Below are 54,465 nucleotides of genomic sequence, written 5' to 3'. Positions count from 1 at the left end.
ACTTGATCGGCACGGACGCGCTGGAGCGACCGGCGACGGCCAGCACCGTGCCGCCGCCGTCGATCTCGTCGTGCTGCCCCACCATGGCCAGCCACGGAGCCTGTTCGCCCATCATCTCCTCGCCGCCCCCGCCGCCGGCGGCGATGATCGTGCCCCCGGTCCAGGACCGGGGGCCGCGCCAGAAGAAGCCCGCGTACCCCGCCATCGGCCGGCCGTGGGTGGTGGGGCTGCCGAAGTCCAGGGTCGTGCCGCGGACGTTGCGCAGCGTCGTGCCGAAGTCCAGCGCCCACAGGCCGCGCTCGGCGTCCACGCCGTGGAAGACCTGGCGGCGGCGCTCGCTCACCCAGTGCTCGCCCTGCGCCGAGACCCAGTGCAGGTCCTCCTCGACCGTGACCCGGTCGCCGTCGGACGACAGGCCGGTGAAGCCGGTGTGGCGCATGTGGCCGAGATTGTCCTCCCAGTGGTAGTCCCGCTCCACCGAGAACGTCGGGCCGCCCCAGAAGTTCTGCCCGGAGACGTGGGCCCAGGTCATCTGCAGGCCCTTGTGCCAGCGGTGGTCCCACGGCCGGGACACCGACAGCGGCGCGCCCGACAGGCTGCGGATCGGGTGCAGGTAGGGCTTGGGCGCCTCGGCGTCGGGGGCGTCCGGGCGGTAGACGTACCGCGCGATCTCGACGTCCCCGGCGGTGACGGTCAGGGACGTGCCCTCGTCGCCGACGGCGAGCTTGGGCTCAGGCATGGTGGCTCTCCTTGCGCTGGAGGCGGTTGACGGCGCCGCGCGGGTCGCCGCCGTTGAGCGAGTGGTAGAAGGGGTCGTCCGCGGTCAACTCGGCCCGGGTGACGGGACGGCCGGTGATGGCCGACTGGTAGAGCGCGGTGATCAGCTCCATGACGCGCCGGCCGTCGGCGCCGCTCGCCGCAGGCCGCTCGCCCGACCTCATGGCCGCCAGCAGGGCGGCGAGCTGGGCCCGGTGCGAGCTGGGCGTGTTCTCGGCGGGCGGCCAGCCGGCGATCCGCTCGTCGTCGGTGACGTGCGGCGCGGGGGTCCAGCGCCAGTTCGCGTTGTCGTAGCCGTACAGGTGCTCGACCTCGACGGTGGCGTCGGTGAAGTCGAAGCGCAGGTAGCTGGTCTCGCGCGGCGACAACACGCTGTTCACCACCGAGGCGACCGCGCCCGAGTCGAACCTGACGATCGCGAACGACACGTCCTCGGTCTGCACCCGGCGGCCGAGGGTGGCCGCCACCGCGTGCACCTCGTTCCAGTCGCCGAGCAGGCTGAGCAGCAGGTCCATCTGGTGGATGCCGTGGCCCATGGTCGGGCCGCCGCCCTCGGTCTCCCACCTGCCGCGCCACGGCACCTCGAAGTAGTCGTGGCCGCGGTACCACAGCGTGTTGCACACGGCGACGAGCGGTGCGCCCAGCTCGCCGTCCGCGATGTGCCGCCGCAGCCGGCGCGCCGCGCTGCCGAAGCGGTGCTGGAAGACGTACGCGGCGTACGGGCCGCCGTCCTTCTCGTGGGCGGTGATCTCGTCGTACTCGGCCAGCGACAGCGTCGGCGGCTTCTCGCACCACACCCACGCGCCCGCGTCCAGGCCGGCGATCACCGCCTCGCGGTGCGCGACCGGCGGCGTGGCCACCACGACGAGATCGGGCCGCTCGGCCGCCAGCATCCCGGCGAGGTCGGTGTGCCGGCCGGGGACGTCGAAGGCGTCGGCCAGTTCATGAGCGCGGGCGGCGTCCACGTCGCACACGGCGACCACCCGTACCGCGTCGCCGGCGGCGGACAGGGCGGGCAGGTGGCAGCCTCGCGCGATGCCGCCCGCGCCGACGACGGCGACGCGGACCGGGGACGTTAAGTCAGGCATGCGTGACTCCCTCGGGAACCAATGGTGATCGATCACTTTTTGGCGTCCGCCAACTTAGTTTCGATCTCCGCCGAGGTCAACCCCGTCGAGCGTGCCGCGGGAGCGCGTCAGTCGCTTTCGAGGGCGATGACCTCTTCCAGGGCGCGGCGCAGCACGGCGACCTGGTCGCCGCCCAGATGCCGGGACCACCGCCGCTCGATGTCGGCGAGGATCCGGCCCGCCGCGACCTGAGCCTGCCAGCCCTGCTCGGTGAGCCGGATGATCTTCGCGCGGCGGTCGCCCGCGTCGGACACCCGCTCGACGTACCCGTGCTCCTCCAGGTCGCTGACCAGTTCCCCGATCGCCTGCTTGGTGAGCCCGGCGCGTTCGGCGAGCGTGGTCAGCCGGGAGCCCTCGGCGTCGATGAAGCGGAAGACGGAGCCGTGCACGTACCGGATGCCCTCGAAGCCCTCGTCGGCCAGCCGCTGGTGCAGTCGCGTGATCGCGATGTCCCTGGCCAGCGTGAGCAGGGTGGGGAGCGGCGCGCCGGGCCCGTCCTGCGGCGCGCGTGTCCCGGATCGCGTCGGCATCCCGTGTGCGTCCCTCTTCTCCGAGTTTTGTCAGGTGGCTTGACGATATCAGCAGCCATCGCGAGATCGCCTGTTCCTCGCCTTCCGTTGGACGTAATCCACGAGGGCGGCCCTGGCTAGCGGCGATGAGGTGACGGCCATGTCACGTTCCGTCACGTGACGCAGCCTTGACGCTACGGAGAGTGACACTGAAGGTGGGTGAGACAACCTCAGTGCCCTCGTGCGACACATCGTCCACGGCACTCCCGCTCACTCTCATGGAGGAAACCCGCATGTCCCACGCCCTGCGAACGCGCCTGGCCGCCGTCCTGGCGACCCTGGCCGCGGTCGGCCTCACCGTCGCCGCCCAGCCCGCCCACGCCGCCGGCACCGTCTCCTGCGACACCGCCGGCACCATGTACTTCCGGCCGGGCGTCCAGGTCATCCCCCTTCCGCAGGACATCGAGATCCGCGGCGCCAACGGCGCCTGCCGCGACTCCACCGGCCTGGGCATCCGCGAGGCCAAGCTCACCGCCAACTTCACCGGCGTCTGGCTGACCTGCGAACTCGGCGGCGGCGGCACCGGCCACGGCACCGGCACCGTCGAATGGATCCTGGCCAACGGGAACAGGGTCTCAAGCCAGCTCGACCTGAACTTCGAGAGCAACATCGCCAGCGAGGTGAGCCTCACCGGCCAGGTCGTCGGCGGCCCGCTCGACGGCGAGCGGTTCTCCTCCCACCTCAGCGCCGACCTGCTCAGGGGCAGCCTCAAGTGCACGGTCGGCGCGCCGTTCGGCGGTGCCAAGAGCGTCGGCTACACCGGCAGCTTCACCGTGGGCTGACCCGCACCGGCACGAACACGACGAACGCCGGACGGCATCGGGGACGCGTCCGGCGTTCGCCGCGTCCTCGCGGGACCGGGCGGCGATCCGGCCGCCACGCCGACGCGCCGATGATCCACGACCCTCGCCGGCCGAGGGACTACAGTCGTCCGCCATGGCCGAATCCTCCCCCTATCTGACTGCGACGGCGGACGCCTACGACGCGGTCGCGGACCTCTACACCGACCTCGTCCGGAACTCGCTCGACCGCCTGCCGCTGGATCGCGCGATCATCGCCGCGTTCGCCGAACTCGTACGGGCCGCCGGGCCCCGGCCCGTCGCCGACGCCGGCTGCGGCCCCGGGTACCTGACGGCACACCTGCGTGACCTCGGCCTGGACGTCTTCGGCGTCGATCTGACTCCCGCGTTCATCGACATCGCCCGCGAGGACCATCCCGACCTGCGTTTCGAGGTCGGTTCGATGGGGGCCATCGACGTGGCCGACGGGGAGCTGGGCGGGCTGATCTCCTGGTACTCCGCCATCCACATCCCGCCGCCGGAGCTGCCGCCGTACCTGGCCGAGTTCCGCCGGGTGCTGGCCCCGGGCGGTCATCTCCTGCTCGGCTTCTTCGAATCCGAGGGCGATCCGGTGCTGCCGTTCGACCACAAGGTCACGCCGGCCTACCGGTGGCCGATCGATGACCTGGCCGGCCTGGCGGGCAAGGAAGGGTTCGCCGAGGTGGCGCGGATGTCGCGCGAGCCGTTGACGGACGAACGATTCCGCCGCGGCCACCTGCTGATGCGCGCGCTCTAAGGGCTGTTTCGCGGATGAGGCCCGGGTCGCGGTCGCGCCTGTCAAGACGCGAAGAACATCACCAAAGCGCCCCTTTGTCGCCTCCTTGGGAGTTCTTGTCACGCTCCAACGCCGACGTTTGGATCAAGGGACACAAGGAGGTCATGCCCATGCCCGACGCCCCCCTGCTGCACTACAGCACCAGCACCGCCCCTCTCCAGGCGGGCACCCCCGACAAACCGGCCGCCAACACCATCGACATCACCGTCTCCAGCCCGGCCGGCCAGAATGTCTACTGCGACCAGCTCGACGTCGCCGTCCCGGTCAGCGCACCGGACGACGGCGGCGCGTACTTCACCGAGAACCCGCAGTCCTCGATCAGCGGCAAATGGGCCCCCACGTCCGCCCAGATGAAGACCGGCCGGGAACTCGGCCTCGACCCGGACACGAACTACTACCACGTCGTCTTCCAGGCTCCGCCGATACCAGGGTTCGACCTCGTCGACACCCCGCTGACGATCAGCATCACCGGCGGCGTCGCCGGCGCCCCCGGCAGCACGCTCACCTGCCCGACCACCGAGACCTCCGGCACGACCAGCGGCGTCCACACCCCCAAGACAGCCCAGGAGCTGACCTGGGACACCGCGGAACCGGCCTTCTACCTGCACAGCTTCCTGGCCTGCGCCCCCGGCAGGCCGACCGTCCCCAGGACGAAGTTCAACGCCGGCGACGCCTTCTCCCTCACCTGGGAGAGCAACGGCGACTTCTTCCACCTGTACGACGGCGACGGCACGGTCCTGCACGAGGGCGGCGAGACGTCCTGGACCGTTCCGGCGGGCACGATCGTCAACGACACCAGCTTCACCCTGAAGGCGGCCAAGCGGAACGCCACCGGTTTCGAGACGGCCGGCCAGTACGCCACCCTCACCATCACCATCGACAACCCGACCCTCGGCGCACTCACCGTCAAGGGGCCGCTCGGCGTCGACGGAAAGCTGACCGCGAACGACGGCCTCTCCGTCTCGAACAGCCTCACCGCCGACACGCTGGAGGCCGGCTCCGTGACGGTGACGCAGTACTGCCAGGTCAACGGCGACCTCACCGCCGAGGGTCTCGTCGCCAGGGGCGACACCCGGCTCGACGGAAGCCTCCAGGTGTACGAGGAAACCACCCTGGACGGCCCCCTCGCCGTCGGCGGCCGGCTCACGGTGAACGACGACTGCGACGTCAACGGAAAACTCTCCGCCAACTACGACTTCAGCGTCTCCTACGCGGGCACCGAGAAGATCACCACAGTCGGCAGGAGCGGCCTCGCCGTTGAGGGCGACTTCAGCGTCTCCGAAGGCGGCACCGAGAAGATCACCACGGTCGGCTACAACGGCCTGTGCGTCGACGGCGACCTCACCGTCAACGGCAGGATCCACGACTGACCGGACGTCCTCAGGGCCGGGTGTTCAGTGATCTTTCTACGGCGGCGTCCACCAGTTCGTGCATCTGCTGCTCGGTGAAGATGTCGGGCAGTGTCAGGCGTTCCATGATGAGCCAGTTCAGGGCGAGGTAGAGGAGCAGCACCGAGGTCGAGTCGCCGGGCAGGCCCGAGGCGGCGTGGTGGCCGATGTTGGCGTCGATGTCCTCGCGGATGCGCTCGGTGAGAACGGCGCGCAGCTCGGGACGCCGGGTGGACTCGAGCCGGAGTTCGAGCAGGGCCAGGTAGCCGGAGTTGAAGGCGGAGACCCGGCCCACCACTTCGTGCATGAGCTCGGCATAGCGGGTTTGGTCCGGCACGCCCTCCCGGCTGCGGGCGATCGTGGCGTCGTCGGGCAGCAGTCGCTCGTAGATGCGCCCGCCGACCTGGGTGAACAGGTCGTCGCGGTTGGCGAAGTAGTTGGACGCCGTGCCCGGGGGCACGGCCGCCTCCGCGTCGACGGCCCGGAAGGTCAGCCCGCGCGCTCCTTCCTTGGCCAGCACCTCGATGGCCGCGTCGATGAGCGCCTGCCGCCGCTCGGGATTTCTCCGCACTTGACACCACTCCGTCTGTAGTACTACGTTCAAACCACTTCAAACAGAGTACTACATGGAGAGTTGTTCTATATGCGAAAGCTTGTCTACTACATCGGCGTCTCCCTCGACGGCTACATCGCGGGTCCCGACGCCGAGGTCGACTTCTACCCCGTGTCGGACCAGATGGCCGGCTGGATCAACGAGCGTTACCCCGAGACCCTCCCCACCCACATCCGCAAGCTCGTCGGCCTCGACGGCGTGCCCAACAAGGTCTTCGACACGCTGGTGATGGGCCGCGGCACCTACGAGCCGGCCCTGGACGTGCCCACCACCAGCCCGTACTCCCACCTGCGCCAGTACGTCGTCACCAGCACGCTGACGATCGACGACCCCACGGTGCGGGTGGCGGCCGGCGACCCGATCGCGCTCGTCCGGCGGCTGAAGGCCGAGGACACCGGCATGGACATCTACCTCTGCGGCGGCGGTCGGCTCGCGGCCGCCCTGCTCCCGGAGATCGACGAGATCATCCTCAAGAGCTACCCCGTGGTGGCGGGCACGGGTATCCCCATGTTCTCCGGACAGTTCGACCCCACCCTGTTCACCCCCACCCGGCGCGAGTCCTTCGACAACGGCGCCCAGGTCACCTGGCTCACCAGGACATAGCACCGGGGCCGGACGCCGCGATCACGCGGGGGCGTCCCAGAGCAGGGTGTACCGCCAGAAGAGGCGGCGCCGGATCCGGGCGCCGGGCAGTTCCCGTGCGGCCGCGGCCCGGATCTCGGCAAGGGTCTCACGCGCGTCGGCGGTGGGCGCGCTCATGTGCGCGGGCGGCGCGTCGGCGCGGGCGGGGTGCCTGACCAGCCCCATGATCGGGTTGGCGAGCAGGGCCGCCAGGCTGACGAGCAGGTCGGCGCGGCCGGCCTCCCGGTAACAGCCGACGATCACCAGCCGTCCGCCCGGGGCCAGACAGTCGCGCAGTTCCCGCAGGGTGGGCACCAGCGGGAGGTGGTGCAGGACGGCGACCAGGCAGACGGCGTCCCAGCGTCGCCCCGGATCGCGCCCGGCGAAGCCGGTCCGGACGACGGTGACCACGGGATCGCCGGCGAAACGCGCCGCCGCCGCGCCGGCGGTCGCGGGGTCGGGCTCAAGCCCGGTGACGGTGGCCGCACGCCGGCCCAGCAGGGCGACGAGGTTCCCCGTGCCACACCCGACGTCGAGCACGTGCCGGGCCCCCGACGCGGCCACCCGGCCCGCGACCCACGGGCCGTAGTGATCGTTGTGGCTCCACGGGTGCCGTTGGTTGAAACGGGCGAGTCGAGACAGCAGCGACATGCCGATCATATTAAGAGCGGTCTCCCGATCATCATCGATGATCGTAGGGCCGCATCGTTCGCTCGATTCGGCGACAGCGTCTCGCGTCAGGTGCGGGAGCTGACACAGTCGGAGATGCGAGCCACGGCGGCGGCGACCCCGTCTTCGGTGCTGACGCGTCCGGCCAGCGCGCGGGCGGCCGGCGCGAGCTCTGCCGCGTTGTCGATGGCGGCGGCCAGCCGGGCGGCGGTGAGACGACCTCGCAGCGGGGCCGGGGCGACGCCGAGGTGGTGCAGGCGGGTGGCCCAGAACGGCTGATCGCCGACGAACGGGCGGACCACCTGGGGCACCCCGGCACGCAGGGCCGCCGCGACCGTGCCGACGCCGCCGTGATGGACGGCGACGGTGACGCGCGGCAGCAGCCACTCGTGCGGGGCCTCCTCGATCACCAGGACGTCGTCCGTGACCGCGCCCGGCCGTAGCGCTCCCCAGCCGGTGGCCAGCACGGCCCGCCGCCCGGCCAGACGGACGCCTTCCAGGACCGTGGCGGTCAGCGACTCGGGGTCGCCGGTGGTCGAGCTGCCGAAGCCCACGTAGACGGGCGGTTCGCCCCGGTCCAGGAAGCGGGCCAGTTGCTCGGGTGGGGTCCAGGTGTTGTCCGGGGGCATCGTCCAGAATCCGATGGGGTGGGCGGAGGCGGGCCAGTCGGTGGGCGCGGGCAGCAGATGGGGGCTCCAGGCGTGCAGCACGGTGCCCGTCTTGACCAGTTCGGCCATCGGTATGAAGCCGTCCCGCAGGTGCAGCGACTCGGCCCGCCATGTTCGGATCGTGCTCCGGTACGGGGCCTCGACCGCGGCGGCGACCCGCCAACTCGCCCGGTTGAGCGGGCCTGGCGGCCGTACCGGGAAGATGGGGGAGGGGAAGGCGGACGTCGGAACGTACAGCGGGATCAGCAGCCCGGCGACGGCCGGGACATCGAGCTTCTCGGCGATGTAGGGGCCGCCGAGGGACTTGGGGTGATACACGACGACGTCGGCCGATCGCGTCACGAGGGCCGCCTGGTCGTCCAGGAGGAGGCGCAGCATCGGCTTGACCGAACGCGCGGCGGTGATGGCCGCGCGCACGCCCTGCCCCTTGACGGAGTCCTGCAGCGCGAACATCTCATCGCTGAGCGGCGCGAACTCCACCCCGTGCCCGGCGGCGAGCGGCTGGAACCGGCGGGGTGCGGCCAGGACCGGCCGGTGCCCGGCGGCCAGCAGCCCGCGCGCCAGCGCCAGGAACTGCTGGACGTCTCCGCGGCTGCCCACGCTGATCAGCAACGGTCTCATCGCTTGTCCCGCATTTCGTCCCACTCGTCCAGCAGGATGGGGAAGCGGTCCATCATGAATGCGTACATGTCCCGCATCAGCTCCAGACGTCGCCGGCGCGCGGGGTCGTCGCCCACCGCCTGCAGCCCTTGCTCGGCCAGTGCCCGGAAGCTCTCGAACTCGGCCATTTTGGTGCGGAAGGCTCGTGCGAAGACGTCCTCGGCCAGCCGGTAGCGGTCCCGCCGCGCGCCCCGCACGCGAAACCGCTCGACCAGGCCCGCCTGCTCCAGTTGCCGCAGCGCGATACTCATGCTGCTCTTGGCCACGGCCAGCTCTTCGGCCAGTTCGGGCGCGTCAGCGCTGCCCGATTCGGCGGTCAGGAGCCAGCCCATCACCCGCCCGGCCGTCCGGCTCAGTCCCAGCCGCGCGTAGAAGAGCCCGGCGTCCTCCACGAACTGATCGACATCCATGGAAGCGAATCTATCGAATTGTTCGGATGTATGCGAACAGTCCGGCTAGATCCAGCGAAGGACTTCCCGTGCCGGGCCGAGAAGTCCAGTTCGATCGCCATCGCTGCGCCGAAGCGGCCCAGCCCGAGCGCCACGACGGATCGGATGCCCTGTCAGCCGATGATCACTCGTTCCTCGGGGAACTCGTAGCGGCGGGTGCGTTCCTTCAGGGCAAGCGCCGAGCCCAGCGTGAGCGGACCGATACGGCCGACGAACATCAGGAGGCTGAGCAGGACATGCCCGGCCAGCGGGGTGTCGGCGGTGATGCCGGTGGACAGGCCGTTGGTCGCGAACGCCGAGATCACCTCGAACAGCACCCGGTCCAGGGCATGCGGGGTGAGCAGGAGCATGAGCCAGGTCGAGACCATGACCAGGATGACACCGAGCAGGCTGATCGACAGCGCCTGCCGCTGGGTCGCGGAGGGCAGTCGCCGGTGACCGATGTTGACCTGGTGCTCTCCGCGCAGTTCCGACCACATGATGAACAGCAGGAATCCGAACGTGGTGACCTTGATGCCGCCCGCGGTGCCGGCGCTGCCCCCGCCGATGAACATCAGCACGTCGGTGACCAGCCACGACGAGGGAGCCATCTGGCCGATGTCGAGGGTGTTGAAGCCACCCGAGCGCGGCATGACGGCGGCGAAGAATGCCGCCAGCCACTTGCCCGGCTCGTCCAGCGGACCGAGCGTGGCCGGGTTGCGCCACTCGATCATGAGGAACGCCAGCGTGCCTGCGGCCAGGAGAAAGACGCTGAGGCCGACCGTGATTCTGGTCAGCACGGACCAGCGGCGCGGATGCCGCCAACTCCGCAGCAACTCGAACACCACAGGGTAACCGAGCCCGCCGACGATCACGGCCAGCGCGATCGTCAGGCAGATCCACGGGTCGGCGACGAAGCGGGACAGACTGTCGGGCCACAAGGCGAAGCCGGCGTTGTTGAACGCCGACACCGCGTGGAAGGCTCCGAGGTAGGCGGCCCGGCCGAGTGGCTCGCCGTACCCGGTGACGAAGCGGATGGTCAACACGATGGCCACCGCCGCCTCACACAGCAAGCTGAACATCACCACTTTGCGCAACACCTGGCGCAGATCGGCGGCCACGATCGATTTGCTCTCCAACTGTGCCGACAACCGGGTTCGCAGGCCGAGCCTGCCGGAGACGATGACCATGATCAGCGTGGCCAGCGTCATGATGCCCAGCCCGCCGACCTGGATCAGCAGCGCGATGACCACCTCGCCGAACACCGACCAGTGCGTCTCGGTGTCAACTACGACCAGACCGGTCACGCACACCGCGGAGGTGGCGGTGAACAGCGCGGTCAGCAAGTGCGAGGCGTCGCCCGCCGTGGTGGCCTGCGGGGTGGCGAGCAGTGCAGTCCCGAGCAGCACCGCGACACCGAAACCGGCCGCGATGACCACGGCCGGATGCCGGCCGCGCCCCGGCACAGCCGGCCGGTACCGCGTCATCCGGCCGACCCGGGCGTGCGACGGGCACCGGCCCACACGTCCGCCGCACGGCCGGACAGGGGCGCACCCCCGCTCACGATCCGTCCTTGGATCCGCCCCTGGATCCGCCCCTGGATCCGCGCAGCCGCCGGGCCGCACCGCCGTACCATGCCGGCACCTCTCGCTCGTCGTCGAACCAGCGGGCCACCACGATGTCGGTCGAGGAGTGCAGCAGGATCGAGACCACGATGGTCACCGCGACGAACTGGAAGACCTGCTCGGCGACCGCGATGCCGGAGCCGAGCACGAGCAGCCCGTACACGACGGAGGCGAAACCCTTGGGCCCGAACCAGGCCACGGCCGTCTGCTCGCGCACTGACAGTCCCGAGCGCAGGAACGACAGCCAGATCGCCGCCGGCCGTGCCAGCACCAGCGCGAAAACCGCGAACAGCCAGCCGCTCCAGCCGACCGCACCGAGCAGCGCCGGAGTGATCAGGGCCCCGAACACCAGCAGCGCGGCCAGCTTGAACACTTCGGCGATGAGCTCGCCGAAGTGCTCGAACGACTCCCGCTGCCGGGGCCCGAAGGTGGCCACGGTGATGCCGGCCGAGAACGCGGCCAGGAACAGGTTGCCGTGCGTGGCCTTGCCCACGGCGAGCACGAGCAGGCCGATGGCCAGGGCGTTGAGCGGCTCGTACTGCGTGGAGGCGGCGAACCAGCGGGTGCGCTCCAGCTTGATCGCCGCCCACGGGATCGCGACGCCGATGACGATGCCCAGTCCCAGCTCGAGACCCAGCTCGCCCAGATGCAGATCGTCCGAACCCGCCGCGACGGCCAGGAAGACGATCACGAAGGGCAGCGCCAGGCCGTCGTTGACGCCGGACTCGACGTTGAGTAGCTGCCGCAGCCGGGGTGGCACCTTGTCGTTGCCGACCAGGGCGGCGGCGAAGACCGGATCCGTGGGCGCGAGGATCGCGCCGATGAGCAGCGCCTCGGTCCAGCCGAGGCCGAGTAGGTAGTGGGCGCCGAGCGCGGTGATGGCCAGGGTGAGCGGCAGGCCCCAGCCGAGCGCCCGCCCGGGCAGCCGCCAGGCCCTGCGCAACTCGGTCCAGCCCACCCGCATGCCGTCGGTGAACAGGACGGTGAACAGCGCCAGCTCGGCGAGTGCGGCGACCAGGTCGTCACCAGGTCTCAGCGACACGACGCCGAGCACGCCGTCGCCCAGTACGAACCCGGCCACCAGGAAGAGCGCGGCGGTGGACAGGATGGTGCGGTGGGCCAGGCTGGACAGCAGCACGGCGAGCAGGAGCACGCAGGCGAAAGCCGTCAGCAGCGTGCCCATCAGGGGCACCGCGCGGGGAAGATCATGGAACGCCTCCGGTCGGGTCAGCGGACGATCTTGCCGACCAGACTTCCCGGCGCACCGGGATCACCATAACAGCGGCGGTGCCAAGGCGACAGACGCCTTCTTGACACCGCCGGGAGCGGGCCCGCGCCCACGGGGCCTGGGATGTCGCCCGCCATTCAGGGGCCACCGAGATGGGCTCGAAAGAGACCCGGGCGTACTGGCAGCGCCGAGCCCGCAGGGATAACCTGACGACAGGTGAGCCGGGAAGCCTGGTCGGCATGTCCAGTCCGCGTCGAGACGAGGATGTGCCCGTGCACCCCGAACCCCCGCTACCTGACGGCGCCTCGGCCGACCCTGCGGCCATGGCCGTGATCGCTCACCCGCGTCGCGGCGAGACGTCCCCGGCCATCGAGATCACCCGCCTGAGCAAGCGCTTCGGCGACGTTCGTGCGGTCGACGACGTCACCCTGCGGGTGCCGGCAGGGCAGATCTACGCACTGCTGGGCCTCAACGGCGCCGGCAAGACGACCCTGATCCGCATGCTGCTCGGCATGATCACCTCCACCGCCGGAACCGTGCGCGTCCTGGGCGCCGACGTCACCGGCGGTGACCGCTCCGCCTGGGCGAGGGTGGGCTACCTGGTGGAGACGGCCGCCGCCTACCCGGAACTCACCGTGCGGGAGAACCTGGAGGTGGTCCGGCGGCTGCGCCGCCTGCCCGGCGACGTCGGCGACATCATCGACCGCCTCGCGCTCGCCCCGTACGCCGAGCGCCGAGCCCGCACCCTGTCACTCGGCAACCTGCAACGCCTGGCCCTGGCCAGGGCTCTTCTCCACGCCCCCGACCTGCTCATCCTCGACGAACCCGTCAACGGCCTGGACCCAGCCGGAGTCGCCGAGATCCGAGCCCTGCTCGCCGGCCTGATCCACCGGCACGGCACCACCGTGCTGCTGTCCAGCCACCTGCTGGCCGAGGTCGACCGCCTGGCCACCCGCATCGGCATCCTGCACCACGGTCGCCTGGTCGGCGAGCACGACGCCGATCAGTTCGACCGGCACCGCCGCCGCCACCTGCGTCTGGCCACCCGCGACGACCACGCCGCCCGCACGGTGCTCATCGCCCATGGCTACCACCCCCAATCCGCCACACCGGCCGGACTGCTGCTCACCGACCCACGCGCCCTGGCCGCTCCCGAGCAGGTCGCGACCGTACTGGTGCACGGCGGAGTGCCGCCCACCGACCTCCACCTGCACGAGGAGGATCTCGAAGCGTTCTTCCTGCGCACGGTCGGACCGAGCGAGCAGGTCACACTCACTGCCGGCCCAGGAACGCAACCCGCGGAGGGGACCGGCGATGCGTGAAGCGCTCTGGGCGGAACTGCTCAAGGTACGGCGCAGCCGCCTGCCCTGGATCACCGCGCTGGCCTTCACCGTCGCCGCGCTGGTGTGCGGCATGTTCATGTTCATCCTCGCCGATCCCGCCCGTGCCCGGGCGCTGGGGCTGCTCGGCGGTAAGGCTCAGTTGTCGGGCGCGAGCGCCGACTGGCCCGGCTACCTCGCGCTGCTGGCCCAGGCCGTCGCGGTCGGCGGCCTCGGCGTCTACGGGCTCATCGCCATCTGGCTGTTCGGTCGCGAGTTCAGCGACCACACCGCCACGGACCTGCTCGCCCTGCCCACCTCCCGCACTGCCGTCGTGGCCGCCAAGTTCACCGTCGCCGCACTCTGGGCGTTGGCGCTGGCGGTCCTGCTGGCCGGGCTCGGCCTTCTCATCGGCGCCCTGCTCGGCCTGCCCGCCTGGTCGACACCGGCCGTGCTCAACGGGCTCGCGCGTATCCTGGGCGCGGCCGCGCTCGCGGCGCTGACCACCACACCGCTGGCCCTGGCCGCCAGCGCCGGCCGCGGCTACCTGGCTGCCGTCGGCGTCCTGTTCGGCGTCATCTTCGTCTCCCAGATCATCGCCGCACTCGGCTACGGCTCCGTCTTCCCCTGGTCGATACCCGGCCTGTACGCGGGCATCGCCGGAGCGGGCCAGGACCCGCCGGGCCCGCTCGGCCTGCTGCTGGTGGTCATCACCGGAGCAGCCGGCGCCGTCTCGACGGCCGTCTGGTGGAACCGGGCCGACCACACCCGTTAACCCGTCCCTCGGGCCCGTCGCCCGCGCGGCGGCCGGGCACGGCAACACGGCCCTGGCGACACAAAATCCGGCCGCCGGTGTCTCGGTCGGCTTGGTGCAGCACCACTTCGGCTCGAAGGAGGGCCTGCGGGAGGCGTGCGACGCGCATGTCCGTGCCGCGGTGCTGGGTGCTGCCGGGTCAGGTCCAGGATGGGGCCGAGGTCACTCCCGAGTTCATGCGAGCCATGTACGAGGCGAATGGGCTCAGCGTGCGCTACCTCGCGAGGGCGCTGGTGGAGGGCTCGCCCGTGGCGGCGGCGATGTTCGACGAAGGCGCCGAGGCCGCCGAGCGGTTCCTCACGGAGAACTGGCCGGATGAATAATCCCCGCGCGAGGTCCCGTCCGGGCGGCGCATCGGACGTGTCTCGCCCGGTCCCATGAGCGGCTCTACTGAAGCGCCTGCTCCAGTTGCGCCTTGTCCATTTCCGAGCGGCCCTTGATGTCGCGGCGCCTGGCCTCGGCGTACAACTGATCCCGCGTCCGGCCACCCGCGCCGGAGTGGGAGCGCAGCCCGCCGCGCCGGCTGGAGGAGATGCCCTCGACGGAGGTACGGCTCGCGGTCCGCGACTCGCCGGCCCTGGCGCGTTCCTTGCTCACCGTCCGGGCGGCGATCTTCACTTCTTGAAGGCGTCCTTCGCCTTCTCGAACGCCTGCTTGAGGTTCGCCTTGACGCGCGTCGCCCGGCCGCCGGCCTCACGAGACCTGTCGCCGGTGTCCGCGCCGAGCCGCTCTTTTATCATGCCTTTGATTTCCTGGGCCTTTGCTTTTACCTTTTCCTTCTTGCCCATGATCGATCCTCCTTGCGAGAGGTGCTGCCTCCAGTTTAAGGCCGATATCCGAGGGCGGAGCTTTCGCCATTCGCACGGGAACGACATGTCGTGCCCGAGCACACGTGCGAAGAAGTCGCGGACGGCGGCGGCGAAGCCGTTGGGGTCGTCGTCGTGGGCCCAGTGGCCGCAGCCGGGCAACTCCCGCAGCACGGTGCCCGGCCGTCGTCCGGCCATCTGCCTGGCCAGCGTGGTGGGCAGGATGAAGCTGTCGGCGCCGTGCACCAGCAGGGCGGGGCAGTGCGAGCCGAGCCAGTCGGCCCACCAGTCGCCGATCAGGGCCTGCTGCGAGGCCATCATGTCGGCGTGGTCGAAGAGGAAGCCCCAGCCGTCGTCGTGTTCGACGGCGCTTTCCATGAAGTAGCTCGCGTCGGGGATGCCGCGGGCCTCGACCTGCCGGCGCAGTTCGTGCAGGGTGGCGGCGCGGCGGGGCCAGCCGGTCACGTCCAGGACGGGGTGCGGGATCTGCGGCTGCCGGTTGTCGGCGCCGGCCTCCTCGATGACCAGGGCGCTGACCAGCTCGGGGTGCCGGGCGGCGAGTTGGAAGGCGGTGACCCCGCCCATGGAGTGGCCGAGCGTGATCATCGGGCCGAGGGCGAGGTGCCGGACGAACGCGGCGGCGTCGGCGACGTACGCCTCCCGGCTGAAGTCGCCGTCGGAGTCGCTGTGGCCGTGGCCGCGCTGTTCCAGCGAGATCACCCGGTAGGCGGGGGCGAGGGCGGCGGCCAGCGGGGCGAACATCCTGGCCCGGCCGAAGTGCCCGATCACGGCCAGGACCGGGACGCCGTCGCCGCCGAAGTCGACGTAGGCCAGTCGTCGGCCGTTGACCTGCGCGTGTCTCTCGGCGGGGCAGGTCGCGAGGGTGGTCATGGACGTTTCTCCTCAGAAGTGGTGGGGGAGGCGAGTTAGCGTAACAGTCGTTGCGCTAATATGCGGATGTGCCGGACGCACCCGCACCCCGGACGGAGACGCCATGGCCAGACCCCGTGATCCGCGCCGCCGCACCGAACTGCTCGACGCGATCATCGGTCACCTGACCGTCCACGGCGTCGCCGGGCTGTCCCTGCGTCCCCTGGCCCAGGCGCTCGGGCAGAGCACCTCGGTGCTCACCCACCACTTCGCCACCAAGGACGACCTCATCACCGCCGTCCTCACCCACCTTGACCAGCGGCAACGCGACCGGCTGCAGGCCCTGCCCGGCTGGGCGGAGGGGCGCAGCCTCGGCGCCGTCATCCGGGCGTCCTGGGACTGGCACCTGAGCGACGACCACCTGCCACTGATCCGCCTGCTGCACGAGATCGAGGGCCTGGCCGCGGCGGGCCGGCTCACCGGGCCGTACGTGCCCACGATGCTGGGCGACCGCGCCGAGTTCGTGGCCGACGCGCTCCGCGCCCACGGCGTCCCCGACGAGGCCGCCCGCGCCAACGCCACCCTGCTCAACGCCGCCTATGCCGGCCTGCAACTCGACTACCTGACCACCGGCGACAAGAAGCGCGTGGAGGCCGCCCTCGACCGGCTCGTCGAACTCGCCGACGCCTGGACCCGCCGGAGCTGAGACGCCTTCCGGCCGCCGTGGCGACCGTGGTGTGCCGATCGCGGGACCGCTTCCGGGACTCTGCCCGGCTGGGCCGATCCCTCCCAGACGGGAGGTGCCGTCCCGCCTCCCTCCCAGGAGTGAGGCGGGACCTCACTCGTCCCGGCGATGTCCGTACGCCCGCGGAAAACCAGGATGGAGGAGGTCATCGCAGCTAAGGAGTCAACGAGATGAACCCCCGCATCGCCTTCGTCGCCGCCCCTCTCCTCACCTTCACCTACGGCGTGATCCGCATCCTGGACGGCCTGGACGGCAGCCGCGGTCCCGGGCTCGCCTGGACGACCGGGCACCTGGCCTTCATCGGCGCCCTGGTGTTCTTCGCCATGACCTTTCACGAGATGCGACGGCTGGCCGGTCGCGGGCGCCTGGCGACCGGCCTGGCCTCCGCCGGCTATGTCGGCATCGCCACGCTGATCGCCCAGTTCGTCATCGACATCGTCGTGGGGTTCCGGTCAGCCGACCACGCCGCGATGAGCGTGCTGTTCGATCAGGTCCAGGCGGTTCCCGGGGTGCAGCAGGTGATCTACGACTTCGGGCCGCTGCTGTTCTTCGTCGCCCAGATCGGCCTGGTCCTCCTGCTTGCGGTCCAGCGCCGCGTCAAGGCGTGGACGCCCGTCCTGGTCATCGCCGACGTCCTGGTGCCGTTCGTGGAGAAGGACCTCATGCCGCTGGGAGCCGCGTTCCTGCTGATCTCCTTCCTGGCGCTGGCCCGGGTGTCCCGCGCGTCGCGCCTGGCCGACGGCCGGCACCGCGTGGTCGAGCCCGCGGTGCCGGCTGCGGTGTGATGAGTGGAGAATTCAGACTTGTGTCCATTTTTGAGCGGTTGCGTGCCATCCCGGCACGACGGCTGGACCTGGCTCTCACCGCGCTCGTCCTGACGGCCCAGCTCTGGCCGCTCCTGTCCAGCCCGGGACCGTGGAGCTGGTGGGGGTACGCCGTCGTGCTCGCGGCGGCCGTACCCCTGGTGTGGCGGCGGCGCGCGCCGGTGGTCGTGCTCATGGTCACCCTCGGCGTCGTCGCCCTCTACGACCTGTCCGACCGGGTCGCCGCACAGCCCATCTGGTACGGCGCGCTGGTGGCGATGTACTCGACCGCCGCCTACGCCTCCCGGTGGCCGCGCATCCTCGCCCTGCTCGTCGCCACCGCCGGGGGGCTCGCGTTCACCGGATCGTCCGACACGGCGGTGCGCGGCGTGGTGACGTTCGTCGCCGCCTACGCCGTCGGACGCGCCGCGGCCGTCTCCCGGAGCCACGCCGCCGCGCTGGAAGAGCGGGCCGTCCAGCTCGAACGCGAACGCCGGATCGAGGCCGAGCGGGCCGCGGAACGCGAGCGGGCGCGCATCGCCAGGGACATGCACGACATCCTCGCCCATGCGGTCAGCCTCATGGTCGTCCAGGCCGAGGCCGGGCCGGTCGTGGTACGCAGCGACCCCGACCGGGCCGAGGCCGCGTTCGACGCGATCGCCGCCTCGGGGCGCGACGCCATGGTGCAACTCCGCCGGCTGCTCGGCGTGCTCAAGGAAGGCGAGGGCCCGCGCGCGCCGCAGCCCACCCTCGCCGACCTGCCCGACCTGGCCGACCAGGTCGCGGGTCCCGGGCTGACCGTGAACCACACCGTCACCGGCACCCCCGTCCCGCTCCCCGGCGACGTCGACATCGCGGCCTACCGGGTGACCCAGGAGGCGCTCACCAACATCGTCAAGCACTCCGGTGCCACTCACGCCGACATCCGATTCGACTGGCAGGACGACGAACTCGTGATCCGCATCACCGACGACGGCAGGGGGAGCACGCATGCCCGTCCGCACGGCGGTAACGGCCTGATCGGCATCCGTGAGCGCGCTGCCGCCTGCCAGGGCAGCGCCGCCGCCGGACCGCGCTCCGACGGACCCGGCTTCGAGGTCGTCGTCCGGCTGCCCCTCGGGGTCACGGTATGAGGGGTCTGCGCGTCGTCATCGCCGACGACCAGGAACTCGTCCGGGCCGGGTTCGGCATGATCCTCGAAGCCCAGCCCGACATCGAGGTCGTCGCGGAGGCCGGGGACGGGATCGAGGCGGTCGAGGCGGCCCGCGCGCACCAGCCGGACGTGCTGCTGCTCGACATCCGGATGCCCAGGATGGACGGCATCGAGGCGGCCAGGATCGTCTCGGCCGACACGGCGTGCCGGGTGCTCATGCTGACCACGTTCGACCTCGACGACTACGTGTTCGAGGCGCTGCGGGCGGGCGCGAGCGGGTTCCTGCTCAAGGACGTACGGCGGGACGATCTCGTCCATGCCGTACGCGTGGTGGCGGCCGGCGAGTCGCTGCTGTCCCCCTCCGTCACCCGCAAGCTGATCGCCGAGTTCACCTCCCGGTCCCCGGCCGCGAAGCCGACGGCCAGAGAGCTCGACGTGCTGACCGCCCGGGAGCGCGAAACCCTGCGGATGATCGCCCTGGGGCAGTCGAACGCCGAGATCGCCGCCACGATGGTGCTCAGCGAGCACACCGTGAAGACCCACGTCAGCAACATCCTCACCAAGCTCGGCCTGCGGGATCGGGTACAGGCCGTGATCGCGGCCTACGAGGGCGGCCTGATCGTGCCGGGCCACGGTCATGCGTGAGCGACCGACCCAGATGACGTGCCTCTGCCGAGGCTCGTCCTCGTTCGGCTTGGAAGTGCGTCGGCCCTGCGGTCCTGGCTCGGCGTTCGATCTTGAGGGTGGGTGCGGGCCCTCACTACAGTGTCGACCGCCGGCGGCCGAATTCGGTCAAGCTGGCGGAAAGATTCAAGGAGATCAGGAATGCGAAGAACCTGGCCAGTGGCGTTGGCGGCTCTCGCCACGGTTGTCCTGGGCGGCGCGACGCCGGCGAGCGGCGACGCGGTCAAGCCGGCCACCGGAGCGACGAAGGCAACGGCAGCGGTCTGCGGTAGTTCGTCGCTGAACGGCCCCACCACACCGCCCGCCGGCGCGGTCGTGGTCCCCGCGGGCGACAACAGCGGCGTGGACTTACGCAAGGCGAACACCACGTACTACTTCGAGACCGGCACGCACACGCTGGAGGCCGCGACCTACGCCCAGATCTACCCCGGCGAAGGCGCGACGTTCATCGGGGCGCCCGGAGCGGTGCTGGACGGCAAGGGGGTGAACCGGTACGCCTTCACTCAGGGCGCGACCGGGGTCACGATCCAGTACCTGACCGTGACCGGGTTCGTCGCGCCGCGCGACGAGGGCGTGGTCAACCACGACTCCGCCGACAACTGGGTCGTGGAGCACAACACCTTCCGTAACAACTCCGGCGCGGCGCTGATGGCCGGGGCCGCGAACCAGATCCGGGGCAACTGCTTCAAGGACAACGGGCAGTACGGCCTGAACGCGTACAAGGCCGGCAACACCATCACCGACCTGGTGGTGGCGGACAACGAGTTCACCGGCAACAACACCGACGACTGGGAGCACCAGGAGCCCGGGTGCGGATGCACCGGTGGCATGAAGTTCTGGGCGGTGAACGGCGCCGACGTGACCGGCAACTGGGTCCACGGCAACCACGGGCCGGGCGTCTGGGCCGACACCAACAACAACGACTTCCTCATCGAGGACAACCTCATCGAGGACAACGAGTCGCTCGGGATCTTCTACGAGATCAGCTACAACGCCGTGATCCGGGACAACACCATTCGCGGCAACGCCTGGAAGTCCGGTGCCGAGCGGGCGGCGAAGGGCGACCCGTTCCCCGAAGCGGCGATCTACCTGTCCGAGGCGGACGGTGAGCCCCGCGTGGCAGCGCGGACCAGCAAGATCGAGATCACCGGCAACCTGTTCGAGAACAACTGGGGCGGGATCACCGGGTGGGCGAACGCCGACCGGTTCTGCAACAGCCCGGCCTCGACGACCGGCGACTGCACGCTGATCGTCGGGCCGACCAACCGCTCGACGTGCTCGGCCCCTGACATCAACGACAACCCGCTCTACACCGACTGCCGCTGGTGGACGAAGAACGTCGACGTCCACCACAACACGTTCACCTTCGACCCCAGTGCCATCGGCGGCGGCTGCGCCACGCAGTACTGCGGGCACATGGCCCTGCTGTCGAACTACGGCACCTACCCGGACTGGTCCCCGTACAAGGGTGACGTGATCCAGAAGGCGATCGTCCACGACTCGAACAACTCCTGGCACGACAACACCTACACGGGACCGTGGCAGTTCAGGGTCGGCGACATGGACACGCGCATCACGCCCGCACAGTGGGTCGGCCTCCAGTACGGCCAGGACGCCGGCAGCACGTTCGACGGCGGCACACCCAAGCCGCCCGCCATCGCCGAGCACGACTTCGAGTCCGACTCGACCTCGCCCTACACCCCGTGGTGGGGGTCCAGCGTGACGCGCCTGACCGGTGACGCGCACGGCGGCACGGGCTCGCTGCAGATGACCAGCACCGAGTCCAGCAGCGCGGTGGCGCTCGACAACTATCCCGGATACAGCGGTGTGATCGCCGGCACGAGCTACCACGTGTCGCTGTGGTACCGGCAGGCCGTGGCGACCATGCCTGCCGTCACGTGGAATGTGCGCTGGCGTGACGAGTCCGGCACGGTGCTGCGTACCGACGCCATCTCCCTGGACCCGAAGACCGCCTGGACCGAAGCGGCCGGCACGTTCACCGCACCCGCGGGAACGACCCGCGTCGACTGGACCTTCGTCTGGACCGCGAGCGGCGCCGGGCCCGCCTTCCAGATCGATGACGTGGCAGTACGCGCCTAGAAGCACCCTGAAGGCTGCGCGAAAGAACTGAGGGACATGTGCCGGGGTGACGGCGCTCCGCCCGCCACCCCGGCACGGTCTCCGCAGGTACTGGGCTCTTGAGGTCATAGGTGTGTACACCGGGGATCACTCCACGGCCCAAGGTCAGGTTCGTTCGGTGGTGGACAACGAGCCTGAGGGAATTGTCCAGAGCACTTCGAGCTGGACAAATGCGCCTCTATGAAGGTCTCGCAGGTCCTCCTCGAACGAAAGGGATCACCACGTGAAGAAGATCATCACGGCCCTGGCGTTGGCCGCCATGGCCGTGGCGACGACCACAACGCTCGCCCACCCCGCCCAAGCCGCGTCGTACACGTGCAGTTCGCACGGCATCAACGGGACGAACCAGGCGTGGGCCCGCTGCGACATCTACAGCGGCAAGGTGAGACTCGTCGCCGGGTGCGCGGTCGGCTGGGCGGAGTCGCCCTGGTTCGGGCGGCAGAACGGCGTGTACATGCTCACCAAGGGCTGCTGGGGCTGGGTCAACCAGTACTGGTGGGAGACCGACGGCTGACCCGATAGACAGGGCCCGATAGACAGGGCCCGATCGACAGGCCCCGACCGGTCGGCCGGGGCCTGTCACACGTCGTGCTCAGCCCGGTCTCGCTGAGCCCGGTCTCGTGCGCGGGCCAGCGCGGTCTCGCGCGCCAGCGCTTGCCTGGCCGCCGCGATCTGCTCCTCGGTCAGCTCGGCCGCCGTCTCGGGCTCGGTCGCCCAGCGAACCCGTTCCAGATCCCGCACCGCTTCCTGGTCGGCGCGTTTCCCCCGCCAGTTCGCGTCCGGTCGCCAATCACGGCGACGCCTGCCGGCCTCCTGCTCGCGCTCGGCCATGGCCCGGGCCGCCCGTGGCGACGACAGGGCCAGCCATTCACGGGCCAGCGCCGCCCACGCGTTCGTGTCCGTCACGACGCCCTCCCCTCTCGCGCGACCGTCATCATCATGTCCGCTGCCCCTTCTCGTCGTGACCATGCGCCGTCATACGGCCGGCTGGGCTGGAGGCGGGCCCGGCCGGGGCTCCCGAACATATCTGGCTGGAACGTTTCGCTGAGCAACGAAGCGCTGGTCGGCGACGGGCACGGGCCGTGCACCGCGTCACGGCCTCCTGCCCGGGGGGAACCCGGTCCAGCGCAGGTCGGCGGGCAGGTGGCTCATGTCGTTGAACATCACGAGCGTGGGCGGCAGGCCGGTTCGGTAGTGGATGACCGTCAGCGCGGCGTTGGCGCTGTTCAGGTCGAGCCACCGTGCCGGCGGCGCGTCCAGCGCATGCCGCACGAGCCACGCGATCGGGTACGCGTGCGTCACCAGGACCTCATGAGTGTCGCGCCGGCCCGGTCCGGGGGCTCTGGCGAACCGGGCGACCAGGGACTCGGCGAGCCGGTGCCCCGCGGCCGCCTCCGCCTCCTCGTAGCCGTCGAAGAAGCCGGCCCACGAGGAGGGCGTCTCCGCCGCGCGGGGCACGTACGGCACGTGATCGATGAGTTCGGGGACCTCGTCCACGAGCACCTGCGGGAGGTGCCGGGCGAGTTCGCGCGCGCTCGCCACGGCGCGGGGCAGCGGGGAGTGCCAGACGGCGTCGATCGGCATGCCGGCGAGGCGTTCGCCCAGCAGGTCCGCCTGCCGGTGACCGAGGCCGGTGAGATTTCCGAAGGCGTCGGCGGCGCCGTGGCGTGCCAGGTAGAGGTGTCGCGTGGTCATGGACGGCGCGGGCGGGGCGGCCGTGCGGCCCCGCCTCCCTCCTCCTCTCGAATGACGGTGATGGTGCCGGTGGTGCCGTCGAGGGTGACGGCGGCGCCGTCGTGGAGCCTGCTCGTGGCCTCCGCGACGCCCAGGACGGCGGGGATGCCGTGTTCGCGGGCGACGATCGCGGCGTGCGAGAGCACGCCGCCGACCTCGGTGACGACGCCGGCGGCGACGCGCAGCAGTGGTGTCCAGGCGGGGTCGGTGAAGGGGCAGACGAGAATGTCGCCGGGGCGCACGCGGGCGAAGTCGCCGGGGCCGCGGACGATCCTCGCGGTGCCGGTGACGGTTCCGCGGCTGCCCGGCGTCCCTGCCAGCGCGGACTGAACCTCGCCGGGCACGCGGGACGGGAGCACGGCGGTGATCGGCCGGGCCTGCAGGATCCAGACGCGCCCACCGGCGATCGCCCACTCGACGTCCTGCGGCCCGCCGCGTACCGCGGCGATCTCCCTGCCCAGTTCGGCGAGCCCTACGGCGGTCGCGGCGTCCAGCGTCGGCCGGTCCCGGTCGGGGACGGGCACGTCACGCACGACGAGCCGTCCGTCATGCCGGTCGAGCCGAGTGCGTTTGGGCGCGATCGTCTGCTCGACCGACCCGTCCGCGGCGACCCGGTAGGCGTCAGGGGTCACCGTGCCGCCGACGACGCTGGGGCCGAGACCCCAGGAGGACTCGATCCTGGTCCCGTCGTCCGGACCGGCGGGGGTGAACATGACGCCGGACACGTCGGCGTCCACCTGGCGCTGCACGATGACGGCCATCGCGAACTCGCCGGACGGCGGGCGGTGGCCGGTGGCGTCCCGGTAGGCGAGGGCGCGCGGCGTGAGCAGCGAGGCCCAGCAGGCGCGCACGGCGTCCGCGACGTCGGCGGCTCCGTGTACGGCGAGGAAGCTCTCGTGCTGGCCGGCCGCCGAGAGCTGTCCGGTGTCCTCGTCCGACGCGGACGACCTCACGGCGACGGGCGGATCGCCCAGGTCGTCCAGCGCCCGTGCCAGCTCCTTGAGCACGGCAGGGTCGAGGGGCCGGCTCTCGATGGCCCGACGCGCCGCGCCGGGATCCTTCAGCTCCCGTACGGCGGCCCGGTAGGCGGCGAACGGCACCACGAAGCCGTCGGGAACCGGCACCCCCGCCCGTAGCAACGCGCCGAGCGCGCCGGCCTTGCCCCCGCACTCCCCGGCGACGGCCGAGATCAGTGGTACGAACACCCCACTTCCCCCTTATCAACAAAAAATTGACAACGTTCTATTGATTCTGGATCATAAACGCATGTCGAGCGAACCGGACATCTCTCGCGCCGGGCACGCGGATCGCGCCCAGGCCGGCCGTGAGCACGATGCGAGCAAGCGGCTCCTGGCCCTGGGCGCGGACGAACTCAGCCCCCGCCCGTGGCGGCCCGCACCGGCCCCGCCTTCCGCGGTCGACCTCGTGCAGTTCGCCGTCTGGCGCAACGCCGAGCTGAGCCCCGAGGACGTCCTGACCGCACTCACCCTCGTGCCCGCCGCCCGCGCCGAGGTCGATGGACTCGAGTCCGCCCTGCTGTTCACGGCGCGCGGCGCGGGCCTGACCTGGGCGCAGATAGCGCAGGCGATGGGGTTCAACTCACCTCAGGCATGCCAGCAGCACTACAACCGGCTGACCGCACGGCAGGACGTCGCACCGTGACCCGGCGCTCGCAGCCCCTCCTGCTGGTCCTGCACGCGGTGCGCATCCTCGGGTTCGCGGAGGCACCGGCGGTCGCCGCCCGGTACGGGCTCGACCCGGCCGAGGCGGACGAACTGCTGCGTGACGCCGAGGCCCATGGCTGGGCCGCGTACTCCGCCTTCGCCGGCACGGGCGGCTGGTCGCTCACCGAACGGGGCCGCGCCGAGAACGAGCGCCTGCTCGCGGCCGAACTCGCCGGCACCGACGTCAACGGGCCGGGCACCGGCATCGATGGAGCCGCGGAGGTCCGCGATGTCTACCGGGAGTTCCTCCCGCTCAACGCCCGCCTCCTGCGGGCCTGCACCGACTGGCAGCTCCGGCCCACCGCCGGCGACCGGCTCGCCCCCAACGACCACTCCGACCCCGCCTGGGACGCCAAGGTCCTCGACGAGCTCACCGGCATCTCACTCGCCCTCACACCGTTGTCCGCCCGGCTCGGCGGCGTCCTGACCCGGCTGCGCGGTTACGACACCCGCTTCGCGACCGCCCTCGCACGCGCCCGAGCCGGCGAGGACGCCTGGGTCGACCGCACCGACGTCGACTCCTGCCACCGCGTCTGGTTCGAGCTCCACGAGGACCTCATCGCCACACTCGGCCTCGAACGGCACGCGCACCCCTGACCACCGGCAATTCGCGCTGTCCAGGCCCGCCGCTCGGGTCGGTGCCACCGGAGGAGAGGTAACTCTCCGTTCGGCCGGTCGTTGTGGACCAGGTACGGGGATTTTGAGACCACGAGCAGCCCATGGCAGGCTCATACCGCATGATTGATGAATTCGCGAAGGATCACCTGCACGGGAGACTGCGGCGGGACCGCGAGGCGCTGCTCTGGAAACTCGACGGTTTGTCCGAATACGACGCCCGCCGACCTTTGACAGCGACTGGCACCAACCTCCTCGGCCTGGTCAAACACGTGGCCACCGTCGAGGCCAGGTACTTCGGTGAGATCTTCGACCGCCCTTCCCCGGAACCGCTGCCCCGGTGGCAGGACTCCGACGGCAGCGATCTGTGGGCGGCCGAGGACGAGACCCGCGATCAGATCATCGGGTTCTACCGGCGCACGTGGGAGCACTCGGACGCGACGATCAACGAGCTTCCCCTCGACGCCCCCGGCCGCGTGCCGTGGTGGCCGGAGCCTCATGCCGACACGAACCTGTTCGCCGTCATGGTCCATGTCCTCGGCGAGTCCGTCCGGCATGCCGGGCACGCCGACATCCTGCGCGAGGGCCTCGACGGCCGGACCGGGTTGCGCGCCGAGTACGAGAGGCAGATCGACGAGGAAGCCCGTGCAGCCCACTACGCGAAGATCGAGCAGGCCGCCAGGACGGCCGCAGCCATCACGGCTTAGTCGGACATCACGGCGATGAGCGGATGGCCGACCTCGAAGCGGAGTGCGAGCGCCTCGTCGGTCGCGGCGCCACCCGCCTGCGCCGCGACGAGCCGGCGCGGGCTACCTCGTGATGGCTGATCCGGAGGGCTTGGACGGAACGACGGGGAACCTCACCCCGGTGAGGTCTTCGGAGACGGCCCACAGCCGCCGCTGGACGTCCATCTCGTACGACTCCGGGCTGGAGGTGACCAGCCGGGGGTGGCCCATGACCTCGTGGCGTCCGCCGGGACCGTAGTACTGGCCGCCGAGCGCGGCGGGGTCGGCGGCGGCGCGCAGTGTCGGCAGCGCGCCCATCGCGGGGGTCTGGGTGATCAGCGGCGCGAGCCAGGTGAGCGGCAGCCGGACGGCGGCGGGGGTGTTACGGGCGAGTTCGGTGCTGGACATGCCGGGGTGCGCGGCCACCGCGACGGTGGTGCCGTGCGTGGCGAGCCGGCGCTGCAGTTCGTACGTGAACATCAGGTTGGCCAGCTTGGACTGACCATAGGCGGCGGCCCGGCCGTACGAGCGCTCCCACTGCAGGTCGTCGAAGTGGATCGCGGCCCGGATGCGGTGGCCGGTGCTGCTGACCGTCACCACGCGCGAGCCGGGTACCGGCAGCATCAGGTCCAGCAGCAGCCCGGTGAGCGCGAAGTGGCCGAGGTGGTTGGTGCCGAACTGCATCTCGAAGCCGTCCCGGGTGGTCTGCTTCGGGGTGTACATCACGCCGGCGTTGTTGATCAGCAGGTCGATCCGGTCGAGCCGGGACCGCAGCGCCGCCGCTGCGGTCCGGACGGAGCCGAGCGAGGTCAGGTCCAGCGCCTGCACGGTCACGTCGCCGCTCATGCGGGCCGCGGCCCGCGCCCCCTTCTCGATGTCGCGCACGGCGAGCACCACGGACGCCCCGCGTTCGGCGAGCGCCTTGGCGGTCTCGTACCCCAGTCCGGTGTTGGCCCCGGTCACCACGGCCACCCGCCCGCGCTGGTCCGGAATGTTCGCCGTCGTCCACTTCTCGCTCATGTCAGGCTCCCAGTAACGTACCGAGGGTATCTTGTGCCGACGACGTTAAAGTACCTCCGGTATATTGTCAACGTACCGGAGGTACCTAAATTAGGCTGGCGATCGTGACTTTCCAGCGGGCGCGAACCGAAGAGCAGCGGGAGATCCGCCGCCGGGCGATCCTCGACATGGCGTCGGCGATGCTCGACGAGATGCCGGTGGCCGCGGTCACCCTGAACGAGCTCAGCCGCCGGGTGGGCCTGGCGAAGCCGAACGTGCTGCGCTACTTCGAGTCCCGCGAGGCGGTGCTGCTGGAACTGCTGGACCACTTCCTGCAGGAGTGGCTGACGGACCTGGCAGACGAACTGGCCGGCGTCGACGAAAACCTGCCCATGGCCGAGCGAGCGGCAGCGGTGGCCGAGATCCTCAGCCGGTCGCTCTCCGGCCGGGTGGTGCTGTGCGACCTCTTCGGCGCGCAGGGCGGCGTCCTGGAACACAACGTCTCCGTCGAGGTCGTGGCACGCTACAAGCGCGCCTCCCTGGACCGCCTGACAACCATGACCGCCCTGATCCAGGACGCCCTGCCGGAACTGGGCGAGAACGCGACACAGTTCAGCCTGCACACCATGGTCATGGCCGGCGCGTTGTCGGCGTACAGCACACCCCCGCCCAGCCTGCAGGCGGCCTACCAGGCCGAACCCGACCTGGCCCGCTTCCACCTGGAGCTGAAGGACTCCTTGAAGCTGGCCCTGACCGCAACCCTCCTGGGCGTACTACCCCGCCGCTGACCTGCGTCATTGAGGACGTACCGCGGATCCGGCCGGACGAACGGCCCGGTGTCAGTGGCCTCACCGCTCAGAAATCCTCCGCCACATCGTCAGTTCTGGTAGCCCCTCGCCACCCGCGAAAGGATTGACGACCATGACCGACGCCAGACTGCTGGGCGACGACGAGACCGCGTTCATCGCCGCGGCCCGCTCGAACGACGCGGCACAGTTCGCGCTCATCACGGAGCGCTACCGGCGGGAGCTGCAGGTGCACTGCTACCGGATGCTCGCGAACTACGAGGACGCCCAGGACCTGACGCAGGAGACGTTCCTGCGGGCGTGGAACAAACGGGAGTCGTTCAAGGGCCACGCCGCGCCGCGGACCTGGCTGTACCGGATCGCGACGAACGCCTGCCTCGACTTCCTGGAGAAGCGCAACGACCGCACACCCGTGCCTGCCGAGCTGCCGGGCGCGGACCCGGAACTGCGCCACCTGCAGCCCTACCCGGACCGGATGCTCCCGGAGGACCCGCAGGAATCGGTGGTGGCGCGGGAGACGATCGAGCTGGCGTTCATCGTCGCCGTCCAGCACCTGCCGCCGCGGCAGCGGGCGGTGTTCATCCTGCGCGACGTCCTCGGCTGGCCGGCGTCGAAGGCCGCCGACGCCCTCGAGCTGACCGTCGCATCGGTGACCAGCGCACTGCAGCGGGCGCGCGTGACGATGCGCGAGCAACTGCCCGACCGCCGCCTCGACTGGCGCAGCCCTGCCACCCACGAGCTGTCGGATGACGAGCGCGGCGTGGTGAAGTCGTACATGAACGCCCATGAGCGCAACGACCTCGACGGGCTGACGGCCCTGCTGCGCGACGACCTGCGCTTCGCGATGCTGCCCGAGCCGGGCACCTTGATCGTCACGGCCAAGGACGCGGTGGACGGCTGGGTCTCCGGTGGGCTCTTCCAGCGTGGCCGCGACGACTGGCGCTGCATCGCCACGACGGTCAACCGCATGCCTGCCGCCGTGCTGTACCTCCGCACCCCCGACGACCCGGACTACCGTCTGTTCACCATCGCGGTCCTGCACATCGTCGACGGGAAGATCGCCGAGCTCACCGGCTTCGACGCCACCGGCAAACCATGGCTGAACCTGCCCGCGACGCTGTGATCAGACAAGTCCGCATCTTCGGCGAGTCGGTCAACAACTCACTCGGAACGCAAGGAAGGGACGGGAAAAGCTTCCCTCATCGTCGAGGGTCATGATGAGCAGGCCAGGAAGGACTTCGACCTGGCCTTACGAGCCGAGCATGTGGCCCGTGCTCATCGCCTCGTCTCGTATCGGGTCAGCATCACGCCGCCGGGAAATGTCCGCGTCTCGACCAGCTTCAGGTTCACCCAGTTGTCCAGCGCGGTGAAGAACGGCGTGCCGCCGCCCACCAGGACCGGCGCGGTGACCAGCGCGTACTCGTCGATCAGCCCGGCCCGCATGGCCGCCCCGGCGAGCGTAGCGCCGCCGATGTCCATCGGACCGCCGTCCTCGGCCCTGAGCCGGGCGATCTCGGCGACCGGGCGACGGAGGCGGGCGATGGAGGCGGGCCCCGGTGCCGCCGTCAGCCGCTCGGCACGAACATGCGATCGACGAGCAGGTGCAGGTGCGTGCGGAACTGCCGGAGGGCTCCGGCGTTGCGCGGCCCCCTGATCTGGCCGTCCGGCGCGAGCACCCCGCCGACGACGAAGCCGCGAATGCACCAGATCAGGCTCCACAACGCCCCATCGAGGGCGACGTTGGGGGCGACGAGGTCCTGTAGCTCGTCGGTGACCCGGTCGAGCACGGGTTTGAGGAACCGTGCCTCCATCCCGGTGACATCGGCGGCAGCGGGGTCGCGTCGTAGCCGAGAGACGCGAACAGCCGAGTAGCTGTCTCGACGATGCGTTCTTGTTCCTGAGGCTGGGAGCCACCGGTGCGGCTGGATCCTGACATAGGGGACACGCTAGTCGCAATGAGCGAAAAGATCGTCACATAGCGTGAAAGGTTTCGGTTGCTGTGGCGATAGACACGTAGAACTGCTGAACCCCCAGAGTGGTGATGGTCGGGAGTTTGCGCGAATGAGGACATCGCCGACGCCGGCGTAGATGGGCGCCACACCCGGCAGGACCCCGCCGGGGTTGGCGGTGAGGTTGTGCATGGACGGTGAGCCGGAGCGTCAGGTCGGCGCTGTTGCCGGATGGTGAGGTCTGGTGGATCAGGGCACCGTTGGACAGGGTGGTGCGGTGGTGTTCGTCCGGGTCGGTGAGGTGCCAGTCGGTGGCGAAGTGCTCGTTCCAGGCGTTGGGGCCGTTGACGCGGATCACGAGCGAGTCGAAGAGCTGCCCCGCGGTGAGCGCCTTGAACACGTCAGGCGAAGCAGTGTCGGACTTCCCCGCCGACGGCCCGCCAGCTTCGCGATGAACCCGCGCTCGGCGTTGTCGAAGTCAGCCGTGTCGTGAAAGGGGAGATCAGCCATGGGACGGTCATGCCCGCCGCCACTTTCGATGAGGGCAACGAAAGCCTCAAAAGAGGGCACATGCCGGGCGAGTGGTTGTGACGGTTACGAGGAGCCCGATCGTGGCCGGGTCAGCAGGGTGCGCAGCCGGCCGAGGAGACCCCGGCGGTGCGGACGTGTCGGCCGTACCCGCGGCCGAAGGTCGGGGTGGTCGGCGCGGTAGGCGGCGACCGCGTCGGCCACCCGGTGGTAGAGCCGGACCCGCTGGTCCAGACCGGTGCCACGCAGGAGCGCCCGCACCGGAGTCCGGGTACGGGCCAGCGCCATGCCCACGCCGGCACGGTCGCAGTCGTCGACAACGCGGTGCAACACCTCGGCTCCGGTGGTGTCCATGTCGTAAACGGCTTCGGCGTCCAGGACGATCTGCCGCACGGGCGGCTCGGCGTCGGTGATCAAGCGGAGCAGTTCGGTGCGCAGCACGTCGGCGTTGGCGAAGTACAGCGGCGCGTCGAAGCGGTAGACGACCAGCCCGGGCAGGGTTTCGGCGTCGCGGTAGTTGACGACGTCGCGGTAGGCTTGCGCCTCGCCGGTGCGGCCGAGGACCGCGGTGTAGGGCAACACCGCCCGGCGCAGGACCTCCAGCAGGGAGACGGTCACGCCGACGACGATGCCTTCGAGCACGCCGAAGGTGAGCACACCGAGAGCGGTGACGGCGGCGAGCACGAAGTCGGTGCGGCGGATTCGCCAGAGCCTGCGGAAGGCCGGCAGGTCGATCAGCCGGGTGGCGGTGATGATGATGACCGCGCCGAGCGCGGCCTGGGGCAGGTCCCGGATCAGCGGCATCAGCACCAGCAGGGTGACCACCACGGCCGCCGCCGCGCCCAGCCCGGCCAGCCGGGTGCGTGCGCCCGATCCGGCCAGCAGGGCGCTGCGCGAGTCGCTGCCGTTGGCGGGGAAGCCGCCGAGCAGCGCCGATCCGGCGTTGGCGGCGGCCAGGCCGAGGAACTCCTGCTGTGGGTCGGTGTCCTTGCCTTCCTTGGCGGTCAGGGAACGGGCGGTGAGTACGCTGCCGGCGTATACCAGCAGGGCGATGCTCAACGCGGGGCCGATCAGGTGCATCGTGCTGGCCAGGGGGTCGGCGAGGCTGGTCCAGGGCAGTTTCGGCACGGGCAGCCCGCCTTCGGCGGGTCCGAGGACGTCGAGCCGGTCGGCGAGCCCGCCCAGCGCGACGACCGTGGTCGCCACGACCAGGGCGATGAGCGGACCGGGCAGGCGCTTGGCGTAGTGGCCGAGCAGCAGCACGGCCGCGGCGGTGAGGATCGCGCAGCCGAGCGCCCACAGATTCAGGTCCGCAAGGCCACGCAGTACGGCGAGGGCCTTGGCCAGGGGCGTGCCGCTCGTCTTGATGCCGGTCACCTTGCCCAACTGGCTGGCGATGATCACCACGCCGGAGCCCGCCAGGTAGCCGGTCAGGACGGGAGTGGACAGCAGACGCATCAGCACGCCGGCGTGGACCACGTACCCGATCATCAGGAAGACGGCGATCAGCAGGGCCAGTTGGGCTGCCACGACGGGGTGGTCCCGGCCGGGGACGGCGGCCAGGGCGCTGGCGACCACGATGGCGACCGACGATTCGGGGCCGACGTTCAGCCAGCGGGTCCCGCCGAAGAGCGCGTACCCGATGATGGCGCCGAGCGCCGTGTACAGACCGGTCGCCGCGGGCAGCCCGGCGAGCTGCGCGTAGGCGAACGCCTGCGGCACCAGCACCGCCCACAGGGACAGCGCCGCGAGCAGATCCGGGCGCAGCCAGGCGCGACGATATCCGTGCAGTTCCGTCCATCCGGGTACGGCGGACCAGTTCACCCGCGTGCTCCCCTCGGCGGACTCTCCTGGTTCGTAGCCAATGCTCGGGCAAGGGAAAGTCTGGGAGAGCATCATTCCTGCTCAAAGGGGGTAGGCCAGCCGCACTGGGGGAGGCGTATGGGTGCGGTGCTGGGGGAGTTGCTGCCGCTCGCCCTGGCTGTGTCGATCAGCCCGGTCCCGATCATGGCGGTGATCCTGATGCTGCTGGGGCCACGGGCGAGTGGCCTGAGCATGGGGTTCCTGGTCGGCTGGGTGGTCGGGATCGTGGGTGCGACCGCCGTCGTCGTCGTGCTGACCCGCACGATCGGGTTGTCGGCGAGTCCGGGGGAACCGTCGGCGGCGGTGTCGTGGGTCAAGCTGGTGCTCGGCCTGCTCATGCTGGGTTTGGCCGTCAAGCAGTGGAGGTCCCGCGAACAGCCCGGGTTGCCCGGCTGGATGAAGGCGATCGACAAGCTCACTCCGGTCAAGGCGGCCGGGCTCGGTATCGCCCTGTCGGGGGTCAACCCGAAGAACCTGATGATGTGCGCGGCGGCCGGTGTCACCATCGCTCAAGGAGCAGCCCACGAGATCCTGCTGCTCGTCGTTTTCACGGTGCTGGCGGCCTGCGGCATCGCCGTCCCGGTCATCGTCTACGCGGTCGCCGCCGACCGGATGCGGGCACCGCTGGATCGGCTCAGGAACTGGCTGGAGCGGAACAACGCGACAGTGATGTTCGTGCTGCTGCTGGTCATCGGCGTGGTGCTGAGCGGCAAGGGGTTGGGCGGGTTGCTGCCATGACGTGGTTCGCCGCGGGCATGCGGGGCCCGCTGCACTGGCCCCGGGAGATCACCGCCGGGGTCACGCTGGCCGCGCTGGCCGTCCCGCTCAACATCGGCTACGCGCAGATCGCCGGGCTGCCGCCGATCGTCGGCCTGTACACGGCGATCGTGCCGATGCTGGTGTTCGCCCTGACCTGCTCCTCCCGCCAGCTCGTCGCCAGCCCCGACGCACCCATCGCCGCGCTCATCGCCTCCCTGCTCATCGCGATCGTCGCCCGCCCCGGCAGCCCGCAGTACGTCGAACTGGCCTACGCCCAGGCGCTCGTCTGCGCGGTCGTGTTCCTGCTCTTCTATGCCTTCAAGCTGGGCTTCCTGGCGAACTTCCTGTCCGAGCCGGTCCTGGTCGGCTTCATCGCCGGACTGGCCGTCGAGATCCTCACCAGCCAGGTCGAGAAGATCCTCGGCATCCACACCACCGCCGAGCGGTTCTTCCCCGAACTGTGGGAGATCATCACCAGGCTCCCGCAGGCACACCCGTGGAGCATCGTCGTCGGCGTCGCGACCATGCTGGTGATCGTCGCATTGCGCAGGTTCGCCCCGGCGCTGCCGGGTCCGCTCATCGCGCTGGTCGCCGCCACCGCGGCAGTGGCCTGGGCCGGGCTCGACCGGCACGGCGTCTCGGTCCTCGGCCACGTCCCGTCAGGGCTGCCGATCCCGCACTGGCCGTCGATCACGCTCGGCCAGTGGGCCGCGCTCATCCCCGGCGCCATCGCCATCTGCGCGGTCACCCTGGCCGACGGCCTGCTCACCGCCCGCCGCTACGCCGAACAGCACAGCTACAGCCTGGACGCCAACCAGGAGCTGCGCGCCTTCGGCCTGGCCAACATCGCCGCCGGACTCACCCAGTCGATGACCATCGGCTCCAGCGCCTCGCGCACCGCCGCCATGGACGCCACCGGCTCCCGTTCCCAGATCCCCAGCGCCGTCTGCGCGATCGTGGTCGCCGTCCTGGTCGCCTTCTTCTCCGGCGTGCTCGCCTACCTGCCCAACGCCGCCCTGGCCGGCATCGTGGCCGTCGCCGTCGTCCGGCTCATCGACGTACGCAAGCTGGCCGAGCTGTGGCGGCTACGCCGCTCCGAGTTCGGGATCGCCGCGGTGTGCCTGCTCGGCGTCCCCGTGCTCGGCTCGCTCACCGCCGTCATCATCGCCTTCCTGCTGTCGGCCGTCGACGTCGTTCGGCGTGCCTCCCGTCCCAGCACCGCCACCCTGCGCCCCGGGGAGCACGGCCGCTACGTCCGGGGCGCCACCGAAGGCGCGCTCGCCGTCTACCGTTTCGAGAGCCAGCTCTTCTTCGCCAACGCCGACACCTTCAAATCCGAGATCACCCGCCTGGCCGACCGGGACGCCCGGTGGATCATCCTGGACGCCGAGGCCATCACCGACGTCGACACCACCGGCGCCCAGGCCCTCCACGAAACCGCCGACACGCTGCGCGAACGCGACATCACCTTCGCCGTCTCCCGCGCCACCACCGGCCTGCGCCACCTGCTGACCCACTACGGCCTGACCGAGCTCACCTACTACGACTCCAACGAGGCCGCAGCGGCCGCCTTCCGGGAGAGTGATCATGGGTAAGGCGTTCGCCGACATGTTGCCCTACACCCTCGGGCTGATCGTCTCGCCGTTCCCGGTGGTGGCCGTCATCGCCCTGCTGATCAGCGCGAACGGCCGTGCCAAGGCGCTGCTGTTCGAGGTCACCTGGCTGGTCATGAGCTGGGTGGTGCTGCTGGCCCTCATCGCGCTGCTGGGCGCCATCGGCCTCACCGGCCACGCCAGGTCCTCCTGGCTCGGCTGGACCAGCCTGGTCATCGGCATGCTCCTGCTTGTGATGGCCGTCGTCGGCACCAGCAGGGCCACTCGCCGCAGACGAGGCGAAGCGCCCCAGGTGCCCCGCTGGATCGCCGCCATGGACACCATGACCACACCCAAGATCATCGGCGTGGCCGCCCTGCTCATCGTGGCCAACCCGGTCAACCTCGCCTCCCTGGCCGGCGGCGCGCTCGCCGCCTCCCAGGAACCCCTGCCGTTCGGCCCGCAGCTCATCCTGGCGGCGCTGTTCGTCGTCATCGGCAGCATCGGCGTGCTCACCCCCTACGCCACCGCGCTCACCAGCGGCGGCGAGCAGCGACTCCAGCGGATGCGCGGCTGGCTGATCCGGCACAACGGCGCCCTCAGTCTGCTCCTGATCCTCGTCTTCGGCGTGCTGTTCCTCGCCAAGGGCCTCCGCATCCTGCTCGGCTGAGGCCGCACGCGTTCTCCACCCCCTACAGACCCGTCCCAGCCCCCGGCGACCAGCGAGGAACCGCCACCTTCCAGATCAGCGACCAGAGTCCCCGGCTTGGACATTCGTTGAGCAAACGCCGCGCTGCGCTCGAACGAGCCGCGGGCATGCGAGTGGTGAGGTGGCGGATACGGAGGAAAGCGTGAACCGGACATTCAACGGCGTGATCAATCTCGACGTCCGCGACTCCGTTCCGGACTGGGATCCCTTTCTGCCTCCGCGAGCGCGCGAAGGGTCGCCCAACGTGCTCTACATCGTCTGGGACGACACCGGCATCGCGACCTGGGACACTTTCGGCGGCCTGGTGAAGACGCCGAACATGACCCGGCTGGCGAATCTGGGACTGCGCTTCAATAACTGGCACACCACCGCGCTCTGCTCACCGACCCGTTCCAGCCTGCTGACCGGCCGTAACGCCCACAGCAACGGCATGGCCTGCATCGTGGAGGGCGCCAACGGCTTTCCCTGCCTCAGCGCGGTGATCCCACCGGAGAACGGCACCCTCGCCGAGATCCTGGTCGAGCACGGCTATTCCACTCTGTGCATCGGCAAATGGCACCTCACGCCGGAGACCGAGTCGAGCATGGCCGGTTCGCGCAGGACCTGGCCGACGAGCCGGGGCTTCGAGCGCTACTACGGCTTCCTGGGCGGCGAGACCAACCAGTGGTTCCCCGACCTGACGTATGACCAGCACTTCATCCAGCAGCCGTACACCCCGCAGGAGGGATACCACCTGTCCAGGGATCTGGCCGACCGCGCGATCGAGTTCATCCGCGACGTACGCCAGGTCGATCCGGACAAGCCGTGGTTCTGCTACTTCGCACCCGGCGCCACCCACGCTCCGCACCACGCGCCCAAGGAGTGGATCGAGCGGTACAAGGGCGTCTTCGACATGGGCTACGAGCGCTACCGCGAGATCGTCCTCGACCGGATGAAAGAGCACGGGCTCGTGCCCGCCGACACGCAGCTCTCGCCGATCAACCCGTGGCCCACGAACGACGTCATCCCTCCCGGCGACCACGTCAAGCCGTGGGACTCGCTCAGCGAGGACGAACGCCGCCTGTTCTGCAGGATGGCCGAAGTGTTCGCCGCCTTCTGCGCCTACACCGACCACCAGATCGGCAGGCTCCTGGACTACCTGGAGCAGTCCGGGCAACTGGACAACACCATCGTGGTCGTCGTCTCCGACAACGGCGCCAGCGGCGAAGGGTCGCCGGACGGTTCGGTCAACGAGAACAAGTTCTTCAACGGCTGGCCCGAGGATCCCGCGGAGAACATCACCAAGCTCGACAAGCTCGGCGGACCGGACACCTACAACCACTACCCGACGGGCTGGGCCTGGGCCTTCAACACGCCGTACAAGATGTTCAAGCGCTACACCCTCGAAGGCGGCATCGCCGACCCGCTGATCATTAGCTGGCCCGGCCGGATGAGAGACGTCGGCGGCCAGGTACGCGAGCAGTACCACCATGCGATCGACATCGTGCCCACCGTGCTCGAACTTGTGGGCATCGAGGCGCCCCGGCAGATCAAGGGGCACACCCAGTCGCCGATGCACGGCACGTCCATGGTCTACAGCTTCCGCGCGCCGCAGGACCCGAGCACCCGCACCACCCAGTATTACGCGATGCTCGGTACCCGGGCTCTCTACCACGACGGATGGAAAGTCGTGGCCCGCCACGGAGCACTCAGCGGCAGAGGTGACTTCGCGGCCGACGAATGGGAGCTCTACCACGTGGCCGAGGACCGAGCCGAGACCCGTGACCTCTCGGCCGAACACCCGGACAAGGTACGTCAACTGGTAGAGCTCTGGTTCGCCGAGGCCGGCGCCAACGGCGCCTTCCCGCTGGACGACAGAACGCCACGCGAACAACTCGCCCTGCAGCGCCCGCTCCCCGCCAAGCCGCGCGACACCTACGTCTACTACCCCGGCACCGCCGATGTGCCCGAGGGCGTAGCCGTCAACATTCGTAACCGTTCCTTCTTGATCAATGCCGAACTGGAGGTCGACTCGCCCGACGGCGTGATCTTCGCGCAGGGCTCCAGGTTCGGCGGGCACGCCCTGTTCATCAAGAACGGCGCACTCCACTACTGCTACAACTTTCTCGGCATCGACGAGCAGTCCTTCGTGTCCGACAGGCCACTCCCCACGGGCTCCCTGTCCGTCGGCGTGGAATTCACCAAGGAAGACGAAGAACCTGAAGGGGTGGCGCGCGGCAGGCTGCGCCTGTTCATCGGAGACCAGGCCGTCGCGGAAGGCACGATGCGCACCCAGCCCGGCAAGTTCGCCCTCGCGGGTGAGGGCTTGTGTGTGGGACGCGACTCCGCCGATCCGGTGAGCAGCGACTACATGGCGCCCTTCCCGTTCACAGGTGGCATGATCAAGAAGGTGACCGTCAACGTCAGCGGTGCGCACTATGTCGACCACGACCTCGAAGGCATGGCCATGCTCGCCCGCGACTAGAAGCAGCACCGTGACGTTGTTGGCGATCTTCTCGGTGGGTGGCCCGCCGACCACCTGTGGCCGGCAGCGCTTTCACACGTTGTACCGCGCCCTCAATGAGCGAAGATCGTCGCGATGGCACCAGCCACGTTGCCGTCCGATTCCGCCCACTGCTCAAGCTGCTGGCCGAGACGTTCGACCAGTGCGGTGCGGCGCGAATCGGCCCGGCGGCCGTGTCCCGGCCACGGCGGCGTGGAAGACGGCAGGGCGGCGCAGCACCGCCGCCGCGGCCAGGAACCCGCCCAACGACCAGCCGTGGAATGCAACCCTGGTCAAGCCGAGCACGGGAACAGACACGCAGACCGCCCCCGGCCTCGTACGCTCACCAAGAAACCGGAACCCCGCCAGCCTCCCCCCAGTTCGATCATCAGATTCTTGACCTGCTGCGCAAACACCGCCGAGTCAGATGCTCGGTCACGCCGAGGACGTGCACCCGACGAGTGCTGATCTCTATGACAACCAGGCAATACAGGCACTTGAATGATCCGGGTGTCTCGCGCTCCAGCGTCAGTGCGGACTTCTGTCGGCGGAATTCGCCGCGCGCTGGGTCGGCGGTCGGACGTCCGGCCCTGCCGGAAGGGTGAGTCGCGGTGTGGTTCACAGGTGAGACTGGATGAACTCCGCGATCTGGGCCTTGCTCCACGGGCCGATCCTGCGGTCGACGACGGTGCCGTTCTTGAACAGCAGGAGGGGTGGGGATGGCGTTGATCCCGTAGTCGCGTGGGGTGTTCGGGTTGCGGTCGATGTTGAGTTCCCCGATGACGAGCCTGCCGCTGTATTCCGGGACGAGTTGTTCGAGATCGGACTTCATCATGAGGCACGGTCCGCTCCACTGGGCCCAGAAGAACGTTCCGGGCGTCGGGTGCGAGCTGGGTCTGTGCGATCGGCGGGCGGGCCTGGGCCGGTGCGGCCGCACGAGACAGCCCGAACTCGTGGTCCCGCTTCGGGCCGAGCGCTTGGTCGGTGGAGCCAGGTACCAGATGTTCAAGCGGATGCAGCGGTGACTGATTTCTAGGGCTGCCTGAGGTCGCCAACGGCCGCATGATCGGGTTCAAACCACTAACGACACGCTAACAAACGATCGAGGGCCTGATCGCTGTTCCCAGCGATCAGGCCCTCGACCTGCGGTAACACTGTCGGGGTGGCGGGATTTGAACCCACGACCTCTTCGTCCCGAACGAAGCGCGCTGCCAAGCTGCGCTACACCCCGGTGCACGCCGTCGTGCGCGTGCTGGAAAAAGTCTAGCGGACTTCCAAGGTGTTTGTGACCGCCTTTATCTCCGGGGTACCAGGGTGAGGAGCGTCGCCTCCGGGAAGCAGGCGAAGCGGGCCGGGGCGTACGGGGAGGTGCCGAGGCCGGCGGAGACGTGCAGCCAGGCCGCGTCGTGGCGGCTGAGCCCCTTGACCCGGGCGCGGTCGATGCCGCAGTTCGTCACCAGGGCGCCGTAGAACGGGATGCAGAGCTGGCCCCCGTGCGTGTGGCCGGCCAGCAGGAGCTGGTAGCCGTCGGTGGCGAAGCGGGTCATGTTGCGGGGCTCCGGCGAGTGCATGACGCCCAGGCGGAGGTCGGCGTCCGACGGGGCGGGGCCGGCGACCAGGTCGTAGCGGTCGCGGGAGATGTGGGAGTCGTGGATGCCGGCCACCGCCACGTCGAGGTCGCCGACCTTCACGCGGGCCGTGGTGTTGTTCATGTCGAGCCAGCCCTCGGCCGCCATGCCCGCCCCCAGCTCCTCCCAGGGCAGCGTGGGCACGTGCTGGCGGCGCTCGTTCTTGGACGTACGCCACAGGTAGCGGGCCGGGTTCTTCGGCTTCGGGGCGTAGAGGTCGTTGGAGCCGTAGACGAACAGGCCCGGCCGGGACAGCAGGGGCTCCAGGGCGTGCAGGAGCGAGGGGACGGCGTCCGGATGGGCGATGGAGTCGCCGGTGTTGACGACGAGGTCGGGCTCCAGCGCGCCGAGCGAGCGAACCCAGTTGATCAGCATCGTCCGGCGCGGCGTCAGGTGCAGGTCCGACAGGTGGAGGACGCGCACGGGACGCTGGCCGCGCTCCAGCACGGGCACGTCGAAGCGGCGCAGCCGGAACCAGTTCCGCTCCACCACGGAGGCGTAACCCAGCCCGGCCAGGCCGAGACCGAGCATGGACAGGGGTACTGCGACGGCTTTCCTCACGTACTCATGATGCCCGAGATCCGGCGTCAGGCGACCCCCGGTGACGCCGTGGTGCGACCCGGGGGTCCGCGCAGACGGCAAGATGGAGCGCATGAGCGCATTGAAGGACAAGCTGAAGGCCGACTTGACGGCCTCGCTGAAGAACAAGGACGAGGTCCGCCTCCGCACGGTCCGCATGGCCCTGGCCGCGATCAACGTCGAGGAGGTCGCGGGCAAGACGGCGAGGCAGCTCTCGGACGACGAGGTCGTCAAGGTCCTGACGAAGGAGGCCAAGAAGCGGCGCGAGGCGGCCGAGGCGTTCGGCAACGCGGGGCGCAAGGAGCAGGCCGAGGCCGAGCTGGCCGAGCAGGCGGTGCTGGAGGAGTACCTGCCCGCGCAGCTCTCCGACGAGGAGCTGAAGACGCTGGTGGAGGCCGCCGTAGCCGAGACCGGCGCCGCGGGGCCGCAGGCGATGGGGCAGGTCATGAAGGCGGTCAACCCGAAGGTGGCCGGGCGCGCCGAGGGCGGTCGGGTGGCTGCCGCGGTCAAGGCCCGGCTGGCCGCGGGCTAGCCTCACCACCCCGGCAGCCGCCGAGCCCGGTTCTCGGCCGCGGCTCAAGCCGTCCGGTAAAGCTCGAAGCTGTCCGGTAGGGGCCGGGCGCTCAGGCGCCCGCCGGCCGCCCTCTCCACACCGCCCGAAGGGCCGCAGAGCGCCCAGAGAGCCCGGGAGGGCCCAAGGGGCGCCCAGAACCGCTCTGGGGGCGCCCTCAGAGCCTCTGAGGCCCCGCCGAGACGGGGCCCACCCCACCGATCTCGCCAACCCCCCGGGGGGCGCCTCTCAGCGGCCCGGGGTGATCGGCCCGGCGTCGCCACCGCGCCCGCGCCCGTCGCCCCGGCCGTCACCACGTCCGTCGCCGCGTCCGTCCGGCGGGCCGTCGCCGTTGCCCGGGTTGAAGATGTCGAACGGGTCGCGCGGCCCTTCGTCGTCCTTCTTCTCCTTCTTCGGCTTGGGCGCGCAGTTGTCGCCGCAACCGCCGAAGCGTGACCTGTCGACCGCCGTGAAGTCGGTCGCCGCGACCCCCTTGAGCGCCTGGAGCATCGAGTCCTTCCAGATCCGCCCGGAGATCGACGCGCCGTAGACGTAGGGGTAGTACCGCCCGCCGATCGTGATCCCGATCAGCTTGTGCGCCGAGGTGCCGCGCGGGTCGCCGAGGCTGACGGCGGAGGCCAGGTTGGGCGTGTAACCGGCGAACCAGGCCGACATGTAGTTGTCGGTCGTGCCCGTCTTGCCGGCCGCGTCGCGGCCGATGCCGCCGACCTCCGTCATCGTGCCCTTGGTGAACACCCCGGACAGGATGCCGTTGACCGCGTCGGCGACCTCCTCCTCCAGCACCTGCGAGCACTTCGGCTTGTACTGGGTGGCCTTGCCGTAGCGGTCCTTGATCTCGGTGATGGCCAGCGGCCGGCAGTACTGGCCGCGCGAGGCGAAGACGGCGTACGAGCTGGCGATCGTGACGGGGTCGACCTCGTTGACCCCGAGCGTGAACGTCTCGACCTCCGACAGCTTCTGCCCGTCGGCCCGCTTGACGCCGAGCTTCTTGGCCATCTTGACCACGTCGCAGAGCCCGACTTCCTCCTGCAGCTTGACGAAGAACGTGTTCACCGAGCCCCAGGTGCCGGATTGCAGCGTCTTGAAGCCGCCGCCGCCCTCGCTGGAGTTGCGCACGGTGTGGGACGGGTCGCCGACGTTCTGGTTCTTGCAGTTCTTGAACGAGTTGTAGCCACTGGCGGTGTAGCCGGCGGGGGAGGGGAAGCCGTCGTCGTACTTCATGCCCGCCTCCAGGGCGGCGGCCAGGGTGTAGACCTTGGCCGTCGAGCCCTGCTGGAACCCGCGCCCGCCGCCGTGCGCGGCATCGGCCACGATGTTGTAGCTCATCTCGTTCTGCTTCTTGTCGCCGCCGAACTTCCGCGAGGCGGCCATCGCCTTGATCTCGCCGGTGCCGGGGACGACCATGGCCTGCGAGGCGACGGGCTTGTCCTTGGTGCTGACGTACTTCTTGATCGCCTTCTCGGCGGCGCTCTGCATCTTCGCGTCGAGCGTGGTCCTGATCTTCAGGCCGCCGCGCTGGAGCAGCTTCCTGCGCTCGTCCTGGTTCTTGCCGAAGTCCTCGTTGTTGAGGATCTCGTACTGGACGTAGAGGCAGAAGTACGGATACTTGCTGGCCTCGCACCCGCCGGGCACCTTGACGTCCTTGAAGCCCAGCTTCTTCTTCTTGGCCTCGGCGGCCTCCGCCGGCGTGATCTTGCCGAGCTCGGCCATCCGGTCGAGGACGATGTTGCGCCGGTCCTGCAGCAGCTTGCGGGACTCGGCGCCGATGTTGGGGTCGGTGCGCGCGGGGTTCTGCACCGCGCCGGCGAGCGTGGCGGCCTCGACGAGGTTGAGCTCGGAGGCCGGCTTGTCGAAGAAGCGCTTGGCCGCGGCCTGGACGCCGTGGGCGCCCGCGCCGAAGTAGGCGATGTTGAGGTACTTCTCAAGAATCTGGTTCTTGCTGTACTTCTTCTCGATCGCCATGGCGTTCCGCAACTCGGACAACTTGCGCGAGACGGTCGGCGCGATGGCAGCCGCCTGCTCCTCGGGCGTCTCGGCCTTGTTGACCAGAACCTGCTTGACGTACTGCTGGGTGATCGACGAGCCGCCCTGCGTGACGCCACCGCTGGTCACATTCTTGAGAAGCGCTCTTACCGTTCCCTCCACATCGATCGGCCCGTGCTGGTAGAAACGGAAGTCCTCGATCGCGATCAGCGCCGTCTGCATGATCGGGGCAACCTTGTCGAGGGTCACGGACTGCCGGTTCTCGAAGTAGAACTGGGCGATCTTCTTGCCGTCGGCGTCAAAGATCTCGGTGCGTTCGGACAGAGGAGGTTCGTCGAGCTCTTCGGGCTTGAGGTCGAGTGCCTCGACGGCGCCCCTGGTGGACATGCCCGCACCGCCTACCGCCGGCAGCGCCACGGCAGCGGCGAGCACACCCGCCGCCCCGCCTGCGATCAGGAGTCGCAGGACGTTCAGTACGGGGTTGGAGCGATCTTTGCGCTGCGCTTGCACGGTACCAAGAGTACGCGGAAAGACTGACCGAATCGGTAGCACGACACCATTTCGCCTTGACTGACGGGGGTGACTAGTCATTCCCGGTCAAGACCGCGGCGAGAAATTGGTCCTCTGGGGTCTGTCGGCCCGAACGTCTAGTTGCGTACGTTCTCCTCTGCGGCAACTGAATACGGAGGCTCGGCGCCCGCGCCCGTCGGCCCCAAATGACGACTGACCACCTAAGGGGAGTGGGGTCGAAAAATGTGGATCACGGATTGGACCTCCCGTGCCGCCTGTAAGGGTGCGGATCCGGATGCCCTGTTCGTGCAGGGCGCCGCGCAGAACAGAGCGAAGCTCATCTGCCGTGGCTGCCCGGTCCGTACTGAGTGCCTCGCCGATGCGCTGGACAACCGCATCGAGTTCGGGGTCTGGGGCGGTATGACCGAACGGGAACGACGTGCGCTGCTTCGACGGCGGCCCGACGTGGACTCGTGGCGCGAACTGCTCGAGTCCGCCAAGGAAGAGTACGAACGAACCAACGAGCTGATCGCGGGCTGATCCAGCCCGGCGACCGCGTACGGCCGGCGCCGCCGCCGGCCGTACCTCTATGCGGTGGCCAGCAGATCTCCGATCTGCCGCAGACCGGTGAGATCGTGTACGTCCTCGGACATGGCGCGTACCCGCACCACGGGCACCGTGGGGTGGGCCGAGATGAAATGCTCCTGCTCGCGGTGTTCGCGGGCGGAGAGTTGCATCCGCCCGGCGTGCAGCCGCAGCACGGCGGCGGTGAGCTCGTGCTCGCCCCTCGACTCCAAGTCCTCCGCGGCGGCGGCGCTGCGGGCGGCGGAGAGTCCGGAGGCGGGCGATGTGTGCACACGGTTGACGACGAGGCCAGCCAGGGGCATGCGCTCCTCGGCCAGGCGTTCGACGAAGTAGGACGCCTCGCGCATCGCGTCGCGCTCGGGCGCGGCCACCACCAGGAAGGCCGTGCCGGGCGCCTGAAGCAGTTGGTACGTCATCTCGGCCCGCTGCCTGAACCCGCCGAACACCGCGTCGAGCGCTGACACGAACGTCTGGAGATCCTTGATCACCTGGGCGCCGAGCAGCTTCGTCATCGCTCCGGCCATCAACCCGAACCCGGCGTTGAGCAGCCGGAACGCGCTGCGCCCGCCTGCCTTGGCGGGCGCGGTCAGCAGCTTGATGAACCGGCCGTCGAGGAAGCGCCCGAGCCGCTCGGGGGCGTCGAGGAAGTCGAGCGCCGAGCGTGAGGGCGGCGTGTCCACGATGATCAGGTCCCACTCGTCGGAGCGGCGGAGCTGACCCAGCTTCTCCATCGCCATGTACTCCTGCGTGCCCGAGAAGCTGGACGACAGGGACTGGTAGAAGGGGTTCGACAGGATCTGGCGGGCGCGGGCGGGATCGGCGTGCGCCTCGATGATCTCGTCGAACGTGCGCTTCATGTCCAGCATCATCGCGTAGAGCCGGCCCCCGCCCTCGGGCGAGCTGACCAGGCGCGGGGTGTTGTCCAGCTCGGTCAGCCCCATCGACTGGGCCAGGCGTCTGGCGGGGTCGACGGTCAGCACGACCGCGCACCTGCCGCGTTCGGCGGCGCGCAGGCCGAGGGCCGCCGCGGTCGTGGTCTTGCCCACGCCGCCGGCGCCGCAGCAGACGATGATCCTGGTGCCCTCGTCGTCGAGGATGGCGTCGATGTCGAGCCTGGCGGGTGTCTTCACGCTGCTCCCTGGGTGCGCATGGTCTCTGCCAGCTCGTACAGGCCGGCCAGGTCCACGCCGTCGGCCAGCAGCGGCAGCTCGTAGCTCGTCACTCCGGCTCCGGCGAGGGTCTCGCGCTCGGCCCGTTCCAGCTCGGTGCGGTGGGCGTGCTCGACAACCTCGCCGGCGAGCGCCGCGGCCAGCTCGGTGGCCTGCGCGCCGTCGGCCACGCCGGCCGCCTTGAGGCCCAGGACGATCTCGTCGGGGTCGAGGCGGCCCTTGACAGCGGAGTCAAGAGCTGCCTGTGGCAGCAGGGACTGACGCACCATGTTGATGAAAATCCCCCCGGCGGGGAGCCCGGCCGAACGCAATTCGGCGATGCCGTCGAGCGTCTCCTGCACCGGCATCTCCTCCAGCAACGTGACGAAATGCACAGCCGTCTCGGGGGACTTCACGACGCCGCTGACGAGATCCGAGTGGTTCTTGATGGGGCCGACCCTGGCCAGGCCGGCCACCTCCTTGGTGACGTTGAGGAAGCGGGTGATGCGGCCCGTGGGGGGCGCGTCGAGCACGACGGCGTCGTAGACGCGGCGGCCGTTCCTGCCGCGCCTGCGTACGGCCTCGGTGGTCTTGCCCGTGACGAGCACGTCGCGGAAGCCGGGGGCCACGGTGGTGGCGAAGTCGACGATGCCCATCTTGGTCAGCGCCCGGCCGGCCCTGCGCATCCCGTAGAACATCTCCATGTACTCGAGCATGGCCTCTTCGGGGTCGATGGCCAGCGCGTAGACGTCGCCGCCGGACGGCGCCACGGCGATCCGGCGCTCCTCGTACGGCAGCGGGGGCAGGTCGAAGATCTGCGCGATGCCCTGCCTGCCCTCCACCTCCACGAGCAGCACCTTGCGACCGCCCGAGGCGAGGGCGAGAGCGAGAGCGGCGGCGACGGTCGTCTTGCCGGTGCCGCCCTTGCCGGTGACGACGTGCAGTCTTACGTCGGCCCAATCCGGGTCGGGAGAATCCACGAATCCACGCTACCGAACGGTCACTTGTCGTCAGTCTGCGGCCGAGCTTTGAGATTGCTCACACTAATCTGATCCCCATGAAGAAATGGGAGTACCTCACGGCCCCCGTGTTGATCCACAACACGAAGATGATCCTCGACAACTTCGGCGCCGACGGCTGGGAGCTGGTCCAGATCGTCCAGGGCGCCACGCCCGAGCAGCTCGTCGCCTACTTCAAGAGGGAGAAGCAGTGACGTCGCCCGAGCAGCGGATCGAGGAGCTGGGCTTCACCCTGCCCGCGCCGGTCACGCCGGTGGGCTCCTACGTGCCCGCCGTCCGCACCGGTGATCTGGTCTACACCTCGGGTCAGGTGCCGATGATCGACGGCAAGCTGCACCAGACCGGCAAGCTCGGCGTCGACCTGGGCGTCGACGAGGGCAAGGGGCAGGCCCGCATCTGCGTGCTCAACGCGCTGGCGGCGCTGAAGGCCGAGCTGGGCGAGCTGTCCAGGGTGCGGCGGATCGTCAAGGTCGTGGTCTTCGTCGCGAGTGCTCCCGGTTTCACCGAGCAGCCGCAGGTGGCCAACGGCGCCAGCGACCTGCTCGCCGAGGTGTTCGGCGACGCGGGCAGGCACGCGCGCAGCGCGGTGGGCGTGGCCGCCCTGCCGCTCGACGTGCCCGTCGAGGTGGAGCTGATCGCCGAAGTCGGCTGAGTGGGCATATGTCACCATGACCGAGTGATGTTCTAGGAATGTAATGTTCCAGAAGGAGGTCAGGTGACCGGATTGCCGCTTCCAGCCGAACTCGCCGCCCGGGCACGAGACGTCCTGGCCGGGCGGATCGTGCCGGTGCTGGCGCGGGACGCCGCCACCGTGGTGCTCCTGCGCCCGGGGCCGGAGGTCTACCTGCTGCGGCGCAAGGCGACGATGGCCTTCGCCGCAGGCGCGTACGTCTTCCCCGGCGGGTCCGTGGACGCGCGTGACACCGACCAGGCGGTGGCCTGGGCCGGGCCGTCCCCGGCGGAGTGGGGCGAGGTGCTCAACGCCGGCGAGCGGCTGGCGCGGGGGCTGGTGTGCGCGGCCGTGCGCGAGACGTTCGAGGAGTCCGGTGTGCTGCTGGCGGGCCCGGGGCCGGACTCCGTGGTGGCCGACACGACCGGCGACGACTGGGAGGCCGACCGGCTGGCGCTGATCGACCACAGCCTCGGCTTCGCCGACTTCCTCGCCCGGCGCGGCCTGGTGCTGCGCTCCGACCTGCTCAAGGCGTGGGCCCACTGGATCACGCCGGAGATCGAGCAGCGGCGCTTCGACACCCGCTTCTTCGTCGCCGTGCTGCCCGAGGGGCAGCGCACGCGTGACGTGGGCGGCGAGGCCGACCGGGTGGTGTGGCAGCGGCCGGGCCGGGCGCTGGAGCTGGCGGGCGGGGGCGAGATCTTCCTGATGCCGCCCACCCACCACACTCTGACCGAGCTGGCCGCGTACGACGGCCTGGCCGGGGTGCTGGCCGCGCCGCGACAGATCGTGACCATCCTGCCCAGAGCGGTGGAGATCGAGGGCGAGATGCGGCTGGTGACGATGTGAGCGGCCTGCACATCCCCATCGGGACGCCCGACGGCTCCCGTACGGAACACGCCGAGAACCTGCTCGCCCCCAACCCGTCGGCGATGACCCTCGACGGCACCAACACGTGGGTGGTCGGGGCCGGCGAGGACGTGGTCGTCGTCGATCCGGGCCCGGACGACAAGGCGCACCTGACCCACGTCCGCGACCACCTCGCGGGGCGCCGCGTCACCGGGATCCTGCTCAGCCACGGCCACTTCGACCACAGCGGCGGCGCGCGCACCTTCGCCGGCATGGTGGACGCGCCCGTGCGCGCCCTGGACCCGCGTCACCGCCTCGGGGACGAGGGCCTCGGCGACGGCGACGTGGTGACCGTGGGCGGCCTGGAGATCCACGTGTTCGGCACGCCGGGCCACTCGTTCGACTCGCTGTGCTTCTGGCTGCCCGCCGACAGGGCGATGCTGACCGGCGACACCGTGCTCGGCAGGGGCACCACGATCATCGCCCGCGACGGCGGCCTGGCCGAGTACCTGCGCAGCCTCGACCGGCTCAGGGCGGCGGCGGAGAGCCTGGAGGCGCAGGCGCTGCTGCCGGGCCACGGCCCCGTGCTGGCCGACCCGATCGGGGCGCTCGACGGCTACATCGCGCACCGGCGCGAGCGGCTCGACCAGATCAGGGCGGCACGCGCGCAAGGCGCCAGGACGCCGCGCCAGATCGTCAAGATCGTGTACGCCGACGTCGACCGTTCACTGTGGCCGGCCGCCGAGATGTCGGTGCTGGCCCAGCTCGACTACCTCGACCGGTTGTAGAGCCGGTCCATGTCGAGGATGACCACGGCCTTGGCCTCGATCCGCAGCCAGCCCCGCTGCGCGAAGTCGGCCAGCGCCTTGTTGACGGTCTCGCGCGAGGCGCCCACGAGCTGCGCGAGCTCCTCCTGGGTCAGGTCGTGGTGCACCCGCAGGCCGTCGTCGGTCTTGGCGCCGAAGCGCTCGGCCAGGTCGAGCAACTGCTTGGCCACCCGGCCGGGCACGTCGGTGAAGACCAGGTCGGCCAGTACGTCGTTGGTGCGGCGCAGTCGCTGCGCCAACGCGCGCAGCAGGTGGAGCGCCACCTCGGGCCGGCCGGTCAGCCAGGGCCGCAGGTCGTCGTGGCCGAGCCCGGCCAGGCGCACCTCGGTGAGCGCCGTCGCCGTGGCCGTGCGCGGGCGCGGGTCGAACAGCGACAACTCGCCGAACATCTCACTCGGCCCCAGCACGCTCAGCAGGTTCTCCCGCCCGTCGGGGGAGGTGCGGGAAAGCTTGATCTTGCCTTCCAGGACGACGTAGAGGCGGTCGCCCGTCTCGTTCTCGTGGAAGAGCGTCTGCCCCTTGGAAAGCTGGACCTCGGTGATGCTCGTCCGTAGCGCCGCGGCGCTCTCGCGATCCAGCGCGGCGAACAGGGGGGCCTTGCCCAGCACATCTTCGGTGTTCACTCTGCCTCCTCTGCTGCCATTGTGACTCACCCCACTTCGGGCGGCACACACAGGTTATGGGAATGCTGGAGTGGTCTGGGCTTGCCCGAATATGTGAAGTCCAGGGGGAAAGTTACCGGACGGCCGTTTCCGATCCGTGACCGGCACCGCCCCAAGCTCAGCCCGCCTTGGCCAGCAGGTCGTCCACCGACGCCACGGCCGCCGAGACGGACCGGCTCAGCAGCACCCGCAGCACCTCCACGGACCTCGGGCGCGCCGCGGGGTCCGGCAGGCGGCACTGCTGGATCGCGATGCGCAGCGCGGGCGGCAGCGCGCGCAGGTCGCCCTCCCGCGCGCCGGTGGCCGCGAACACCACCAGGTCCGCCCAGGCCCGGACGTCCTCCGCCTCCGGCAGGTCGCCGGCGGCCGGCGCGATCTGCCAGCCGATGAGCACCTGCCCGTGCGCGCCGAGCGCCACGTTCTCGTTGCCGAGGCGTACCCCGGCGGTGCCGCGCGCGTGCAGCTTGGCCAGCGCCGCCACGCACGTCACGGCCAGCCGGTGCAGCGCCTGCCCGCGCAGCGGCCCCGCCTGACCGACGAACTCCGCCAGCGTCGTTCCCTGATCGCCCATTGCCCGGCCCCTTTCCGAACCGCCAGGTTGTACGCGGGCGGAGCCGTCTTGGGTTCAACCGTTCCCGGGAGCTTCTACTCTTGCGGCATGGCGACGAACGCGGCGGCGCGCAAGCCGGAGACCCAGCTCGCACTGGTCCGGCGGGCGCGCAGGATGAACCGCATCCTCGCGGAGACCTACCCCGACGCCCACTGCGAGCTTGATTTCGGCAACCCCCTGGAGCTGCTGGTCGCGACCATCCTGTCGGCCCAGTGCACGGACAAACGGGTCAACATGGTGACCCCCGTGCTCTTCGCGAAATACCCGGCGGTGGAGGACTACGCCGCCGCGGACCGGTCGGAGATGGAGGAGATCATCCGCTCGACCGGCTTCTTCCGCGCGAAGACCAACAGCATCATCGGCATGGCCCAGGCGATCTGCGAGCGTTACCGCGGCGAGGTGCCGGGCAGGCTGAAAGACCTGGTCACGCTGCCCGGAGTGGGCCGCAAGACGGCCAACGTGGTGCTCGGCAACGCCTTCGGCGTGCCCGGCCTGACCGTCGACACCCACTTCCAGCGCCTCGTACGCCGCTTCGGCTGGACCGAGGAGACCGACCCCGTCAAGATCGAGCACGTCGTGGGCGACCTGCTGCCCAAGCGCGAGTGGACGATCTTCTCCCACCGGGTGATCTGGCACGGCCGCCGCATCTGCCACGCCCGCCGGCCCGCGTGCGGCGTGTGCCCGCTGGCCGCGCTCTGCCCCTCGTACGGCACCGGCCCCACCGGCGCGGCGGAGGCCGCGAAGCTCGTCCGATCCGGCCCCTTCTCCTGACGGTGGAGCTCGGGGGAAGTCATTCACGTCACGGCGTGTTGGAGGTTGCGTGACCCAAGTGCCCGGCTGGCTGGAGACATTGGCGGCGCAAGCGCAGCGGATCCGAGTTCCCGTACCACTCCGGCCACCCGCGGGGCGCGGGCGCGAGGCGGCGGTGCTGATGTTGTTCGGCGACGGCCCGAACGGCCCTGACGTGCTGCTCATCCAGCGCAGCACGCGCGGGCGCCGGCATCCGGGCCAGCCGGCCTTCCCCGGCGGCGGCGTGGACCCCGGCGACGGCGGGCCGGTCGGGGCCGCGTTGCGCGAGGCCGAGGAGGAGACCGGGGCAGACCCGAGCGGGGTGCACGTGCTGTGCACGATGCCCGAGCTCTACCTGACCTTCAGCGACAACCGGGTCACGCCGGTCATCGCCTGGTGGCGCGAGCCGTCCGCGGTGCACGCGGCCTCGCCCGACGAGGTCGACTCGGTCGAGCGGGTGCCGATCGCCGAACTGGTCGATCCGGCGAACCGGGTCATGCTGCGCCATCCGCGCGGCACGGCGGGGCCGGCGTTCCGGGTGCGCGGGATGCTGGTGTGGGGGTTCACCGCGATGATCCTCGACACCGTGCTGCGCGAGGCCGGGCTGGAGCGGCCATGGGACCTGGGCCGGACGGAGGACCTGCCGCCCGACGTGGTCAACCTCGCCTCCAGGGGCTAGCCGGGCGACCTCAGCGCGACGCCGAGCGAGGCCCATCCGGCCACGTCGGCGTCGCTGTCGCGGGCCAGCGCGCGCAGGGTGTCCAGGCCGGCCCGGTCGGGCGGCTCGCCGAGGACGTGCTGCAGCGCGTACGCGGCCCCGTACCTGACCCGCGGGTCGCCGTGGGCGGCCAGGTCGATCACGGACGGCAGCGACCGCGGGTCGGCCAGATGGCCGAAGGCGATCAGCACCGAGTACAGCACCATGGCGTCGTCCTCGCTGGCGGCCAGGTAGCGCAGCACCGGCAGCGTGCGGTCCACGAACGGCCGCAACATGCCCATGATGTCCACGCCGAGCAGCCGTTCGGCGACGGTGTCGGCCGCGCACAGCCGTCTCGCCTCGATGAACGACTCCAGGTCGGCCCGCTGGCGCAGCATCGAGATCACGTGCCAGCGCAAGGGGCCGTCAGGATCGGTGTCGCGCAGAGCAGCCTGGATGAGATCGCGCACTGTTCCCTCGTCCGGCGGCATACGCTCAAGATAGCCAGGTGGGTGACGCCGTCCTGATCGAAGACGTGCACACTTGACCGTATCGCTGGTTACCTTTGAGACGTGCGCGGTGATCTGCTTGACCTCATCTTGATCGGCCTCGTGATCGCCTTCGGCGTCTCGGGTTACCGGCAGGGCTTCATCATCGGGGCGATGAGCTTCGTGGGGTTCGTGGGCGGGGCCGTGCTGGGAGTTTTCATCGCGCCGCCGATCTCCAAGGCGGTCGTCGAGGGTGACACGCCGCAGGCGCTGCTCGCGATCGTCATCGTGTTCCTGTCGGCGACGATCGGGCAGTTCGCCTCCTCCACGCTCGGGGCCGTCGTCCGCAGTCACGTCACGTGGGAGCCGGCCAAGATGGCCGACGCGATCGGCGGCACGTTCGCCAGCGCGCTGTCGGTGCTGGTCATCGCGTGGCTGATCGGCTCGCTGATCGTCTCCACCGCGTTCACCCCGCTCGTCGACCAGGTGAAGAACTCCGCGCTGCTCACCACGGTCGACGACGCCATCCCGCAGTCCGCGCGCAACTGGCAGCAGCCGTTCAAGAAGTTCATCGACCGTTCGGAGTTCCCGCCCGTCTTCGACGCGATCGGGGCGGGCACGCTCATCGACGTGCAGCCGCCCGACCAGAGCGTGTTGCAGGGCGCCAAGCTGAGCCGGTCCCGCCGCGCGATCGTGAAGGTCCAGGGCAACGCCGAGAGCTGTAACAAGCACATCGAGGGCACCGGCTTCGTCTACGCGGCCGGCCGGATCATGACCAACGCGCACGTGGTCGCGGGCGTCACCCGCGACCTTCAGGTGATCGACTACAACAACGTGCGCCACACGGCCACGGTCGTGCGCTACAACCCGCGCCGCGACATCGCCGTCCTCTACGTGCCGGGGCTCGACCTGCCGCAACTCTCCTTCGACGGCGACGGCGGGCGCGGCGACAACGCGATCATCGCCGGCTTCCCGAAGGGCAAGGGGTTCACCGCCGAGCCGGCCAGGATCGGCGGCCGGATCGAGGCCGAGGGCCCCGACATCTACCGCGAGAACACGGTCAGGCGCAAGGTGTACGCGATCCGCGGCCAGGTGCTGCCGGGCAACTCGGGCGGGCCGCTGCTGACGGTGAGCGGCCAGGTCTACGGCGTGATCTTCGCCGCGGCGATCAACGAGGAGCAGACCGGTTACGTGCTGACGGCCGAGGAGGTCGCCCCCGACGCCGCGGCGGGCCGCAACGACACCACGCAGGCCAGCACGCAGGAGTGCGACTGATCCCCTGAACGGCCCGCAAGGGGCGGCTTCTGCCGCACGTGTCGATGTGATAGCTTCTCACAATGTGAAAGGAAATCACATGGTGAAGATGCGACGCCTCGGAAAGACCGACATCGAGCTCACTCCCATCGGGCTGGGCTGCATGCAGTTCGCCGGCACCGCCAACATCACCCGCCTGATCATCAGGCCCATCGACCAGGAGCCCGCCACCGCGGTCGTACGGGCGGCGCTCGACGGCGGCGTCAACTGGTTCGACACCGCCGAGATGTACGGCGGCGGCCGGTCGGAGGAAGTCCTGGCCACCGCGCTGAAAGCGTGCGGCGTCAGGCCCGGCCAGGTCTCCGTGGCCACCAAATGGACCCCGACGGGGCGCACAGCCGCCAGCATCACCCGCACGATCGGCGACCGCCTGCGCCACCTCGGCGGGTTCCCCGTGGACCTGCACCAGATCCACATGCCGACCGGCTCGCTGTCGAGCATCCCGGCCCAGCTCAAGGCCATGGCAGGGCTGCTGAAAGCCGGCCGGATCCGCTCGGTGGGGGTGAGCAACTTCGCCGCCCGCCAGCTCGAACTCGCCCACCGGGTACTCGCCTCCGAAGGCGTCACCCTGGCCGCCAACCAGGTGCACATCAGCCTGCTGCACCGCAACGTCGAGCGCGACGGCGTCCTGGAGACCGCCCGCCGGCTCGGCGTCACGCTCATCGCCTACTCGCCGCTGGAGGGCGGGCTGCTCACCGGACGCTTCCACGACGACCCCGCGCTGGCCAGGACCGCTCCGGTGATGCGCAGGTTCTTCGGCCGCAAAGAGCTGAGCGCGGCCGGGCTCGCCCGCACCAGGCCGCTGATCGACGAGCTGCGCGCGATCGGCCAGGCGTACGGCGTGTCGGTCTCGCAGGTCGCCCTCAACTGGCTCATCACCCGCTACGGCGACACCGTCGTGGCCATCCCCGGCGCGTCCAAGCCGGGCCAGGCCGCCGCGGCGGCGGGCGCGATGGGCTTGCGGCTCACGGACGCCGAGGTCGGCAAGCTGGACGCGCTCTCGCTACGCTGAGGCGATGTCCCCGACGCCCCGACCCACCAAGCGCGACCGCTACCACCACGGAGACCTGCGGGCCGCGCTCATCGACACCGCGATGGAGCTGATCGCGGAGCAGGGCGTCCAGGGGTTCTCGCTGGCGGAGGCGAGCCGGCGGCTCGGCGTCGCGGTCAGCGCCCCCTACCGGCACTTCGCCGACCGCGACGAACTGCTGGTCGCGGTGAAGGCCCGCGCGGGCGAACTGCTCGTCGCCGCCGTGACGGCCGAGCGCGCCGGCGACTCGCCCGAGGACCGGCTCACGGCCGTGGCCAGGGGGTACGTACGATTCGCCGCCCAGCACCGAGCCCTGTTCGACGTACTGTTCGGCAGCATGCCCCCCACAGGCGAACCGGAGATCGAACAAGCCACCAAGCCCGTAAAAGACGTCTTCGGCTCGGCCGCGATGGCGTTGTCGGGCGGCGACCGGGAGGCCGCCGAGCGGCTGGGGCTGGCCGTGGCCGCCACCGCCCACGGGCACGCCTGGCTGCTGCACACGGGGATGTTTGGCACGGGGGAGGAGTCGGTGGACACGGCGGTGCGGCGCGCCGCCGCCGCCACGCTCGCCGTGGTCTCGGGCCGGGCCGCGCTCTCCCTCTAGTACTACAGCCTGATTTCGTGATGCTTGAGCCAGCGTTTCCAGTAGTGGCTACTGCGGGCGCGGGTCTGGTGTTGTCGGCGGCGGTGCGACCAGGCGA

At 70.1% G+C, this 54,465-nt stretch carries 59 protein-coding genes, 1 tRNA gene and 2 pseudogenes (1 of these 62 only partly in view); 33 read left to right on the top strand and 29 right to left on the bottom strand.

Annotation, left to right across the window (positions count from 1 at the left end; genetic code table 11):
• The 3 genes from FAF44_RS00315 to FAF44_RS00305 all read right to left on the bottom strand — a co-directional run.
• Nucleotides 1-739, bottom strand: partial view of a PmoA family protein gene (locus FAF44_RS00315; protein ID WP_237100897.1) — the 5' portion only. It extends 170 nt beyond the left edge of the window; only the first 739 of its 909 coding nucleotides appear in the window; it begins with the start codon at nt 737-739; its stop codon lies off the left edge, out of view.
• Nucleotides 732-1,865: a Gfo/Idh/MocA family protein gene (locus FAF44_RS00310; protein ID WP_237100896.1), complete on the bottom strand. Its 1,134-nt coding sequence runs from the start codon at nt 1,863-1,865 to the stop codon at nt 732-734. Before FAF44_RS00310 ends, FAF44_RS00315 begins: the two co-directional genes overlap by 8 nt.
• A gap of 107 nt (nt 1,866-1,972) precedes the next feature.
• Complete coding sequence (locus tag FAF44_RS00305; protein WP_237100895.1) at nt 1,973-2,434, bottom strand: MarR family winged helix-turn-helix transcriptional regulator; 462 nt, start codon at nt 2,432-2,434, stop codon at nt 1,973-1,975.
• Nucleotides 2,435-2,706: 272 nt separating this feature from the next.
• On the opposite strand from FAF44_RS00305, the gene FAF44_RS00300 reads away from it, so the two are divergent.
• The 3 genes from FAF44_RS00300 (at nt 2,707) to FAF44_RS00290 (ending at nt 5,457) form a co-directional block, all read left to right on the top strand.
• On the top strand, nt 2,707-3,255 hold the full coding sequence (locus FAF44_RS00300) for a hypothetical protein (protein WP_237100894.1): 549 nt from the start codon (nt 2,707-2,709) through the stop codon (nt 3,253-3,255).
• Nucleotides 3,256-3,409: 154 nt separating this feature from the next.
• Nucleotides 3,410-4,048: a class I SAM-dependent methyltransferase gene (locus tag FAF44_RS00295; protein WP_237100893.1), complete on the top strand. Its 639-nt coding sequence runs from the start codon at nt 3,410-3,412 to the stop codon at nt 4,046-4,048.
• 149 nt (nt 4,049-4,197) lie between these two features.
• Nucleotides 4,198-5,457: a hypothetical protein gene (locus tag FAF44_RS00290; protein ID WP_237100892.1), complete on the top strand. Its 1,260-nt coding sequence runs from the start codon at nt 4,198-4,200 to the stop codon at nt 5,455-5,457.
• Nucleotides 5,458-5,467: 10 nt separating this feature from the next.
• Here the strand turns inward: FAF44_RS00290 and FAF44_RS00285 are convergent, their stop codons facing one another.
• Complete coding sequence (locus tag FAF44_RS00285; protein WP_237100891.1) at nt 5,468-6,046, bottom strand: TetR/AcrR family transcriptional regulator; 579 nt, start codon at nt 6,044-6,046, stop codon at nt 5,468-5,470.
• Nucleotides 6,047-6,118: 72 nt separating this feature from the next.
• On the opposite strand from FAF44_RS00285, the gene FAF44_RS00280 reads away from it, so the two are divergent.
• Nucleotides 6,119-6,691, top strand: coding sequence for a dihydrofolate reductase family protein (locus FAF44_RS00280; RefSeq protein WP_237100890.1), 573 nt, complete (start codon nt 6,119-6,121; stop codon nt 6,689-6,691).
• A gap of 21 nt (nt 6,692-6,712) precedes the next feature.
• Here the strand turns inward: FAF44_RS00280 and FAF44_RS00275 are convergent, their stop codons facing one another.
• The 5 genes from FAF44_RS00275 to FAF44_RS00255 all read right to left on the bottom strand — a co-directional run bounded on the left by FAF44_RS00275 (nt 6,713) and on the right by FAF44_RS00255 (nt 11,942).
• The gene (locus FAF44_RS00275) at nt 6,713-7,360 is read right to left on the bottom strand and encodes a bifunctional 2-polyprenyl-6-hydroxyphenol methylase/3-demethylubiquinol 3-O-methyltransferase UbiG (RefSeq protein ID WP_237100889.1); all 648 of its coding nucleotides are present in this window, start codon (nt 7,358-7,360) and stop codon (nt 6,713-6,715) included.
• Between the two features lie 86 nt (nt 7,361-7,446).
• On the bottom strand, nt 7,447-8,667 hold the full coding sequence (locus FAF44_RS00270; RefSeq protein WP_237100888.1) for a glycosyltransferase: 1,221 nt from the start codon (nt 8,665-8,667) through the stop codon (nt 7,447-7,449).
• The gene (locus tag FAF44_RS00265) at nt 8,664-9,116 is read right to left on the bottom strand and encodes a GbsR/MarR family transcriptional regulator (protein ID WP_237100887.1); all 453 of its coding nucleotides are present in this window, start codon (nt 9,114-9,116) and stop codon (nt 8,664-8,666) included. Before FAF44_RS00265 ends, FAF44_RS00270 begins: the two co-directional genes overlap by 4 nt.
• A 152-nt stretch (nt 9,117-9,268) precedes the next feature.
• Nucleotides 9,269-10,621 carry a TrkH family potassium uptake protein gene (locus FAF44_RS00260; protein ID WP_237100886.1) on the bottom strand — a complete coding sequence of 451 codons (1,353 nt, stop codon included), beginning with the start codon at nt 10,619-10,621 and terminating at the stop codon, nt 9,269-9,271.
• Between the two features lie 73 nt (nt 10,622-10,694).
• The gene (locus FAF44_RS00255) at nt 10,695-11,942 is read right to left on the bottom strand and encodes a sodium:proton antiporter (RefSeq protein ID WP_237100885.1); all 1,248 of its coding nucleotides are present in this window, start codon (nt 11,940-11,942) and stop codon (nt 10,695-10,697) included.
• A gap of 368 nt (nt 11,943-12,310) precedes the next feature.
• On the opposite strand from FAF44_RS00255, the gene FAF44_RS00250 reads away from it, so the two are divergent.
• From FAF44_RS00250 to FAF44_RS00235, 3 genes are all read left to right on the top strand, one after another.
• The gene (locus FAF44_RS00250) at nt 12,311-13,309 is read left to right on the top strand and encodes an ABC transporter ATP-binding protein (RefSeq protein WP_237100884.1); all 999 of its coding nucleotides are present in this window, start codon (nt 12,311-12,313) and stop codon (nt 13,307-13,309) included.
• Nucleotides 13,302-14,081: an ABC transporter permease gene (locus FAF44_RS00245; RefSeq protein ID WP_237100883.1), complete on the top strand. Its 780-nt coding sequence runs from the start codon at nt 13,302-13,304 to the stop codon at nt 14,079-14,081. Before FAF44_RS00250 ends, FAF44_RS00245 begins: the two co-directional genes overlap by 8 nt.
• A gap of 146 nt (nt 14,082-14,227) precedes the next feature.
• Nucleotides 14,228-14,443: a hypothetical protein gene (locus FAF44_RS00235; RefSeq protein ID WP_237100882.1), complete on the top strand. Its 216-nt coding sequence runs from the start codon at nt 14,228-14,230 to the stop codon at nt 14,441-14,443.
• A gap of 64 nt (nt 14,444-14,507) precedes the next feature.
• Here the strand turns inward: FAF44_RS00235 and FAF44_RS00230 are convergent, their stop codons facing one another.
• Together FAF44_RS00230 and FAF44_RS00225 are read right to left on the bottom strand one after the other, a co-directional pair.
• Entirely contained in the window at nt 14,508-14,738 is a 231-nt protein-coding gene (locus FAF44_RS00230; protein WP_237100881.1) for a hypothetical protein, read from the bottom strand.
• Nucleotides 14,735-15,817 (bottom strand): alpha/beta fold hydrolase, encoded by a 1,083-nt coding sequence (locus FAF44_RS00225; protein WP_237100880.1) that lies wholly within the window; start codon nt 15,815-15,817, stop codon nt 14,735-14,737. Before FAF44_RS00225 ends, FAF44_RS00230 begins: the two co-directional genes overlap by 4 nt.
• A gap of 103 nt (nt 15,818-15,920) precedes the next feature.
• Between FAF44_RS00225 and FAF44_RS00220 the strand changes: the two genes are divergently transcribed.
• The 6 genes from FAF44_RS00220 (at nt 15,921) to FAF44_RS00195 (ending at nt 21,834) form a co-directional block, all read left to right on the top strand.
• On the top strand, nt 15,921-16,502 hold the full coding sequence (locus tag FAF44_RS00220; RefSeq protein WP_237100879.1) for a TetR/AcrR family transcriptional regulator: 582 nt from the start codon (nt 15,921-15,923) through the stop codon (nt 16,500-16,502).
• A 209-nt stretch (nt 16,503-16,711) separates the two neighbouring features.
• Entirely contained in the window at nt 16,712-17,326 is a 615-nt protein-coding gene (locus FAF44_RS00215) for a hypothetical protein (protein ID WP_237100878.1), read from the top strand.
• Between the two features lie 20 nt (nt 17,327-17,346).
• Nucleotides 17,347-18,477 carry a sensor histidine kinase gene (locus tag FAF44_RS00210; protein WP_237100877.1) on the top strand — a complete coding sequence of 377 codons (1,131 nt, stop codon included), beginning with the start codon at nt 17,347-17,349 and terminating at the stop codon, nt 18,475-18,477.
• Nucleotides 18,474-19,142 (top strand): response regulator transcription factor, encoded by a 669-nt coding sequence (locus tag FAF44_RS00205; protein WP_237100876.1) that lies wholly within the window; start codon nt 18,474-18,476, stop codon nt 19,140-19,142. Before FAF44_RS00210 ends, FAF44_RS00205 begins: the two co-directional genes overlap by 4 nt.
• A 180-nt stretch (nt 19,143-19,322) precedes the next feature.
• Nucleotides 19,323-21,281: a right-handed parallel beta-helix repeat-containing protein gene (locus FAF44_RS00200; RefSeq protein ID WP_237100875.1), complete on the top strand. Its 1,959-nt coding sequence runs from the start codon at nt 19,323-19,325 to the stop codon at nt 21,279-21,281.
• A gap of 262 nt (nt 21,282-21,543) precedes the next feature.
• Complete coding sequence (locus FAF44_RS00195) at nt 21,544-21,834, top strand: hypothetical protein (protein ID WP_237100874.1); 291 nt, start codon at nt 21,544-21,546, stop codon at nt 21,832-21,834.
• 65 nt (nt 21,835-21,899) lie between these two features.
• On the opposite strand, the gene FAF44_RS00190 is transcribed toward FAF44_RS00195, so the two are convergent.
• The 3 genes from FAF44_RS00190 to FAF44_RS00180 all read right to left on the bottom strand — a co-directional run bounded on the left by FAF44_RS00190 (nt 21,900) and on the right by FAF44_RS00180 (nt 24,259).
• Nucleotides 21,900-22,226: a hypothetical protein gene (locus tag FAF44_RS00190; RefSeq protein WP_237100873.1), complete on the bottom strand. Its 327-nt coding sequence runs from the start codon at nt 22,224-22,226 to the stop codon at nt 21,900-21,902.
• A gap of 186 nt (nt 22,227-22,412) precedes the next feature.
• The gene (locus FAF44_RS00185) at nt 22,413-23,015 is read right to left on the bottom strand and encodes a histidine phosphatase family protein (protein WP_237100872.1); all 603 of its coding nucleotides are present in this window, start codon (nt 23,013-23,015) and stop codon (nt 22,413-22,415) included.
• Nucleotides 23,012-24,259, bottom strand: a complete 1,248-nt coding sequence (locus FAF44_RS00180) for a PEP/pyruvate-binding domain-containing protein (RefSeq protein WP_237100871.1) — start codon at nt 24,257-24,259, stop codon at nt 23,012-23,014. Before FAF44_RS00180 ends, FAF44_RS00185 begins: the two co-directional genes overlap by 4 nt.
• A 61-nt stretch (nt 24,260-24,320) precedes the next feature.
• On the opposite strand from FAF44_RS00180, the gene FAF44_RS00175 reads away from it, so the two are divergent.
• From FAF44_RS00175 to FAF44_RS00165, 3 genes are all read left to right on the top strand, one after another.
• On the top strand, nt 24,321-24,716 hold the full coding sequence (locus tag FAF44_RS00175; RefSeq protein WP_237100870.1) for an SANT/Myb-like DNA-binding domain-containing protein: 396 nt from the start codon (nt 24,321-24,323) through the stop codon (nt 24,714-24,716).
• Nucleotides 24,713-25,375: a transcriptional regulator gene (locus FAF44_RS00170; protein WP_237100869.1), complete on the top strand. Its 663-nt coding sequence runs from the start codon at nt 24,713-24,715 to the stop codon at nt 25,373-25,375. The genes FAF44_RS00175 and FAF44_RS00170 overlap by 4 nt, the downstream gene beginning before the upstream one ends.
• Before the next feature lie 140 nt (nt 25,376-25,515).
• A complete protein-coding gene (locus tag FAF44_RS00165; RefSeq protein WP_237100868.1) occupies nt 25,516-26,100 on the top strand; it encodes a DinB family protein in 585 nt (194 codons plus the stop codon).
• 102 nt (nt 26,101-26,202) lie between these two features.
• On the opposite strand, the gene FAF44_RS00160 is transcribed toward FAF44_RS00165, so the two are convergent.
• Nucleotides 26,203-27,138 (bottom strand): SDR family NAD(P)-dependent oxidoreductase, encoded by a 936-nt coding sequence (locus FAF44_RS00160; RefSeq protein WP_237100867.1) that lies wholly within the window; start codon nt 27,136-27,138, stop codon nt 26,203-26,205.
• 104 nt (nt 27,139-27,242) lie between these two features.
• Here FAF44_RS00160 and FAF44_RS00155 point away from each other — a divergent pair, with 104 nt between their 5' ends.
• Complete coding sequence (locus FAF44_RS00155; protein WP_237100866.1) at nt 27,243-27,905, top strand: TetR/AcrR family transcriptional regulator; 663 nt, start codon at nt 27,243-27,245, stop codon at nt 27,903-27,905.
• 133 nt (nt 27,906-28,038) lie between these two features.
• Entirely contained in the window at nt 28,039-29,046 is a 1,008-nt protein-coding gene (locus tag FAF44_RS00150; protein WP_237100865.1) for an RNA polymerase subunit sigma-70, read from the top strand.
• 152 nt (nt 29,047-29,198) lie between these two features.
• On the opposite strand, the pseudogene FAF44_RS00145 reads toward FAF44_RS00150, so the two are convergent.
• The 4 genes and pseudogenes from FAF44_RS00145 to FAF44_RS00130 all read right to left on the bottom strand — a co-directional run.
• Nucleotides 29,199-29,444 (bottom strand): annotated as a pseudogene (locus FAF44_RS00145) (dihydrofolate reductase family protein); the annotation flags it as partial.
• 44 nt (nt 29,445-29,488) lie between these two features.
• Entirely contained in the window at nt 29,489-29,734 is a 246-nt protein-coding gene (locus tag FAF44_RS00140) for a hypothetical protein (RefSeq protein WP_237100864.1), read from the bottom strand.
• Nucleotides 29,735-29,894: 160 nt separating this feature from the next.
• Nucleotides 29,895-30,275 (bottom strand): annotated as a pseudogene (locus tag FAF44_RS00135) (alkyl sulfatase C-terminal domain-containing protein); the annotation flags it as partial.
• 191 nt (nt 30,276-30,466) lie between these two features.
• Nucleotides 30,467-32,224, bottom strand: a complete 1,758-nt coding sequence (locus FAF44_RS00130) for a SulP family inorganic anion transporter (RefSeq protein ID WP_237100862.1) — start codon at nt 32,222-32,224, stop codon at nt 30,467-30,469.
• 117 nt (nt 32,225-32,341) lie between these two features.
• On the opposite strand from FAF44_RS00130, the gene FAF44_RS00125 reads away from it, so the two are divergent.
• From FAF44_RS00125 to FAF44_RS00110, 4 genes are all read left to right on the top strand, one after another.
• Entirely contained in the window at nt 32,342-33,001 is a 660-nt protein-coding gene (locus tag FAF44_RS00125) for a GAP family protein (RefSeq protein ID WP_237100861.1), read from the top strand.
• Nucleotides 32,998-34,617 carry a SulP family inorganic anion transporter gene (locus FAF44_RS00120; RefSeq protein ID WP_237100860.1) on the top strand — a complete coding sequence of 540 codons (1,620 nt, stop codon included), beginning with the start codon at nt 32,998-33,000 and terminating at the stop codon, nt 34,615-34,617. Before FAF44_RS00125 ends, FAF44_RS00120 begins: the two co-directional genes overlap by 4 nt.
• Nucleotides 34,610-35,284, top strand: coding sequence for a GAP family protein (locus FAF44_RS00115; protein ID WP_237100859.1), 675 nt, complete (start codon nt 34,610-34,612; stop codon nt 35,282-35,284). The genes FAF44_RS00120 and FAF44_RS00115 overlap by 8 nt, the downstream gene beginning before the upstream one ends.
• Nucleotides 35,285-35,465: 181 nt before the next feature.
• A complete protein-coding gene (locus tag FAF44_RS00110; protein WP_237100858.1) occupies nt 35,466-37,787 on the top strand; it encodes an arylsulfatase in 2,322 nt (773 codons plus the stop codon).
• A gap of 153 nt (nt 37,788-37,940) precedes the next feature.
• On the opposite strand, the gene FAF44_RS00105 is transcribed toward FAF44_RS00110, so the two are convergent.
• The 4 genes from FAF44_RS00105 to FAF44_RS00090 form a co-directional block, all read right to left on the bottom strand.
• Nucleotides 37,941-38,111 carry a prolyl oligopeptidase family serine peptidase gene (locus FAF44_RS00105; protein WP_237100956.1) on the bottom strand — a complete coding sequence of 57 codons (171 nt, stop codon included), beginning with the start codon at nt 38,109-38,111 and terminating at the stop codon, nt 37,941-37,943.
• A gap of 82 nt (nt 38,112-38,193) precedes the next feature.
• Nucleotides 38,194-38,742 (bottom strand): thioredoxin domain-containing protein, encoded by a 549-nt coding sequence (locus tag FAF44_RS00100; RefSeq protein ID WP_308193265.1) that lies wholly within the window; start codon nt 38,740-38,742, stop codon nt 38,194-38,196.
• A gap of 220 nt (nt 38,743-38,962) precedes the next feature.
• Nucleotides 38,963-39,036: transfer RNA gene (locus tag FAF44_RS00095), tRNA-Pro, on the bottom strand.
• A 64-nt stretch (nt 39,037-39,100) separates the two neighbouring features.
• Nucleotides 39,101-39,964 carry a metallophosphoesterase gene (locus tag FAF44_RS00090; protein ID WP_237100955.1) on the bottom strand — a complete coding sequence of 288 codons (864 nt, stop codon included), beginning with the start codon at nt 39,962-39,964 and terminating at the stop codon, nt 39,101-39,103.
• Nucleotides 39,965-40,085: 121 nt separating this feature from the next.
• Between FAF44_RS00090 and FAF44_RS00085 the strand changes: the two genes are divergently transcribed.
• Complete coding sequence (locus tag FAF44_RS00085) at nt 40,086-40,544, top strand: GatB/YqeY domain-containing protein (RefSeq protein ID WP_237100856.1); 459 nt, start codon at nt 40,086-40,088, stop codon at nt 40,542-40,544.
• Between the two features lie 267 nt (nt 40,545-40,811).
• On the opposite strand, the gene FAF44_RS00080 is transcribed toward FAF44_RS00085, so the two are convergent.
• Nucleotides 40,812-43,076 carry a transglycosylase domain-containing protein gene (locus FAF44_RS00080; protein WP_237100855.1) on the bottom strand — a complete coding sequence of 755 codons (2,265 nt, stop codon included), beginning with the start codon at nt 43,074-43,076 and terminating at the stop codon, nt 40,812-40,814.
• A 243-nt stretch (nt 43,077-43,319) separates the two neighbouring features.
• On the opposite strand from FAF44_RS00080, the gene FAF44_RS00075 reads away from it, so the two are divergent.
• Nucleotides 43,320-43,616 carry a WhiB family transcriptional regulator gene (locus FAF44_RS00075; protein WP_020542548.1) on the top strand — a complete coding sequence of 99 codons (297 nt, stop codon included), beginning with the start codon at nt 43,320-43,322 and terminating at the stop codon, nt 43,614-43,616.
• A gap of 47 nt (nt 43,617-43,663) precedes the next feature.
• On the opposite strand, the gene FAF44_RS00070 is transcribed toward FAF44_RS00075, so the two are convergent.
• Entirely contained in the window at nt 43,664-44,791 is a 1,128-nt protein-coding gene (locus tag FAF44_RS00070; RefSeq protein WP_237100854.1) for an ArsA family ATPase, read from the bottom strand.
• The gene (locus FAF44_RS00065) at nt 44,788-45,789 is read right to left on the bottom strand and encodes an ArsA-related P-loop ATPase (RefSeq protein WP_237100853.1); all 1,002 of its coding nucleotides are present in this window, start codon (nt 45,787-45,789) and stop codon (nt 44,788-44,790) included. The genes FAF44_RS00070 and FAF44_RS00065 overlap by 4 nt, the downstream gene beginning before the upstream one ends.
• 77 nt (nt 45,790-45,866) lie before the next feature.
• Between FAF44_RS00065 and FAF44_RS00060 the strand changes: the two genes are divergently transcribed.
• The 4 genes from FAF44_RS00060 (at nt 45,867) to FAF44_RS00045 (ending at nt 48,135) form a co-directional block, all read left to right on the top strand.
• Nucleotides 45,867-46,022: a DUF4177 domain-containing protein gene (locus FAF44_RS00060; protein ID WP_148438127.1), complete on the top strand. Its 156-nt coding sequence runs from the start codon at nt 45,867-45,869 to the stop codon at nt 46,020-46,022.
• Nucleotides 46,019-46,480, top strand: a complete 462-nt coding sequence (locus FAF44_RS00055; protein ID WP_237100852.1) for a RidA family protein — start codon at nt 46,019-46,021, stop codon at nt 46,478-46,480. Before FAF44_RS00060 ends, FAF44_RS00055 begins: the two co-directional genes overlap by 4 nt.
• Nucleotides 46,481-46,552: 72 nt before the next feature.
• Nucleotides 46,553-47,347 carry an NUDIX hydrolase gene (locus tag FAF44_RS00050; RefSeq protein ID WP_237100954.1) on the top strand — a complete coding sequence of 265 codons (795 nt, stop codon included), beginning with the start codon at nt 46,553-46,555 and terminating at the stop codon, nt 47,345-47,347.
• Nucleotides 47,344-48,135 (top strand): MBL fold metallo-hydrolase, encoded by a 792-nt coding sequence (locus tag FAF44_RS00045; protein ID WP_237100851.1) that lies wholly within the window; start codon nt 47,344-47,346, stop codon nt 48,133-48,135. The genes FAF44_RS00050 and FAF44_RS00045 overlap by 4 nt, the downstream gene beginning before the upstream one ends.
• On the opposite strand, the gene FAF44_RS00040 is transcribed toward FAF44_RS00045, so the two are convergent.
• The gene (locus FAF44_RS00040; protein ID WP_237100953.1) at nt 48,117-48,752 is read right to left on the bottom strand and encodes a Crp/Fnr family transcriptional regulator; all 636 of its coding nucleotides are present in this window, start codon (nt 48,750-48,752) and stop codon (nt 48,117-48,119) included. The two genes, FAF44_RS00045 and FAF44_RS00040, sit on opposite strands and share 19 nt — an antisense overlap.
• Before the next feature lie 202 nt (nt 48,753-48,954).
• Entirely contained in the window at nt 48,955-49,407 is a 453-nt protein-coding gene (locus FAF44_RS00035; RefSeq protein ID WP_237100850.1) for a hypothetical protein, read from the bottom strand.
• Nucleotides 49,408-49,494: 87 nt separating this feature from the next.
• Between FAF44_RS00035 and nth the strand changes: the two genes are divergently transcribed.
• Both nth and FAF44_RS00025 read left to right on the top strand, forming a co-directional pair.
• On the top strand, nt 49,495-50,217 hold the full coding sequence (nth, locus tag FAF44_RS00030; RefSeq protein ID WP_237100849.1) for an endonuclease III: 723 nt from the start codon (nt 49,495-49,497) through the stop codon (nt 50,215-50,217).
• A gap of 49 nt (nt 50,218-50,266) precedes the next feature.
• Nucleotides 50,267-50,914, top strand: coding sequence for a CoA pyrophosphatase (locus FAF44_RS00025; RefSeq protein ID WP_237100848.1), 648 nt, complete (start codon nt 50,267-50,269; stop codon nt 50,912-50,914).
• On the opposite strand, the gene FAF44_RS00020 is transcribed toward FAF44_RS00025, so the two are convergent.
• Nucleotides 50,911-51,402: a HEAT repeat domain-containing protein gene (locus FAF44_RS00020; protein ID WP_237100847.1), complete on the bottom strand. Its 492-nt coding sequence runs from the start codon at nt 51,400-51,402 to the stop codon at nt 50,911-50,913. The two genes, FAF44_RS00025 and FAF44_RS00020, sit on opposite strands and share 4 nt — an antisense overlap.
• A gap of 102 nt (nt 51,403-51,504) precedes the next feature.
• On the opposite strand from FAF44_RS00020, the gene FAF44_RS00015 reads away from it, so the two are divergent.
• From FAF44_RS00015 to FAF44_RS00005, 3 genes are all read left to right on the top strand, one after another.
• Nucleotides 51,505-52,695 carry a MarP family serine protease gene (locus FAF44_RS00015; protein ID WP_237100846.1) on the top strand — a complete coding sequence of 397 codons (1,191 nt, stop codon included), beginning with the start codon at nt 51,505-51,507 and terminating at the stop codon, nt 52,693-52,695.
• Between the two features lie 79 nt (nt 52,696-52,774).
• Complete coding sequence (locus FAF44_RS00010) at nt 52,775-53,746, top strand: aldo/keto reductase (protein ID WP_237100845.1); 972 nt, start codon at nt 52,775-52,777, stop codon at nt 53,744-53,746.
• 4 nt (nt 53,747-53,750) lie between these two features.
• Complete coding sequence (locus FAF44_RS00005) at nt 53,751-54,368, top strand: TetR/AcrR family transcriptional regulator (protein WP_237100844.1); 618 nt, start codon at nt 53,751-53,753, stop codon at nt 54,366-54,368.
• Nucleotides 54,369-54,465 lie beyond the last annotated feature (97 nt).

The sequence above is a fragment of the Nonomuraea sp. MG754425 genome (assembly GCF_021699195.1).
GTDB lineage: Bacteria > Actinomycetota > Actinomycetes > Streptosporangiales > Streptosporangiaceae > Nonomuraea.
This window is presented reverse-complemented; position numbering and strand designations above follow the sequence as displayed.

Coding starts and splice junctions, on each gene's coding strand:
- FAF44_RS00310 (WP_237100896.1), bottom strand. CDS start 1,865: ATGCCTGACTTAACGTCCCCGGTCCGCGTCGCCGTCGTCGGCGCGGGC.
- FAF44_RS00305 (WP_237100895.1), bottom strand. CDS start 2,434: ATGCCGACGCGATCCGGGACACGCGCGCCGCAGGACGGGCCCGGCGCG.
- FAF44_RS00300 (WP_237100894.1), top strand. CDS start 2,707: ATGTCCCACGCCCTGCGAACGCGCCTGGCCGCCGTCCTGGCGACCCTG.
- FAF44_RS00295 (WP_237100893.1), top strand. CDS start 3,410: ATGGCCGAATCCTCCCCCTATCTGACTGCGACGGCGGACGCCTACGAC.
- FAF44_RS00290 (WP_237100892.1), top strand. CDS start 4,198: ATGCCCGACGCCCCCCTGCTGCACTACAGCACCAGCACCGCCCCTCTC.
- FAF44_RS00280 (WP_237100890.1), top strand. CDS start 6,119: ATGCGAAAGCTTGTCTACTACATCGGCGTCTCCCTCGACGGCTACATC.
- FAF44_RS00275 (WP_237100889.1), bottom strand. CDS start 7,360: ATGTCGCTGCTGTCTCGACTCGCCCGTTTCAACCAACGGCACCCGTGG.
- FAF44_RS00270 (WP_237100888.1), bottom strand. CDS start 8,667: ATGAGACCGTTGCTGATCAGCGTGGGCAGCCGCGGAGACGTCCAGCAG.
- FAF44_RS00265 (WP_237100887.1), bottom strand. CDS start 9,116: ATGGATGTCGATCAGTTCGTGGAGGACGCCGGGCTCTTCTACGCGCGG.
- FAF44_RS00260 (WP_237100886.1), bottom strand. CDS start 10,621: ATGACGCGGTACCGGCCGGCTGTGCCGGGGCGCGGCCGGCATCCGGCC.
- FAF44_RS00255 (WP_237100885.1), bottom strand. CDS start 11,942: ATGGGCACGCTGCTGACGGCTTTCGCCTGCGTGCTCCTGCTCGCCGTG.
- FAF44_RS00250 (WP_237100884.1), top strand. CDS start 12,311: ATGGCCGTGATCGCTCACCCGCGTCGCGGCGAGACGTCCCCGGCCATC.
- FAF44_RS00245 (WP_237100883.1), top strand. CDS start 13,302: ATGCGTGAAGCGCTCTGGGCGGAACTGCTCAAGGTACGGCGCAGCCGC.
- FAF44_RS00235 (WP_237100882.1), top strand. CDS start 14,228: ATGTCCGTGCCGCGGTGCTGGGTGCTGCCGGGTCAGGTCCAGGATGGG.
- FAF44_RS00225 (WP_237100880.1), bottom strand. CDS start 15,817: ATGACCACCCTCGCGACCTGCCCCGCCGAGAGACACGCGCAGGTCAAC.
- FAF44_RS00220 (WP_237100879.1), top strand. CDS start 15,921: ATGGCCAGACCCCGTGATCCGCGCCGCCGCACCGAACTGCTCGACGCG.
- FAF44_RS00215 (WP_237100878.1), top strand. CDS start 16,712: ATGAACCCCCGCATCGCCTTCGTCGCCGCCCCTCTCCTCACCTTCACC.
- FAF44_RS00205 (WP_237100876.1), top strand. CDS start 18,474: ATGAGGGGTCTGCGCGTCGTCATCGCCGACGACCAGGAACTCGTCCGG.
- FAF44_RS00200 (WP_237100875.1), top strand. CDS start 19,323: ATGCGAAGAACCTGGCCAGTGGCGTTGGCGGCTCTCGCCACGGTTGTC.
- FAF44_RS00185 (WP_237100872.1), bottom strand. CDS start 23,015: ATGACCACGCGACACCTCTACCTGGCACGCCACGGCGCCGCCGACGCC.
- FAF44_RS00175 (WP_237100870.1), top strand. CDS start 24,321: ATGTCGAGCGAACCGGACATCTCTCGCGCCGGGCACGCGGATCGCGCC.
- FAF44_RS00165 (WP_237100868.1), top strand. CDS start 25,516: ATGATTGATGAATTCGCGAAGGATCACCTGCACGGGAGACTGCGGCGG.
- FAF44_RS00160 (WP_237100867.1), bottom strand. CDS start 27,138: ATGAGCGAGAAGTGGACGACGGCGAACATTCCGGACCAGCGCGGGCGG.
- FAF44_RS00150 (WP_237100865.1), top strand. CDS start 28,039: ATGACCGACGCCAGACTGCTGGGCGACGACGAGACCGCGTTCATCGCC.
- FAF44_RS00140 (WP_237100864.1), bottom strand. CDS start 29,734: ATGGAGGCACGGTTCCTCAAACCCGTGCTCGACCGGGTCACCGACGAG.
- FAF44_RS00125 (WP_237100861.1), top strand. CDS start 32,342: ATGGGTGCGGTGCTGGGGGAGTTGCTGCCGCTCGCCCTGGCTGTGTCG.
- FAF44_RS00120 (WP_237100860.1), top strand. CDS start 32,998: ATGACGTGGTTCGCCGCGGGCATGCGGGGCCCGCTGCACTGGCCCCGG.
- FAF44_RS00115 (WP_237100859.1), top strand. CDS start 34,610: ATGGGTAAGGCGTTCGCCGACATGTTGCCCTACACCCTCGGGCTGATC.
- FAF44_RS00090 (WP_237100955.1), bottom strand. CDS start 39,964: ATGCTCGGTCTCGGCCTGGCCGGGCTGGGTTACGCCTCCGTGGTGGAG.
- FAF44_RS00085 (WP_237100856.1), top strand. CDS start 40,086: ATGAGCGCATTGAAGGACAAGCTGAAGGCCGACTTGACGGCCTCGCTG.
- FAF44_RS00075 (WP_020542548.1), top strand. CDS start 43,320: ATGTGGATCACGGATTGGACCTCCCGTGCCGCCTGTAAGGGTGCGGAT.
- FAF44_RS00060 (WP_148438127.1), top strand. CDS start 45,867: ATGAAGAAATGGGAGTACCTCACGGCCCCCGTGTTGATCCACAACACG.
- FAF44_RS00035 (WP_237100850.1), bottom strand. CDS start 49,407: ATGGGCGATCAGGGAACGACGCTGGCGGAGTTCGTCGGTCAGGCGGGG.
- nth (WP_237100849.1), top strand. CDS start 49,495: ATGGCGACGAACGCGGCGGCGCGCAAGCCGGAGACCCAGCTCGCACTG.
- FAF44_RS00010 (WP_237100845.1), top strand. CDS start 52,775: ATGGTGAAGATGCGACGCCTCGGAAAGACCGACATCGAGCTCACTCCC.
- FAF44_RS00005 (WP_237100844.1), top strand. CDS start 53,751: ATGTCCCCGACGCCCCGACCCACCAAGCGCGACCGCTACCACCACGGA.